We start from the raw sequence: 56,630 nt of genomic DNA on the forward strand, positions 1-56,630 counted from the left end.
GCTCGCCGTCTCACACGTGACGCCGATCAAATCGATGCTGCGACAGGCGCTGACGGTGGGACCGGAACTGCTCTTCCGGCTGCATCTGGACCTCGCGTCGATCTCCGTGGTCGAGTTCTTCCCCGATGGCGGATCGGTGGTCCGGCTCGTGAACGACACCGCACACCTGCAGTAGCCCGCGGCATTCGGTGTCCGACCGCCCGCCGGGCTATCCTGAATCTCGCGAACGAGTCGGCCGGGCGGCCGCGGCGAGGGAACCGCACGAGCGATCGTGCAGGCCCGAGTCGAGGAAAGTCCGGACTCCACAGAAGCAGGGTGGTTGCTAACGGCAACCCGGGGTGACCCGCGGGACAGTGCCACAGAGAACAGACCGCCCGCACGCATGGCGTGCGGGTAAGGGTGAAACGGTGCGGTAAGAGCGCACCAGCGATGCGGGTGACCGTGTCGGCTCGGTAAACCCCACCCGGAGCAAGGCCGAAGCTCGCACCGCCGGCCGGCGTGTGCGAGTGCGCGAGTGACCGAGGACTGCTCGTCCGAGCTCGCGGGTTGGCCGCTCGAGGCACCCGGCGACGGTGTGTCCAGATGGATGGTCGCCACCGGCTCTCGGGCCGGTACAGGATCCGGCTTACACGCCGGCTCGTTCGCTCTCTCCTTCGCCCGCCTGCGCGGTGCGGGCACCGCACTTTTCTCACGGTTCGGTCGAGCGCACATCACGATTCCGGCTCGCGTATCACTCATACGCGGTGATCCGGCCATCGAACACCGCGCAAGCGGACGGCGCGACATAGCATCTCGCCCACGCACCGCCGCGGAGGACGGCGGGCGGCAACACGCACCGAACGAGGCAGGGGACTGTTCATGAATGTCGATTCCAGGAAAGTGGCCGCCGTCGTCGTGGCCGTCGGGGCCATCGGGCTGCTGGGTACCGCGTGCTCGTCCGACGACGACTCGGCGTCGAACACGTCGGCGGCGATGTCGAGCCCGATGTCGAACGCGAGCGGTGCGACCGCGTCGTCCGATGCGATGGAGCCGAACGGGATGGATTCGGGGGCGTCCAAACCCACGACGATCACCACCGACACCGAGCTGACCACCGTCGGCGGTCAGCAGATCACCATCGGCGACGAGGCGATCGCGAAGTCGTACGGCGAACGCGGCGGACCCGACGGCTACCTGGGCAAGCCGCTCGGTCCCGTCGTGAAGCTCAAGTCCGGCGGTTCGTTCATCACCTTCGAACACGGCTCGCTGTACCAGAATCCGGCCACCGGCGCGGTCTACGCCGTGCACGGCGAGATCGGCGACGAGTGGGGCCGGCTGAACCACGAGAACGGCCGCTTGGGCTACCCGACCAGCGATGAGACGAAGATCGAGGGCGGTCTCGAACAGACTTACGACAACGGCACGATCAAGTTCGTCGGCGGCAAGGTGACCGTGACACCGGCCGGCTGACCCGAGGCGGGCCCGGCGTCCGCCCGCCACGGCTCCTATGCTGTTCAGATATGCAGCGGAGAATGCGGGCGCCGGCAATCGATTTCGCTCAGTTGCGCCGTGACATGGGGATCGCAGGCGAGTTCTCCGCGGAGGCTCAGCAGCAGGCGGCCGCGGCCGTGGACCGCTTCGCGGACGCGCGCGTCGATCGCACCGACCTCGAGCTGGTGACGATCGACCCACCGGGATCGATGGACCTCGATCAGGCGCTGCGGGTGATCCGGGCCGACGACGGAGGCTTCCTGGTCCACTATGCGATCGCCGACGTCGCGGCACTGGTGGAGCCCGGCAGCGCCCTCGATCTGGAGACCCGGCGGCGGGGACAGACCGTCTACTTCCCCGACGGGAGCGTTCCGCTGCATCCGCGGGCGCTCTCGGAGGGGGCCGGCTCGCTCTTGCCGGATCAACGACGACCGGCCGTTCTGTGGACGGCCGATGTGGCGGTCGACGGCCAGTGCCGGGGCGTCGAGGTCTCGCGGGCACTCGTCCGGTCCCGGGCTCGCCTCGATTACGCCGGGGTGATGGCCGACCTGTCCGCAGACCGGCTCCATCCGGCGATCGCGGCGCTGCCGGACTTCGGCCGCACGCGCCTGGCATGGTCGCTCGCCCGCGGTGCGGTGCAACTCGACCTCCCCGACCAGGAGATCGTGCCCCACACCGAACCCGGACGAGCATGGACGCTGCGGATGGCGCCGCGCACGCCGGCCGACCAATGGAATGCGCAGGTGTCGCTGTTGATCGGGATGTGTGCGGGCCGGATCCAGAATGACGCGGGGATCGGTCTGCTCAGAACCCTGCCGCCGGCCTCGACGGAGGCGGTGGAGGATCTGCGCCGGGCTGCCGCACACCTCGGGATCGAGTGGCGCGACGGACTCTCTCCGGGAGAGTTCCTCGCGACGCTCGAACCCGATGCGCCGACCACCCTCGCGCTGATGACGGTCGGGGCGCGACTGATGCGCGGCGCCGGCTACCTGTCCCTCGCCGGTGAGTCCTCGGCACTGCCCGCGGAGCGCCGCGAGCACGCCGGGGTCGGCGGACTCTACGCACACGTGACCGCACCCCTGCGTCGTCTGGGCGACCGATACGCCACCGAGGTCGCGCTGGCCGTCACGGCGGGGGCGGAGGTGCCGACGTGGGTGCGCGAAGTGCTGCCGGAACTGCCGAAGACCATGAGCGGCTCGGACTCGGTGGCCGCGACCGCCGAGCGCAAGAGTATCGACCTCACCGAGGCAGTCGTGCTGTCCGACCAGGTCGGCCGTCGGTTCGACGCCGTCGTGATGCGCGGAGCCGACGGCCGGCGGCCGCCGGAGATCTTCATCGAATCCCCGGCGATCGTCGCCCGCTGCGAGAACGCACCCGCGGCGGGGACTCCCTGCACGGTGGAGGTGGTCACGGCCGATCCGGCGGTGCCGGAGGTGTCCTTCCGCGCGGTGTGAGTCCGCGCGATCACCTCGTGCGGCGGTACTTCTTCACCGCGCGACGTCCCCGGGCTTCCTCGTGCGCGTCGAGCCGGCCCAGGACGAACAGGGCTTCGCGGCTCAGATCCGGATTCGCCGCGACCCCGGCCAGGTGCCGCCGATTGACCACCGTGTCGTGAAAGACGCCGAGGTGGTTCTGCACGCGCTTGGCCTCCTTGCCGGCCCGGTGGAAGGCGCGCTTGCCGAGCGGATCGGCCGACTCGGCGGTGTACCGGACCGCCTTGGCGCGCTTGCGGATCGTGTGCAACTGCTCCACCCACTCCGCGGACCAGGGGCTGTACTTCTTGAGCCGCTTCTCGGCCGAGACCATCCGTGAGTAGGCGCGGCCGATGGCGTCGGCGGCCACGTCGCGGGCGTCCCGGGCGGCCGCGGGGCCCGGGATGGGCGCCTCGATCAACGCGTCGAGATCGTCGAGCAGTCGGAGATAGCGGAGCGTCGTGAGTGCGAAACGCATCGACTTGAGTGCGCGCTCGTGGTGGAGCCGCTCGTCGTCGATCAGTGCCCGGACCAGATCGTCGGGCGCCTGCTCGCGGTGCAGCAACTGGGCGTTGGCGGCGAGACGGACCTCGCGATCGCGTGCGTCGCCGAGAACTTCGCCGAGCAGGCGCAATTCCTCGGCCACCGGTGCCGCGGCCTCGGGTGCGATGACGCCCGGGTACGACGCGAGAATCGACCGGATCTTTCGTGCCGCCACTCGCATCTGATGGACCGCGTCTTCGCCGTTCTCCCGCGCGATCGGGTCCCAGGCGACGAGGGCGTCGCGGTGTGCCGCGAGGTCGTACTGCACCAGGCCGAGCGCAGTCGCTTTCTTCGGGAGTGCCCGGACGAGGTCGTCGTGCGGCCGGCTGCCGATGGCCCGCGCCAGTTTGGAGACGCTCGACGCCTCACGCGCGCCCGCTGAGCGGAGGACGCCCTTGGCCCGCTTGAGCAGTTTCGCATCGCCGCCGGTGAGCTCGAACTCCCACTCGGCCCAGCGGTGTACGGAGCCGCCGGGCAGCAGGGACTCGGCCGAGACCAGATCCTCGCAGAACTCGGCGAGCGAGCGGCCGTCGGCGTCGAGGACGCGTGTGACGGTCCGGTCGGTGGTGATCGTCGCGACCGGCACCAGCGGCGCCGACCGGACGATGGTCAGCACCTGCTCGCGCAGGTGCGCTGGCACCTGGGCGTCGCCGGCCTCGTCGAAGCCGACCGCGGTCTCCTTGCGTCCGCCGGGCACGGACGACGGTCGCTTCAGATGCCAGCCCGCATCGGTGCCGCCGGTCCGGCGACGCAGGGTGATCCGGTTCCTGGCGAGCGCGGTGTCGGCGGTGTCGAAGTAGGTCGCCTCGAGCAGGTAGGTGGTGGGCTCGCCGACGGTGCCGCCGTCGACGAGACCGGTGAGGTCGGGGGCGGGGAGTCCGGCGTCGACGTCGAACTTCAGCTCGATCTCGATCGAATCGGAGGGGCTCATGTCATACGCTCCTGCTGCGGGAGAAACTGTCGGTTGCCTCGACGAGATGGTGGACGATGCCCGGCTCGAACGATGCGTGACCGGCGTCGTCGACGATCTCCAACTGCGCGGCGGGCCAGGCGCGGTGCAGATCCCAGGCGCTGCGCATCGGGCAGACCACATCGTAACGGCCCTGGACGATGACCGCCGGGATGTGCGCGATGCGGTCGATGTTCGCCAGCAGTTGTCCATCCGCGAGGAATCCGCGGTTCATGAAGTAGTGGTTCTCGATGGTGGCGAAGGCCAGGTCGAATCGATCAGTCTGATCCGAGTTATCTTGTGGCAGAAGATAACTCGTCTTGTTCTCCCACGTGCTCCATGCAGTCGCGGCCCGCTGTGCCCGTTCGCGGTCGGCGCCGGTGAGAATCCGGTGGTACGCCTCCACCAGATCGCCGCCGCGCTGATCCTCCGGGATCGGATCGAGGTAGGTCTCCCAGAGATCGGGGAAGATGTTCGCCGCGCCGCCGTTGTAGTACCAGTCGATCTCGCTGCGGCGCAGCAGGAAGATCCCGCGCAGCACCAGTTCGGTGACGCGCTCGGGATGGGCCTGGGCGTAGGCCAGGCCGAGGGTCGATCCCCACGAGCCTCCGAAGACCTGCCAGGCGTCGATACCCAGATGGACGCGCAGCGCCTCCATGTCGGCGATCAGATGGTCGGTGGTGTTGACCGAGAGGTCGCCGCCGTCGGCGATGTGCGGCCGCGACTGTCCGCAGCCGCGCTGATCGAACAGGACGATCCGGTAGCGGGCCGGATCGAAGAACCGGCGCTGTCTGGGCGCCGTTCCTCCGCCCGGCCCGCCGTGGACGAAGACGACGGGCTTGCCTTCGGGGTCACCCGAAGTCTCCCAATAGATCTCTTGTCCGTCACCGACGTTCAGATGTCCGGATTCGTAGGCCTCGATCGGTGGGTACAGGGTGCGCATACCCTCAGCCTAAGTCACGCGCCGACGGCGCTCATGCCCGTGCGAGACCGGTGATCGGCGCTGGCTGATGTGACCGCGGCTCGGATCAGTACGAGTGCTCCGGGCCGGGGAAGGCGGCGGTGGCGACCTCGGCGGCGTAGGTGCGGGCGGCCTCGCGGAGCTGGTCGCCGACCGCGGCGTAGCGCTTCACGAACTTGGCGGTCTTGCCGTGCGTGTATCCGGCCATGTCCTGCCAGACCAGCACCTGGGCGTCGGTCTCATTGCCCGCGCCGATACCGACGGTCGGGATGGTCAGCTTGCGGGTGATCTGCCCGGCGACGTCGGCCGGGACCATCTCCATGACGACCGAGAACGCGCCCGCCTCCTGCACCGCGATGGCGTCGGCGACCAACTGATCGGCGGCGTCGCCGCGCCCCTGAACGCGGAATCCGCCGAGTCCGTTGACGCTCTGCGGGGTGAACCCGACATGGCCCATGACCGGGATGCCCGCAGCCGTGAGCGCCGCGATCTGCGGTGCGACGCGCTCGCCTCCCTCGAGCTTGACCGCGTGCGCGCCGCCCTCCTTGAAGAAGCGCACGGCGGTCTCGAGCGCCTGCTGGGGACCGGCCTCGTAGGTGCCGAACGGCAGGTCTGCGACGACGAGGGCGTGCGGTGCTCCGCGGACGACCGCGCGGACCAGCGGAATCAACTCGTCGATCGAGATCGGGATGGTGGTGTCGTAGCCGTAGACGACGTTGGCGGCCGAGTCGCCGACGAGCAGGACCGGGATCTCGGCCTCGTCGAAGATGCGGGCGGTGGAGTAGTCGTACACGGTCAGCATGGGCCACTTGTGACCCTCGGCCTTCCACTGCGCGAGATGGTGGACGCGGGTCGCGCGGCGAGGTGCCTGCGTGCCGGTGTCCGGAGTGGAGCCGTAGACGGGTGCATCCGACATGATCTGCCTCATTTCTGCCTCGAGTCCCGCTCGTGCGGGTACCCGGGTTGGTGTGGACGCCCTCGATTGTTCCACCGGGCCGAGGAGGGGAGAACCCGCGGTTCGGTGGGATTGGTCACACGGCGGGCCCGTCGTGACAAGCCCTGGCGCGCGGGCGCGGTTACGCGCGTGTGTAACACGCGCGTAACCGCGGCCCTCTAAGGTTCGGGTATGGACCGCCAACAGGAATTCGTGCTGCGCACCCTCGAAGAGCGGGACATCCGCTTCGTCCGACTGTGGTTCACCGACATCCTCGGCTATCTGAAATCGGTGGCGATCGCGCCGGCCGAACTGGAAGGCGCGTTCGCCGAGGGCATCGGTTTCGACGGGTCGGCGATCGAAGGCTTCTCTCGCGTGTCCGAAGCCGACATGGTGGCCAAGCCCGACCCGTCGACCTTCCAGATCCTGCCGTGGCGCGACGAGGGCGACCTGTACTCGGCGCGCATCTTCTGCGACATCACGATGCCCGACGGTTCGCCGTCCTGGGCCGACCCTCGCAACGTGCTGCGCAGGCAGCTCAACCGTGCGGCCGATCAGGGGTTCACCTGCTACGTCCATCCGGAGATCGAGTTCTTCCTGTTGAAGGACAAGCCGATCGACGGCACGCCGCCGATTCCGGCCGACCGCGGCGGCTACTTCGATCAGGCGTTCCATGCCCTGGCACCGAACTTCCGCCGCCACGCGATCGACGCGCTGGAGGCGATGGGCATCTCGGTGGAGTTCTCGCATCACGAGGGCGCGCCGGGGCAGCAGGAGATCGACCTGCGTTACGCCGATGCACTGTCAATGGCCGACAACGTCATGACCTTCCGCTACCTGGTGAAGCAGGTGGCCTTCAGCGACGGGGTCCGCGCCACTTTCATGCCCAAGCCCTTCAGCGAGTACCCGGGCTCGGCGATGCACACGCATATGAGTCTGTTCGAGGGCGACACCAACGCCTTCCACAATCCCGACGACCCGATGCAGCTGTCGACGGTCGGCAAGCAGTTCATCGCGGGGATTCTGAAGCATTCCGGTGAGATCAGCGCCGTCACCAACCAGTGGGTGAACAGCTACAAGCGCCTCATCTACGGCGACGAGGCCCCCACCGCCGCCACATGGGGCGGCGCCAACCGCTCGGCGATGATCCGGCTGCCGCTCTACACACCGAACAAGGCGTCGTCGCGCCGCGTGGAGATCCGGACACCCGACTCCGCGTGCAATCCCTACCTGACGTTCGCGGTGCTCCTGGCCGCGGGCATGAAGGGGATCGAGAACGAGTACGAGCTGCCGGACGAGGCCGAGGACAACGTCTGGGCGCTCACCGAGGCCGAACGTCGCGCGATGGGCTACCGCGAGCTCCCGGGCTCACTCGCCGATGCGCTCGTCGAGATGGAGAAGTCGGAACTGGTGGCCGAGACGCTGGGTGAGCATGTCTTCGACTACTTCCTGCGCAACAAGCGCGCGGAGTGGAACGCGTACCGCGGCCGGGTGACGCCGTACGAGCTCGAGAACTACCTGCCGCTGTAAGGGAGGCACGTGTGACTGTTTCCCGTGGCCGTTCCACCGTCCCCAGCCCCGGCCGCCTCGGTCTGCTGCAGCCCGAGGCGCGCGCGCGTCTGGCCTCACTCGGCTGGACCGAACCGGAGCACATCGACCTGTTGTGGTCGCTCTCGCGGGCGGCCGACGCCGATCTGGCCCTCGCCGCGCTGATCCGGCTCCGCGACGCCGACCCCGACGCCTGGCCGGAGATCAGCCGGCTGATGGCCCGTAACAAGCATTTCCGGGGGCGTCTGCTCTCCGTGCTCGGCGGGTCGGACGCGCTGGGCGACCACGTGGTCGCCGAGCCCGGCACGTGGCGGCTGCTTCTCGACGACGAGCTGCCGGACGAGATCGCGGTCCGCGAGTCGCTGCTGAGCGCGGTGGCCGCGACCCCCGAGCCGGGCGCGGACGAACGCGGAGATCTCCTGTACCGCGCCGGGGTCACCGGTCCGGACGCGGTAGCCGCGCTGCGCTGCGCCTACCGGGACCAGTTACTCGTCCTGGCGGCACACGATCTGGCGGCGACGGTCGAAGACGAGCCCGTCCTGTATCTGCCCGAGGTGGGGGCACGCCTGTCCGATCTCGCCGACGCCGCAATGACCGCGGCCCTGGCGGTGGCGATCGCGACGGTGCTCGACGAGGATCCCCTCGAGATCGATCTCGCGGTGATCGCGATGGGCAAATGCGGGGCGCGCGAACTGAACTACGTCAGCGATGTAGACGTGGTCTTCGTCGCCGAGCCGGCGGACTCGGTGTCGGCGCGCATCGCGGGGGAGATGATGCGCATCGGCTCGTCGGCGTTCTTCGACGTCGATGCGGGACTGCGGCCGGAGGGAAAGCGCGGCGCCCTCACGCGGACGCTGGAATCGCATGTGGCGTACTACCGTCGGTGGGCCAAGACCTGGGAGTTCCAGGCGTTGCTGAAGGCCCGCCCGATGACGGGATCGATGAAGCTCGGCGCCGCCTACATCGAGGCCACTTCGCCGATGGTCTGGGACGCGTCCGAACGAGACGACTTCGTACCGGAGGTGCAGGCGATGCGCCGCCGGGTCGAGGCACTGGTGCCGCCGGAGGAGAAGGCTCGCAATCTCAAGCTCGGGCGCGGCGGACTGCGCGATGTGGAGTTCGCGGTGCAGCTGCTCCAGATGGTTCACGGCCGCGTGGATCCGGAATTGCACGTCCAGTCGACCGTCGACGCTCTCGCCGCGCTCACCGACGGCGGGTACATCGGGCGTGACGACGGCGCGAACTTCTCGGCGTCGTACCAGTTCCTGCGGATGCTGGAGCATCGCCTGCAACTGCAGCGCCTGCAGCGCACTCATCTGCTGCCCGATCCCGACGACACCGCGGCCATGCGGTGGTTGGCGCGGGCGGCGCACGTGCGGCCCGAGGGCGACAAGGACGCGACCCAGGTCCTCGGCCGCGAGCTGCGCAAACAGCGGACCCGGGTCCGGCAGCTGCATGAGAAGCTCTTCTACCGTCCGCTGCTGGAGTCGGTCGCCCGACTCGACAAGGGGGCGCTGCGGCTGTCGGACGAGTCGGCCAAGCGTCAGCTCGCCGTGCTGGGCTGGGCGTTCCCCGATCGCGCGCTCGCGCATATCCGGGTGCTCGGATCGGAGCCGGGGCGCAGCGGCCAGATCCAGATGCTGATCCTGCCGAGTCTGCTCGAGCACATCAGCGACACCCCCGATCCCGACGCCGGCCTGCTGAACTACCGCAGGCTGTGCGACGAGGTGGTGGGCGTCGACTGGTTCCTGCGCCTGCTGCGCGACGACGCGGTGGTCGCCGAACGGCTGATGCACGTTCTCGGCACCAGCGAGTACATCGCCGACCTGCTGATGCGCTCGCCCGACGTGATCCAGCTGTATTCGACGGGGGCGACCGGACCCAAGCTCACCGAGGTCGATTCGGCCGACGTGGTGAAAGGTCTGGTCGCCTCCACCATGCGGGCCACCGACCTCGACCGGGCGATCGCCGTGGCGCGGTCGCATCGACGCGCCGAACTCGCGCGGATCGCCTCGGCCGATCTGCTCGGGCTGATGTCGGTGCAGGAGGTGTGCCGGGCGCTGTCGACCGTCTGGGCGGCGGTGCTCGGCGCGGCGCTCGACAAGGTGATCGCGTCGACGCTGGACCGCGGGGCGCGGGCGCCGGCCCGGATCGCCGTCATCGGGATGGGCAGGCTCGGCGGTGGCGAACTCGGCTACGGGTCGGACGCCGACGTGCTGTTCGTGTGCGAGCCGGCCGACGGCGTCGACGAATCGGAGGCGCTGCGCTGGGCGCAGACGGTGGCCGACCAGGTCCGCAGTCTGCTGGGGACGCCGAGCGCCGATCCGCCGCTCGAGGTGGACGTCGGTCTGCGGCCCGAGGGGAAGAACGGGCCAATCGTCCGGACCCTCGGATCGTACGAGGCCTACTACCGCCAATGGGCCCAGCCGTGGGAGGTGCAGGCGCTGTTGCGCGCCCACTCGGTGGCCGGCGATTCCGACCTGGGGCTGCGCTTCCTCCACATGATCGACGTGACGCGGTACCCCGAGGGCGGGGTGTCCGCGGAGGCTGTTCGGGAGATCCGGCGCATCAAGGCCCGCGTCGACTCCGAACGACTGCCGCGCGGCGCCGATCCGGCCACTCACACCAAACTCGGCCGCGGCGGGCTCGCCGACGTCGAGTGGACGGTGCAGTTGATGCAGTTGCGCTACGCGCACAAGTACCCGCAACTGCACAACACGTCCACGCTCGAGACACTCGAGGCGATCCGGGAGCTGGAGCTGCTCACCGAGGACCAGGTGGACATGCTGGCGGACGCCTGGCTGACCGCGACCAAGGCGCGCAACGCGCTCGTGCTGGTGCGCGGCAAGCCGGTCGATCAACTGCCGGGGCCGGGGCGCGCTCTGCGATCGGTCGCGTACGCTGCGGGATGGCCGCAGGACGAGGCGCAGGAGTTCCTGGAGCACTACATGCGGGTGACGCGGCGAGCGAAGGCCGTCGTGGTGGAGGTATTCGAGAGCTGATCGACCCGGCCCACGGAGTCGCGGCCGGACGAGAGGCGTGCTGCGAGACGTGAGCATTCTGCACCGAGCGTGGGGCCGACCGGTCGCCGATGCGATCACCGCGGGTATCCGCGCCGGCCAGAAGGCGGCCGCGCCGGCGTTGCGTGCGGCGCAGACGCTCGCGCAGGCTCTGCCTCTCGACCTGCTCGTGGAGGTCGGCAGCGAACGGCAGCGCGCGTCCAACCGGGTGGTCTACGACTTCTTCTCCGGAATCGGTCCCGAACTGGCGCATCCCGGCGGATCGCTGCCGGGCGCGAATCGGTGGGACGTTCCGTGTGATCCGGAGCATCCGGTTCCGGTGATCCTCGTGCACGGCACGGCGGGCGGTGCGCAGACCAACTGGGGCACGTACGTTCCGCTCCTGGTGGGTGCGGGATTCTCGGTGTTCACGCTCACCTACGGAGCCACGGAGGGCGCCAGGTGGCCCATCTCCGCGCTCGGCGGCATGCGCCGGATCGAGGACAGCGCCGCCGAGTTCGGCCGATTCGCCGAGAAGGTGATGGCATCGACGGGAACCGACCGCATCGACGTGGTGGGGCATTCGCAGGGCACGCTCGTCCCGGCGTACTGGGCCAAGTTCCTGGGCGGGGAGGACCGGATCCGACGATACGTCTCCCTCGCCCCCTTGTGGCAGGGGACCTCGACTTTCGCCCGCGCACGCCCTGTGGCCGCGCAACTCGAGCGCCGGCTGGGGATCGATCCGAGCGCGGTGATCCCATGTCATGCCTTGCCGCAGATGATGCAGGGGTCGACGTTCCTGCGCCGCCTGAACTCCGGCGGCAGTCCGTACGTGCGCGGGACCGCGTACACCAACATCTCCACGGTTCACGACGAACTGGTGCGCCCGTACACCTCGGGGCAGGTGGAGGGCGGACCCGGTCACGACGTCACCAACATCGTCCTGCAGGACGGGTGCGGCAAGGACTTCTCCGACCACCTGGGCATCTGCGGCTCGCCGCGCGCCGCGGCGATGGTCGTCAACGCTCTCGAGGGCCGCGACGTGCGCGTGGTGCCCTGCCGGCTGGTGGCGCCGTTCTTCGGCTCGCCGCTGCTGCGCCGAACCGGTGGGGCCCCGGAGTTCATCACACCGTTCGCTCCGTCGCGACGGGATCGCTGACGTCGGCTTTCACGCGATTCCGCGGCGAAGCCTTGACATCTGGAAGAAGAGGGGTGAGTGTAGTCACACCCTGAACAAACCGAACGCTCGGTAGTGAGTGTTCAATTCTGGAAGGTGTGACTCCCATGACCGATGCTCCCGACCTTACCGATCTGCTGGCCGACGCACCGTCCAACTGGGGCAAGTGGGGCCCCGACGACGAGGTCGGATCGTTGAACTACCTGACCCCGGACCAGGTTCTCGCGGGGGCGTCGGAGATCCGGAAGGGCGAACTGTTCACGCTGCAGCGGCTCATCGGAGACCCCGCCGGCGATCCGGTGTGGCCGGGCCGCAGTCCGGCCACCCGCGAGATGATCTTGGACGAGTCGCACTGGGACGAGGGCGGCGACGGGCCGGCGTTCCCGGGCGGATTGCACTACGCCGACGACAAGCTGAACGCATTCCTGCAGGGGTCCACGCAATACGACGCGCTCGGCCACGTCTGGTACGACGGCAAGATCTGGAACGGCTTCGACGCCCGCACCACCATCGGTGGCCTCGACAAGGCGAGCGTGGAGCCGATCGCCCAGCGCGGTGTCGCGGGGCGGGCGAATCTGCTAGACATGGCCCGATTCCGCGGGAAGGACTATCTCGACCCGGGGGAGACGTTCACGCACGAGGATCTGATCGCCTGCGCCGAAGCGCAGGGCACGCCGATCGCCGAGCGCGACATCCTCATGATCCGGACCAACCACCTGCAGTTGTTCTTCGAGAAGGGAGACGCCTTCTACGAGGACTTCTGCGAGTCGGGACTGGTGTACTCGCCGGAGCTCGTCGAGTGGTTCCAGGAGATGGAGATCCCGAACCTGGTCACCGACACCATCGCCAACGAGGTGACCTTCGACCCCGACAGCGGAGTCGCGCTGGTGCTGCACAACGCGCTGATGCGCAATCTCGGTATCGCGTTCACCGAGATCTGCGACTTGGAGCGACTCGCCGAGGACTCCGCGGCGGACGGTCGTTACACGTCGTTCTACGTCGCGGCCCCGCTCAAGATCCACCGCGCCACCGGTGCCCCGGTGAACCCGGTGGCGATCAAGTGAGCGCGTACACCGACCGTCCCTGGCTCGCGCGGTATCGGGCCGGTACGCCGACGGACATCACCGCGGAGAACGCGTCCGCACTCCAGATCTTCATGAGCGCCGCCGCCCACGCTCCTGACGCTCCGGCGATCAAGTACTTCGACGGAGTGCTGACCTACGGCGAACTCGACGCGGCCGCGGACGCGCTCGCCGGTGCACTGCGCGCCGACGGCTTCACGGCCGGGGATCGCTTGGCGGTCTACGTGCAGAACAACCCGGCGTTCGTGATCGGACTCCTCGCGGCGTGGAAGGCCGGCGGATCCGCCGTGGCCGTCAACCCGATGAATCGACAGCGAGAACTCGCCTACCTCCTCGAGGATTCGGGGGCGACGGCGCTGCTGACGCTGAACACTCTGTACGACGAGGTGGCCGCGGAGGTCATCGCGGGCGGCACGACCGCCGTCCGCACGGTGATCTCGGTGTCGGCGCTCGACGGTCAGTCGCGCGACGACGACCGGGTGCTCGGCGACCAGAGCGCCGACGTGCCGGTCGGCACCCGTGCCCTGTCGGCGATCATCGCCGAGCACGACGGCACTCCCGTGACGCCGACGGCGCCGTCTGCGGACGATCTGGCGGTCTTGACCTACACGTCCGGTACCACTGGAAAACCCAAGGGTGCGTTGAATACTCACGGCAACCTGGCGTTCAATGCGCAGACCTACCGGGACTGGATCGGGCTCACCGGTGAGGACGTGGTGCTCGGCGTCGCGCCGCTGTTCCACATCACCGGTCTCGTGGGCCACGTGATGCTCGCTCCGCTGCTCCGGATTCCGCTGGTCCTCACGCACCGGTTCGCGCCCGCGGTGATGGTGGACGCCGTGCGCGAACACCGTCCGACGTTCACCGTCGGTGCGATCACCGCCTACATCGCCCTCGCCGACTCCGGCGGCGCGCGGCCGGGTGACTTCGACTCGCTGCGGGCCCTGTACTCGGGCGGCGCGCCGATCGCGCCCGCGGTGGCCGATCGTCTCGAATCGGTGTTCGGTGCGTACATCCACAACATCTACGGCCTCACGGAGACCAACTCACCGTCGCATGCGGTGCCCTTCGGAGTGCGGGCGCCGGTGGACGGCGAGTCCGGGGCCCTGTCGGTCGGGGTGCCGGTGTTCAACACCGTGGTCCGGGTCGTCGACGACGACGGTGAAGACCTGCCGGTGGGTGCGATCGGCGAGTTCGCGACCTCGGGGCCCCAGGTGGTGCCGGGATACTGGAACCGTCCGGACGCCACCGCCGAGTCGATTCCCGGCGGTGAACTGCGCACCGGCGACGTCGGCTTCATGGACTCCGACGGCTGGTTCTACCTGGTCGATCGCAAGAAGGACATGATCAACGCATCCGGTTACAAGGTGTGGCCCCGTGAAGTGGAAGACGTCTTGTACGGTCATCCGGCCGTCGCCGAGGCAGCGGTGGTCGGCGTGCCCGACGAGTACCGGGGGGAGACGGTGAAGGCCTTCGTCTCCCTTCAACCGGGCAAGGCCGCCACCGGCGAGGAGATCGTCGAGTTCTGCAAGTCGCAGATGGCGGCCTACAAGTACCCGAGATCGGTGGAGATCCTCGACGAACTGCCGAAGACCGCGACCGGCAAGGTGTTGCGCCGCACGCTGCGCGACCAGGCGGCCGCGCGCGCCTGAACGGCGTCGCCCCGCGCCTGTCGGCGGTCGGGTCCCGACCGGCTCAGCCCGGCCGGGACCCGACGCCGTCTAGTCCCGCGAGACGGAGACCGAAACGGCGGTAGCGGACCGCGATGTCGGCGGGATCGTCGATGCGCTCCAGCCGGCAGACGCCGGTGCAGAGGTCGAGGACGGCGCGCGCGGTCGCCGTGGAGTCCTCGTCGTCGCCGTCGGGCAACTGCGCGCGGACCACCTCGAGCAGCCGCCCCGACACCGCCTCTATTCGCGGCCGGTCCGCGGGGTCGAGGTTGGCACGGTCGGTCACGACGATCCGCATCACGTCGCGCCGAACCGCGGCGAACAGCGCGACCGCCTCGCAGACGTTGCCGAGTGCGAGCACCCGGTCGTCGACGTCCGCGGCGGCCTCGACGTGTGCCGCGAGCTCGGTGTACGCGAGGTCGAAGACGGCGGTGAGCAACGACTGCTTGCTCGGATAGTGGTGATACACGCCGGCTGCGCTGAGTCCGGCCGCGGCCGCGACGGTCCTCATGGTCGCGCCGTGATATCCGGTCTCCACGAAGCAACCGATGGCCGCGGCGAGGGCGGGGTCGATCTCGCGGTCGGGATAGTCGCGCCAGTCGAACTCCTTGGCCGCGTCGGCCGGCTGTGGTGACTGGAGCTCGGTGAGCGCGGTGATCGTCGTGTCGAGTTCGGCGGCGATGGCCGCGAGCCGTTCCGGTGAGGCCGCGGTCTTGCCGGTCTCGATCCCGCTCATCGTCCCGACGCTGACTCCCACGCGACGGGCGAGCTCTCGCATCGAGATCCCGGCGAGCTCGCGAGCCGGCCGGATCATCAGCTGCGCGCGGGCGCATGGATCGGGCATGGGGTCAACGGTAATAGGCCGCAACGGTTCCGGGGCGCGACCGGGCCGCGAAAGCGACCTTGTCCCGGTTGCCGCCGCTTACAATCGCGGGTGCGGGCAACCAGCGACGAATGAGGGCGCGAACTGATGATCGACGACGGATCCGACCTGCCGAGGCCGACATCCGGGCTCACGATGTTCCACGAGGCGGTCGCCGCCGGCTCCGGCCGTCCGCTGATCCGCTACTTCGACGGCGTGCTCACGATGCGCGACGTCGACAGGCATTCGGATGCGCTCGCGCACCACTTGATCGGACAGGGATTCTCCTCGGGCGACCGGCTGGCGATCCTCACGCAGAACAGCCCCGCATTCGTCATCGCCCTCGTCGCCGCGTGGAAGGCCGGCGGGATCGCGGTACCGCTCAACCCGATGAACACCCGGCGGGAGACGGCGTTCGCGTTGGTCGACACCGGTGCGCGGGCGCTCGTGTGTCTCGACGAGTTGTACGCCGCGGGTGCGCAAGCGGTGATCGCCGACGGCGACACCGATGTGCGGACGGTGGTGCTGACCTCGATCGGCGACTGGGCGGCGAAGACCGACCCGGCGCCGGGATCGCTGCCCGCGCTGCCGTGGTCCGGCCCGGTACGCGGCGCCGATCCGGGCCGCGACGACCCCGCTCTGCTGCTGTACACGTCGGGCACCACCGGAGTGCCGAAGGCCGCCGTGGTGACCCACGGCAACCTCACCGCGGGCGCAGAGCTGTTCCGCCGGTGGACGACGATCGGCTCCGATGACGAGATCCTCGGGATCACTCCGCTGTTCCACGTCACCGGAATCGTCGGCCACGTGGCGCTCGCGCTGCGTGTGGGGGCGCCGCTGATCCTCGCGCACCGGTTCGATCCGCCGGTGCTGGTGCGCGCGCTGCGCGAGCATCGGCCGGCATTCGTGATCGGCGTCATCAGTGCGATCGTCGCGCTCGCCGAGGAAGCCGACGGTCCCGACGACTTCCGGTCCGTGAAATGGCTCGCGACCGGCGGTGCGCCGGTGTCGGCGGACACCGCCGCACGGGTGGCCGAACGCACGGGCACCGAGCTCAGCATCGTCTACGGGCTCACCGAGACCACCTCGCCCGCGATAGCGACGCCCGTGGGGCGGCTCGGGCCGATCGACCGCGAGTCCGGCGCACTGTCGATCGGGATGCCGGTCGCGGCCACGCGCTGCCGAATCCTCGATGACTCCGGCGAGCCGGTCGCCCCAGGTGTCATCGGCGAGGTGGAGATCGCCGGACCGCAGGTGAGCCCCGGGTACTGGCAGGACGGTTCGATCGTCGGCGGCCCGGGCGACGGCGCGCTGCGGACCGGCGACATCGGCTTCCGCGATACGGACGGGTGGGTGTTCCTGATCGACCGGCGTAAGGACATGATCACCACCGCCGGCTACAAGGTCTGGCCGCGCGAGGTGGAGGAGGTGCTCTACCGCCATCCGGCGATCGCCGAGGCCGCCGTCGTCGGAGTGCCCGACGACACACGAGGCGAAGTGGTCAGCGCCTTCATCGCCTTCGAATCCGGGGCCACCGCCACCGTCACCGACATCGAGGAGTTCGCGGCGGCTCAGCTCGCGGCGTACAAACGTCCCCGCAGCATCACCGTGCTCCCTGCCCTGCCGAAGACGGCCACCGGCAAGGTGCTGCGCAGACGCCTGCGCGGATGAGCCGACCGAGGCCGGTTCAGCCCTGTGCCTCCAGGATCTTGAGCCCGAAGACGATGGTGTCGCCCTTGTTGATGGAAGCGCCCGGATTGCCGTCGGGATAGCCGTCGGCGGAGGGGATCACCACGACGACGGTGGAGCCGACCTTCTGGCCGACGAGGGCCTGACGGAAGCCGGGAACCACGCCGGAGGCCGGGAACTGGGCCGGCTCGCCTCGCTGGTAAGCGCTGTCGAAGACCTGACCCGTGGTGCCGTTGACCCCCTCGTAGCAGACGGAGACGGTGGTCGCGTCGGTCACCTCGGAGCCATTTCCCGCGATGAGCGTCTTCACCTGAGTCTTGTCGACCTTGAACGGTGTGGTCAGGGTGATCGCCGGCGCAGCGTTCTTCGCGTCGTCGGTGACGGTGAAAGCGGCCTTACCCTGCACGCCGTCGACGGTCCACGAGGGCGCTCCGGAGACGTTCTGCGGCGTCGGCGCGCAGCTCGTGGTGTCGGCGGCCGAGCTGTCGCCGTCGTCGGACGAGCACGCGGTCAGGGCGAGCGCGGAGGCGGCGAGGGGAAGGAGGACCAGTGCCTTGAGCTTCATGGTCGATCAGCCTATCCGTCGGTCGCCGAGGCCGGTTCCGCAGCCATGATCTTGAGGACGAACACGATGCTGTCTCCGGGCTTGATGGTTCCGTCGGGACTGCCGTCGGGGTATCCGTCGGCGGAGGTCATCACCACTGCCACCGAGGCGCCGACGCGCTGTCCGACGAGCGCTTTGCGGAAACCCGGAACCACGCCGTCGGCGTGCAGGCGGGTGGGCGTGCCCTTCTGGTAGGAGCTGTCGAAGGTCTGGCCGTCGCGGCCGTCGACGCCCTCGTAGCAGACGTTGACGATGGAGGCGTCCGTGATCTCGTCGCCGGTTCCCGGTGCCAGTGTCTTGACCTGGGTCTCATCGACGCTGAACGGCGGGGTGATCTTGATGAGCGGCCCGGCGGTATCGGTGGAGGCGGCGATCTCCGCGCTGCCCGTCGCACCCATCACCTGCCACTGCGGTCTGGTGTCGGCCGGCGGATCGGCCTCCGGGCACATCCCGCCGTCCATCGTCGGACTGGGCGTGGTCACGTCGAGGCTGGTCTGCGCGCTGCCCGCGGTGTCGTCGGAGGAGCATCCGGCCACGGCCAGCAGGGCCGCCGCCGCGGGGACCAGGAGGAGAGACTTGCGCTTCATGGGCGACGACACTAGCAGCCCGGACTGATAGGTTCCTGGGCCCGGACGTGGCACGAAAACGTCGGTGGCACACCTCACGCAGAGCGGCGGCTCGGAGTCCCCCGACAGGACTCCGAGCCGCCGCTCGCACGTGTGGTGCCCGGTTCCGGTCAGGCTCCGATGGCCTTGGCGATCATCGGCCAGGACGAGTGCAGTTCGCGCTCCCAGTAGCCCCACGAGTGGGTGCCCTGCGGATGCAGTTCCACGCGGGCGGGGATCTTCAGCTGCGCCAGGCGTTGCGCCATCTGTTGGGTGCAGACGTTGGTGGCGGCTTCGATGGCGCCGCCGAGAACCACCCGGTCGGCCAGCGAGACGCCCTGCGCCGCGGTGCTTCCGGGCTCGATCGACTCGTCCTGCCCGGGGAGCCCGGAGTTGGAGGAGAGATAGATCTGGGTGCCGCGGAGCTTCTCGGCGTTGAGGTACGGATCGTTCTTGCGCCAGCCGGGGCCGTCGTACGGTCCCCACATATTGCGGGTGTCGGCCTTGCCTCGGCTCTCCACCACCGTGCGGATGTACTGCTGGCCGACCTTGTCGCTGGTGCGAGCGCAGCCGCTGTACGAGGCAGTGATCTTGTACAGCGCCGGCGCGGCGATGGCGAGGTTCAGTACCGATGTGCCCGCCATCGAGATGCCCGCGATGCCGTTCTTTCCGCTGGTCTTGAACCTCTTGTCGAGCAGGGGAGGAAGCTCCTTCGTCAGGAAGGTCTGCCACTTCTGCTTGCCGAGGACCTCGTCGTCGCGCTCCCAGTCGGTGTAGTAGGAGAACATGCCCTTGAGCGGGGTCACCACGTTGACGTGCTTGGTGCGGAAGAACTCGACGTAGTTGGTGCGCAGGGCCCAGCTCGCGGAGTCCTCGCCGCCGCCGGCGCCGTTGAGCAGGTACAGCACCGGAGCCGGCTTGCGGGTGTCGGCGGGCCGCAGGACGTCGAGCGGGATGTCGCGCTGCATCGACTGCGAGTAGACGGTGACCACTTTGTGCTGCGGGGTGGCACCGTCGGCCACCGACACGATGTGGGAGGGAGCCGTGGCGGACGCGGACGCGGCCATGACCGTCGTACCGGTCGCAGCGGCCGTCAGGGTGAGCAGGCCGGCGAACAGACCTGCCAGGGAACGGATCTTCATACGAGTTCTTTTCACTTCCGTGAGCGACGCGAGCCGCTGCGGTGTCGGGGGGCCGGGAGGGCGCCGGAAGGAGACGCCGATCGGGACCGGCGGACTCGCAGTAAGTTGTAGCACCGCGGACGGCGGTGGTTGCGCGCAGAGCGCGCCGGAAGGCACAGAAACAGCGCTGGTGTCGCGGGACCGGTCACGACCCGTTCAGTCGGGCACACGCGCGAACAATCGGACGCGACAAGGCTGGGGAACCGACTTGCCGGTGGCCTCGGATCAGGTGGTGCGGTCGGACTGTTCGGCGGCGGCCTTGATCGCCTCGAGCGTCTGACGCATTCCGGCGCGCAAGACCTGAGTGAAGGCTTGCTGTCCGCCGAGGTACTTCTCGGTGAGTTCCCGTGAGTAGTCGGAGATGCCGGCCGGTGTCTCGCGCCGCTGGCTCAGGCGCGTCTGGCCCTTGGGCAGGGGAGTGGTCTGGAACGACCAGACGACCCAGTTCTCCTCGATCCGGAAGGCGATCTCCTGCTCAGGCTCGAACCGCACGATCGTGCTGTGGGTTGTCCACTTGAGGTCGCCTTCATGGTTGAGATGTGTGAACTCGGCACCGAGCTCGATCCGGTCGAAGCCTTCGCGCAGCCGCACGGAGTCGACCTGGGGACTCCACTGCGGCATGCGGCGCAGGTCGCTGATCAGTTCCCAGACCTGTTCCGGGGTGGCGTCGATGTCGATGGTGTCGTGCAGGAGCTCTGCGGAGGGGACGGGCACGGAGGGTCTCCAAACTATACGTTCGATCGGACGTGTTGTTGTGGAGCGTAGGTAGCGCCGATGGTTCGCGTCAAGTCGGTCGCATATTCTCGGACCATGACGTCGGACTCGAAGGTCGACGGGCGCCGTGCGCGTGGAGATCTCACGCGTCGCACCGTCGCGCGGAAGGCGGCGGAGATCGCCACCACCCATGGGCTCGACTCGATCAGCGTCGGGTCGCTCGCGGCGGCGACCGGGTTGAGTAAGAGCGGGATCCTGACGGTGTTCGGCACCAGGGAGGCGATCCAGGTGGCTGCTGTCGCCGAGGCGCGCGCGATCTATCTGGAGGCGGTTGTGGCTCCGGCATGGGGACATGAGCCGGGCAGGCCGCGGTTGCGGGCATTGTTGGACTGCTGGGTCGCCTACCTGCGGGCAGCGGTCTTCCCCGGCGGCTGCTTCATCGTCGCGAGTACGGCCGAGTACGGGCGCCGTGAGGGTGACGTAGCGGACGCGGTGCGTGCGTTGAAGCGTGAGTGGCTCGATCTGCTGGAGTCCGAGTTGCGAGAGGCGGGGGTCGCTGACCCGGCCGGGGACGCGTTCCGCATCGACGCCTACCTGTGTGCGGCGAACGTCCACCGCGAACTCTTCGGGAGCGAGGAGCAACTCGACCGAGCGCGAGACCTGGCGCTCGATCTCATCGGGTAGGCCGGCGCGGGCACCTACGCACGTCTGTCTCGGCACTGTTCATGCGCGGCGACATCGAGCCCGGTCGACGGTTCGTCGAGCAGAGGGAACGGGGCTCGTCACGGATGGACGTGAGCCCGAGCGGGTGGATCGGCTCTGTCATCGCCGGACTCAGACGAGTCGACCCGCTCGGCGATCGGGAAGGTGATCGCGGAGCGGGTCGAGGGGACTGCGGGCTCTACTGCGTACCGAAAAGGCGTAGCAGCAGGTCGGACGTCAGCAGTCGTAGTACAGGTTGAACTCGTACGGGTGCGGGCGGATCTGGATCGGCTCGATCTCGTTCTCGCGCTTGAGTGCGATCCAGGTCTCGATGAGGTCCTCGGTGAAGACGCCGCCGCTGGTCAGGTAGTCGTGGTCCTGCTCGAGGCGATCGATCACGGCAGACAGCGAGGTCGGTGCCTGCGGGATGCCCTTGGCCTCCTCCGGCGGGAGCTCGTAGAGGTCCTTGTCGACCGGCTCGTGCGGCTCGATGCGGTTCTTGATGCCGTCCAGGCCGGCCATCATCATCGCCGCGAATGCCAGGTACGGGTTGCCCGAGCTGTCGGGGCAGCGGAACTCGATGCGCTTGGCCTTCGGGTTGTTGCCCGTGATCGGGATGCGCACACAGGCGCTGCGGTTGCGCTGGCTGTAGACGAGGTTGATCGGAGCCTCGTAGCCCGGAACCAGGCGCTTGTAGGAGTTGATGGTCGGGTTGGTGAAGGCCAGCAGCGACGGAGCGTGGTGCAGGATGCCGCCGATGTAGTAGCGCGCGATGTCCGACAGTCCGGCGTAGCCCGACTCGTCGTGGAACAGCGGCTTGCCGTCCTTCCAGAGCGACTGGTGAGCGTGCATGCCCGAACCGTTGTCGCCGAAGAGCGGCTTCGGCATGAAGGTGACCGACTTGTTGTTCTGCCACGCGGTGTTCTTGATGATGTACTTGAACAGCTGAACGTCGTCCGCGGCGTGCAGCAGCGTGTTGAAGCGGTAGTTGATCTCCGCCTGGCCGCCGGTGCCGACCTCGTGGTGGCCGCGCTCGAGGGTGAAGCCCGAGTTGGTCAGGTTGGTCGACATCTCGTCGCGCAGGTCGACGTAGTGGTCGTACGGGGCGACGGGGAAGTAGCCGCCCTTCTGGCGGACCTTGTAGCCCTTGTTCGGGGTGCCGTCGGGGTTGGTCGGCGACGCGGCGTTCCACCAACCCGACTCCGACTCCACCTCGTAGTGGGTCGAGTTCATCTCGGAGCTGAACGAGACTGAGTCGAAGATGTAGAACTCGGCCTCCGCGCCGAAGAAGCAGGCGTCGGCGATGCCGGTGGAGGCGAGGTACTCCTCGGCCTTGCGCGCGACGTTGCGGGGATCGCGGCTGTAGGCCTCGCGGGTGAACGGGTCGTGAACGAAGAAGCTGATGTTCATCGTCTTCGCCTTGCGGAACGGGTCGATCCGCGCGGTGGCCGGGTCGGGGAGGAGCATCATGTCCGACTCGTCGATCGACTGGAAGCCGCGAACCGACGAACCGTCGAATGCCAGGCCCTCTTCGAAGACGTCCTCGGTGAATGCTGCTGCGGGGATGGAGAAGTGCTGCATCGTTCCCGGCAGGTCACAGAAGCGGATGTCGACGTACTCGACACCTTCGGCCTTGATCCCCTCGAGCAGTTCCTCGTTCGTGTTGTACACGGTTCGCCTGACTCCTTCTTGGTGAAGATCCGGTCAGAAACTCTCTGACACAGAACCCGTGCCACCCTCGCGAGGGCAGCACGAATCTCGGCAACCAGAGTACGGAGATGACGTTGCTCGTGCGCTAAACCAATGTTTCCCCCGTGTTACACCGATGGCCGGCGCGTTACGAAAGATCGCGTCGCGCGCACGGCGGTGTGGTCGGAGTCACGTTATTGGGGTGCACGGGGAAGCTGACTACCATGGCATTCATGACCGTTTCCCGAGGGGCCCAGTAGTGGCGCGCGCGACGAGTACGTGGCTGTCGGGGCCGCAGTTCCCAGGTGCCACGGAGAACGAGTACCGCGGGCAGGATCTCGGGTTGCCGCAGGACGGACCGGGCGCTCTCGCCGGCGGGTGGCTGCGCGTGGTGGGGTTGCTGTTCGACTGGCTGATCGCCGGCGGCCTCGCGATCGTGATCGTCGGCGTGCGGCCGGCTCAGGAGATGGCGTCGAGCCTGGAGATGACCATGCGTGCGGCGGCGACGCCGCAGTTGATCATCTGGTTCGTGATCGGTGTGCTGGCGGTGGCCTTCTTCGGCTTCACCCCGGGGCAGTTCATCGCGGGCACGCGGGTGGTCCGGGTGGATCTGGGCAGTGATCGCGGCGCCGCGGAGGCTCGCGGGGAGACGCCGAGGGCCGCGGTCGGGCCGATTCGGGCCCTCGGCCGCCAAGCGATTCTGATCTTCGTGGTGCCGGCACTCATCAACGACTACAACGGTCGCGCGATGCACGACCGCGCGACCGGAACGGCCATCGTCCGCACGCGCTGAGTCGACTCACCGGCCGAACGCCGACCGGATCAACGCGATGCCGGGTTCGACGGACACGGCCGGGTCGATGGCTCGTTGGATCCCGAGCCCGATCCCGGTGCTGAGAATCAGGTCGGCGATCTCGTCCCGCGTGGGCACCGGATTCGAGGTGTCCGCCGCCGCCTGGTCGATGAGCGGCGAGAAGTCTCCGAGAACGGTTTCGAGAAGCCCGGCCAGGGCGTCGCGCGCATCCTCACGCAGGGAGACGATCATCGCCTTCTGTTCCGGATGATGCCGTGAGAGCACCGCGAACTCCATTTCGAGCATCGTCCACTCCACGTCGCCGATGGTGCGGCGCACCCACGCTGCGAAAGCGTCGAGCATCCCGTGCAGGTCGGTGCTCTGTTCGACGATGCCGCGCAGCTCGTTCAGCTTCTCCCCGTGGATGTCCTCGAGCACGGCCCGGCAGAGCGTCGGCTTGTCCTTGAAGTTGGAGTACACCGCGCCCTTCGAGAAGCCCGCCGCCTCGGCGATCGCATCGAGGCTGGTCGCCGCGTAGCCGGCGTCGAGGAACTGGGTGCGTGCGGTGGCGAGAAGAGCCGCTCGGTTCCGCTCCTTCTGGTCGGCGCGGCTGATCCTGGCCATATCGGACCTCCTCATTTCAGATACCGAAGGTATTGACATACCGATGGTATCTGAACGATCATCGGTGCCATCATCCAATGGCAAGATCCGAGAGAAGGTGGGCCGTGAGGCTGTCCGAGATGCTGAGCGAGTTGGTTCCGGGGTCGTACGCGCGGTCGAATCCGCGGATCGAGCCGCCCGGCGCCGTCGTCGTAGTCACCGGTGGGGCGCGGGGGATCGGCGCCGAGATCGCCCGACAGTTCGCGGAGGCGGAGGCGACGGTCTGGATCGGGGACGTGGACGCCGACGTCGCCGCTGACACGGCTGGCGTCATCGACGGTGCGCGGTCGGCGGTGCTGGACGTGACCGACGCCGTCTCCTGGCGTGAGTTCGTCTCGAAGGTCCTCGACGAGTGCGGGCGCATCGACATCCTGGTCAACAACGCGGGTGTGATGCCGGTGGGCGCGTTCCTCGAGGAGTCGGAGGCCACCGCCGATCTGATCCTCGACGTCAACGTCCGGGGCATGCTGAACGGGATGCGCGCCGTCCTGCCTTCGATGCTCGGCGAGGGGAGAGGCCACATCGTCAACATTGCGTCGATGGCCGGAATGCTGCCACTGCCGGGAATGGTCTCGTACAACGCCAGCAAGTTCGCCGCCTACGGCGCCTCGCTGGCCGCCCGCCGCGAATACGACGGCACGGGCGTCACCGTGTCCGCGATTCTGCCCGCAGCGGTCCGCACCGAGCTGGCTTCCGGAGCGGACCTCGGAGGCGTGCTTCCCACCGTCGACCCGCAGGATGTCGCCCGTGCCGTGGTCCGCACGGTTCGCACGCGAGCGGCCCGCACGTCGGTCCCCGGATGGGTGCTGCCCGGATGGTCGATCGCCGACCTGTTCGTCCCGGAGTCGGTGGAACGCGTCGCGCGCACTCTGGCCGGACACGGTCAGGCGCTGGCCCTGGACGCCGCGGAGCGATCGGCGTACCTCGCACGGATCGCGAGGCAGGCGAGCGATCACGCGGCGGGCGGCCACTCCGGCGGCACGGTGGTCGACGGCGCGGTAGTGGACTCTGCGGGCACGAGCGAGGTGCGGGCGCGATGACGAAGACGGCCCTCGTGATCGGATGCGGCGGGACCATCGGCGGAGCGTGGGCGATCGCCGCCCTCGACGAGCTGACTCGGCAGACCGGTTGGGACCCGGCGGAGGCGACGGTGCTGCAGGGCACCTCCGCCGGTGCGGAGATGGTGACGATGCTCGCCGGCGGATTCACTGCCGCCGACCTCGCAGACATGCAGGCCGGTCGGGCCACCAGCCCGATTCTCCGGGCGCACTCGGCTGCCACGCCCCCGAGCCTGCCTCCGCTGCCGCGTCCGGCGCGACCTCGACCCTCTACGCTGTGGACCAGGCGCGGCGGTCACGCCGCGCTGACCGGCATCGCTCCCCGCGGGCGCGGTGATGCCTCCTGGCTTCAGCGACTCGCGGACGCGGTGACCGCGGACTACGGCCGACTGCCGCATCCCGGCGCGCGCATGGTCGCGTACCGCGTGGACGACGGCGCGCGCGTCGCGTTCGGTGCTCCGGGTGCACCGAAGGCCGGCGCAGGCGAGGCGCTGCGCGCCTCGTGGGCGATTCCCGGATGGATGCCCCCGGTGGCGATCGAGGGCCGCGAGTACGTCGACGGCGGGGCCGCGTCCACCGCCTCGGTGGATCTGGTCGCGCGAGACGAAGCGGATCTGATCTACCTGATCACCCCGATGGCGTCGGCGCCGTCCGTGCGGGCCCCCGGAATCGGCGGACTCGCCGAACGAGCTCTTCTCCGGCGGCCGATGTCGGCCGTGCTCGACGCCGAGATCGCAACCGTCCGTCGACGCGGGACCGAGGTGGTCCACATCGCCCCCGGTGCGGCAGACATGGCCGGTCTCGGATGGAACTTCATGAACCGGGATCACCGGGAGCGCGCATTCGACGCCGCGCGATCGACCGTGGCCGAGGCCGTCGCCCGGGCTCTTGAGACTCGGGCCGCGCTGTGACGGCCCGCCGATCGCCGCGGATCGTCGTCATCGGTGCGGGGATAGCCGGCATCACCACGGCACATGTCCTGCAGGAGGCCGGGTTCACCGACTTCACCGTCTACGAGAAGGGCGACGACGTCGGCGGGGTATGGCATTGGAACCACTACCCGGGTCTCACGTGCGACGTGCCCTCGCAGCTCTACCAGTTCGGATTCGCACCCAAACCCGATTGGCCCAAGATCTGGGCCAGTGGTCCGGAGATCCAGCGGTATCACCGGGACGTCGTCGAACGCCTGGGCTTGAGCGACCGGATCCGGCTGAACGCCGAGGTCGTCAGCAGCGTCTTCGACGACGCCACCGGTCGGTGGACGGTCACTCTCGCTGACGGGGAGACGGTGGACGCTGACTTCGTCGTCTGCGCCACCGGGGTGCTGCACAACCCGTCGATCCCCGACATCCCCGGGCTCCACAGCTTCGCGGGACCGGTGGTGCACACCGCGCGTTGGGACGACGACCTGCGCACCTCAGGACAGCGGATCGCGGTGATCGGCACCGGCTCCACCGGCGTGCAGGTGGTCTCCGCGCTACAGCCGGAAGCCCGGGAACTGCTCCACTTCACCCGGACCCCGCAGTGGATCCTCTGGGCGCCGATGTCGTTGCCGCAGTTGCCCTTCGCGGACACCGTCCTGGCCGCGTCGCCGCGCCTGCATCACGCGCTGTACCGAGGCCTGCTGTGGGGGTCGGGAATTCTGGCCGACATCGTCCGCAAAGACACGTGGCGCCGCCGAGCCGTTCAGGCCTACGCGCGGCTGTCGCTGCGCGCGCAAGTCCGCGACAGCGACTTGCGGGCCGACCTGACGCCCGACTACCAGCCGCTGTGCAAGCGGCAGGTGGTGTCGGGCACCTACTACCGTGCGATCACCGCCGGCAACGCCGACCTCGTGACCGAGTCCATCACCGAGGTCCGGCCGGAGGGGATCGTGACCGCCGACGGGCGGCTCCACGAGGTGGACGTGATCATTCTGGCGACCGGCTTCCGCGCGCACGACTACATGCGCCCGATGACGGTGGTCGGCCGCGGCGGACTCACGATCGACGAGGCGTGGCGGGACGGTCCGCGGGCGTACCGGATGACGGCGATCCCGGGCTTCCCCAACCTGTTCACCGTCCTTGGACCCAACTCACCGACCGGCTCGATCTCCCTGCAGTACACGGCCGAGAAGACCGCACGGTACCTGGCGCAGTGGTTCGACCTGTTCCGGAACGGAGAGGTGGACCGGATAGAGGTCACCGAGGAGGCGACGGCCGAGTTCAACGCCCAGGTGGCGGCGGCGTCGGAGACCACGGTGTGGAAGACAGGCGGATGCGATTCCTGGTACCTCACCGAGTCCGGTGCGGTGGACCTGTGGCCGTTCGACCGCGCGACGCTGTCGAGGATGCTCGCCCGGCCCGACCGGTCGCACTTCCGGCTCGGTGCGGATGAGCCGCTCGGCGACTCAGCTGCTCTCTGACGTCCGGTCGAGGCCGTGGGAGGCGAGCAGCGCGCGCACCTCGTCGGATCCGTCGACCTTGCGTGCGGTGCGCTGGGCCACCCGCCACCCGTCGGGGGTGCGGGTGAGCGCCCAGTGATTGACCGTCGCACGCAGCACGGTGAAGGTGTCCCTGGCGGGGTCGCGCAGGAGCAGCTGCGAGTAGCTGACGACGCTCGCACGGTCGCCGTCGATCCGGATCTGCGGCGCGCTCATCACGTGACTGCAGCCGCGGTGGATGAGCCCCTGGTGCGGATCGCCGGTCACCATGTCCGCGATCTCCTGCGCACCGGAGAGCCTGCCGGTGTCGACGTCGTACACGCCGTCCTCGGTGAAGAGAGCGAGCACGTCGTCGACCGACCCGGTGTCGATCGCGGGACCGTAGCGGTAGACGAGATCGGTGATCGCGAGCCTGTCCTCCACGAGGCGCAGCCGGGTCTCGAGAGCCTCGAGCCGCTCGTCGACATTCATCGGGGGCCCTCCGCCGCGGGGCTGAACACGGCGCCCTGCGCACGGGCGAGGGAGTGGAGTGCGTCGAGCTGGTCGGTGTAGTGATCCAGACCGGTGGCGGCGATGGATGCTGTCACGATCGTCGCGCCGGCCGCCTGCAGCGAGTCGAGACGGCTCCGGACTCCGTCCGGATCGCCGAGCGGGTCCACCGGACCGCTGGGCAGCACCACGTCGAATCCCTCCGGGGTCTCGACGCGCGACAGCATGGTGGCGACCTCGTCGGGCGACAGGGCGAACGGGCTGAACCCGTCGCCGAGTTCCACGGCGCGGCGCAGGGCGCGACCGCTCCGGCCGCCGACCCACACGGGCACCCGGTCCTGCACAGCGTGCGGCTCCACCGTCACGCCGCCGTAGGAGTAGTACGGGCCGGTGTGCGACGGTGTGCCGGTCGGGAACGCCGACCGGATCGCGGCCAGCGCGTCGTCGGCGCGGGCGCCGCGGCCGTCGAACTCGGCGCCCAGCAGCTCGAACTCCTCCTGCAGACTCCCGACGCCGACGCCGAGGACGAGCCGTCCGCCGGAGACCTGGTCGAGGGTGCCGTAGCGCTTGGCGACTTCGAGCGGATGGTGATAGCCGAGAACCAGCACGCTGGTCGCGAAGCGGATCTGGCGGGTGATGGCCGCGAGGTACCCGAAGGTCGCGAGCGGATCCCAGTACACGCCGCCCCGGACCGCGGCCACCTCGTCCGGCACCGCGACGTGTTCGCTGCAGGTGAGGTGGTGGAAGCCGAGGGCGTCGGCCACACGGGCGGCCGTCGCGATCTCAGCGATGCCCGCACCCTTCTCCCAGTCCTGAGTGGTCGGCGGGTAGGCGGTGACGACGGGCAGACCGAGTCCGATGCGCATCACCGCTGACCGACCACCTTCGCGATCACGTCGGCGGACGCCTGAACGATCGCGGCGCGATCGGGCCCCGACTGCCGCTGAACCGACCTCACATTGTTTTCGGTGATCCAGACCGGGCCGTCGGCCAGATGGGCCAGACCCTCGGCGGCGACATCGTCGGGCTCGGACACCGGGATGCCGGGGTTGTCGAAGTTCAGGCCGCGGCGCTCCATCGCGGGGGTCCGGGTGAGTCCGAGCACCAGGTGCACCACGTCCACGTTCTTCGGCTTGCACTCCACCCAGAGACCTTCGGTGAAGACCCGGAGGAAGGCCTTCGACGCGGCGTAGGCGCCTTCGCGCGGTGAGCCCGTGTAGCCGGCGACCGATCCGGTGGTGATGACTCCGCCCCGGCCGCGCTCCACCATCGCCCGCGTGTAGTGGTGCAGGAGCGGCAGCTGGCGCAGGACGTTGAGCGTGACCACCTCGTTGTGGCGCGCGAGGTCGCCGTCGACGAACGAGTGCCCGTACGTGTTGGCGCCGGCGTTCATCACCAGGAGCCCGATCTCGAGGTCGGCGGTCGCGTCGATCAGCCGTTCGGCGGCGTCCTCGTCGAGGATGTCCAGAGCGACCGTGCGCGAAGGTGCGCCGAGCGCCTGCACCTCGCCGGCCACCGCCTCCAGACGCTCGGCGTTGCGGGCGGCGAGCACGACTCCGAACCCGTCGGCGGCCAGGCGCCGGGCGAACGCGGAACCGACTCCCTCGGAGGCTCCGACGATCAATGCCCAGGGGCCGTAACGGTTCAGATCGGTCATGTCAAAGCTCCTCGTTCGAGTCGGAATCGCCCGACATTCGCACGAGCGCGATGCGGGCGGTGGGGCGGTGTTCCACCGGCCGGGAGGTTCAGGCCCCGCGGCGACGGGTGGTGCGGCTGACGCTGCGCATCTTGGCGCCCTGCGGCATCGGGCCCTTGGGCATGGCGGCGCCGGCGCCGCCCTTCGCCTTGAGCGCGGACAGTCGGCCCTCGAGCGCGTCCATCCGCTTGCGGTCGATGTTGCTCGGGAGTTTGCGGATGTGGCGTTCCAGCTTCGACAGCGGCACCTGGCCGTCGCCGTCGCCGACGAGGATCTCGTAGATCGGGGTGTCGCCGACCACGCGGGCGGCCTTCTTCTTCTCCTGCGCCAGCAGCGGCTTGACGCGAGTGGGGGAGCCCTCACCGACCAGGATGACGCCGGGCTTGCCGATGACGCGGTGCACCGCGTCGAGATGCGAGGTGCCGGTGACGGCCTGCTGTACCCGCCACTGCCCACGGATGTTGCTCAGAGCCCAGCCCGCGGCGCCCGGCTGGCCCTCGGCCTTCTTGTAGACGCTCCGCTGAACGCGCCGGCCGAACAGAACGAAGGCGAGCAGCGCGCCGAGGATGACGCCGAGCGGCAGGGTGATCCAGAGATTGTGGAAGACGAACTGGCCGAGCAGGCCGAAGACCAGCGTGGTGCCCAGGACGGTGGCGACCATCAGCGGGATGAGGGCCTTGTCCTCTTTCCGCTGCATCTGGAACGCCTGCCAGATCTGCTGCCGCCGTTCCCTGCTCGCCGCTTTGCGAGCTGCCTTAGCAGCCTGCTTCGCCTCTTTGCTCGACTTGTCTTGCGCCTTAGCCATGAGTGCCAGTCTACGGTGCACACCGAGCGCGCCGACGCAGTGTCGACGGCGCTCGGGTAGCGCGGCCCGCACAACGGAATCGACCGGCCGGAACACATGTTCCGGCCGGTCGATTCGGCAGTGGGCGGGCCTCAGCGCACGGTGCGGGCGAGGACCGAAGAGGCCTCCTGAGCGGCGCTGCCCTCCTTGGCCAGATGGGCCAGTTCCGGCGGCAGCTCACGGCCGTGACGGGCCATCGCCTGGGCGTACAGCCGGCCTGCGCGATACGACGACCGCACCAGCGGACCGGCCATCACCCCGGCGAATCCGATCTCCTCGGCGTACTGCGAGTGCTCCACGAACTCCTCGGGCTTGACCCACCGTTCGACGGGATGATGCCGCACCGACGGTCGCAGGTACTGGGTGATGGTGACGATGTCGCAGCCGGCGTCGTGGAGGTCGCGCAGAGCCTCTCGCACCTCGTCCGGTGTCTCTCCCATGCCGAGGATGAGGTTCGACTTGGTCACGAGGCCGTAGTCGCGGGCACGGGTCAGCACCTCCAGGGAGCGTTCGTACCGGAAGGCGGGCCTGATGCTCTTGAAGATGCGGGGAACGGTCTCGAGATTGTGAGCCAGCACCTCGGGACGGGAGGCGAAGACCTCGTCGAGCAGGTCGGGCTTCGCGTGGAAGTCGGGGATCAGATTCTCGACGCCGGTGCCGGGATTGAGTTCGTGGATCTTGCGAACGGTCTCGGCGTACAGCCACGCTCCCTCGTCGGGGAGATCGTCGCGGGCCACACCGGTGATGGTGGAGTAGCGCAGCCCCATCGACCGGACGGACTCGGCCACGCGGCGCGGTTCGTCGCGGTCGAGTGCGGCGGGCTTGCCGGTGTCGATCTGGCAGAAGTCGCAGCGACGGGTGCACTGCTCTCCGCCGATCAGGAAGGTGGCCTCGCGGTCCTCCCAGCACTCGTAGATGTTCGGGCAGCCGGCCTCCTCACACACCGTGTGGAGCCCCTCGCTGCGCACCAGTCCCTTGAGCTCGGTGTACTCCGGTCCCATCGTGGCACGCGTCTTGATCCACTTCGGCTTGCGCTCGATGGGAGTCTGCGCGTTGCGCACCTCCAGACGCAGGAGCTTGCGCCCGGCGGGAGCGTCGGCGGGACTCGGTGAGGCGGGTTGGGCGGGGGTGGTGGTCACTGTGCCGATCCTACGCTCGTGGGTGCGGTGGGCCGACCGGCCTCAGCCGGGGCGCCTGCCGTATCCGAGCCGGGTCCGGCCGGGTCGTCCAGGCACTTCTGGACCAGTTCGACGACGTCGTCGAGCACGTCGTCGACGGTCACGGCGGTGCCGGTCTCCTGGCTCAGCGAGGTCACCCCCGCGTCCGCGATGCCGCACGGGACGATCGCGTCGAACACTGACATGTCCGGGTTCACGTTGAGGGCGAACCCGTGAAGGGTGACGCCCTTGGCGACGCGGATGCCGATCTGGGCGAGCTTGCGCTCCCCGGCGACGTCGCGCAGCCACACGCCGGAGCGCCCGTCCACGCGGCCGGTGGCCAGACCCTGCCGTGCCGCCACGCCGATCAGCGCCTCTTCGAGACGGCGGACGTAGTCGACCACATCGAGGGGTTCGGCGAGCTTGACGATGGGATACCCGACGAGCTGGCCGGGACCGTGCCAGGTGATGCGGCCGCCGCGGTCGACGTCGATCACCCGGGCGCCGTTGACCGGACGGTCGGAGTCCTCGGTCCGTTTGCCCGCCGTGTAGACCGACGGATGTTCGAGCAACAGCAGCAGGTCGTGGTCGAGCTCGCCGGTGGCGCGTTGCTCGGCCAGGCGGTGTTGCAGCTCGTAGGCCTCGGTGTAGTCGACGACGCCGAGGCGGCGGACTTCGATCGGTGCTCCGTCGGCTCGCGACGATGCGTTACGCACAGCAGTACTCCAGTGCAGATGTCAGATGAGGGTGGGTGAAGGTGAAGCCGCGGTCGGTGAGCAGCACGGGAACCACGCGCGAGGACGTCAGGACCATCTCCTCGACCATCTCTCCGCCCGCCTTGCGCGCGAGCGCGGCGGGCACGCGCAGCACCGCGGGGCGGTGGACGGCTCGTGCGAGCTCGGCGGAGAAATCGGCGAAGCGTACCGGTCCGGGCGCGGTCAGATTGACCGGACCGACGATCGAATCGTCGCCGAGCACGTGCGTGATCGCGGCGATCTCGTCGGGCAGGCTGATCCACGAGAACCACTGCCTGCCGTCGCCGATACGGGCGCCGAGGCCGAAACGGTAGAGCGGTCGGAGCCGCGCGAGGATGCCGCCGCGCCGGGAGAGCACGGGCGCCGTGCGGAGCGTGACCACGCGCGCCGAGGCCTGTGCGGGCTCGGTGGCCTTCTCCCAGTCGACCACCAGGTCGGCCAGGAAGCCGGAGCCGTGCGGCGACGTCTCGTCCGCCGCGGTCTCACCGGTGTCTCCGTAGAAACCGGAGGCACTGGCGTTGAGGAACACTCCGACGCCGGACTCGGCGACGGCGTCGGCCAGGACGGTGGTCGGGATGATCCGCGAATTGCGGAGCCGCTGCTTCACCTGGCCGCTCCATCGGTGGGCTCCGATGTTCTCGCCGCCGAGGGCGATGACCGCGTCGAAGCCGCGCAGGGCGTCGGCCGGCAGTTCGGACCGCTCGGGTTCCCAACCGATCTCCCGCGGACCGGTCGGGGCACGACGCACCAGAGTGTGGACGTCGTGCCCCGCCTGCGTCAGCGCGGGAACGAGGGCCGAACCGATCAGCCCGTGACTTCCCGCGACCGCGATTCGCATATCCGGGTGCTTACAGCCCCAGGTCGGCGGCGAACTCCGCGGCCTCGAGACGGTGACGGACCGTGGTGAGGAACCGGCCGGCGTCCGCACCGTCGATGAGCCGGTGGTCGTAGGTCAGCGGTAGGTAGGCCATCGACCGTGCGGCGATCGACTCGGTGCCGTCGTCGCCGGTGAGAACCACGGGGCGCTTGACGATCGCGCCGGTGCCGAGCATGGCCGCCTGCGGCGGGACCAGGATCGGGGTGTCGAACAGAGCGCCCTGGCTGCCGATGTTCGTGATCGTGAACGTGCCGCCGGCCAGCTCGTCGGGCTTGAGCCCGCCGGAACGGGCCCGTGCGGCGATGTCGGCGATCGCGCGAGCGAGGCCGGCCAGCGAGAGGTCGTCGGCGTTGTGGATCACCGGCGACAGGAGGCCCTGCTCGGTGTCGACGGCGATGCCCAGATGCACGTCGGCGTGGTACGTGATCTCCTTGGCCTCTTCGTTGATCGAGGCGTTGACGTTCGGATGCACCTTCAGTGCCTCGACGACGGCCTTGGCGAAGAACGGCAGGAAGGTCAGGTTGACGCCCTCGGCTGCCTTGAACGAGGACTTCGCCGCGGTGCGCAGTGCCGCGATGCGGGTCATGTCGACCTCGTGGACCTGCGTGAGCTGCGCGCTGGTCTGCAGCGACTCGCGCGTCTTGGCCGCGGTGATCTGCCGGATGCGGTTGATCTTCTGCGTCGTTCCGCGCAGTGCAGCCAATTCGGGGCTCGCCGCGGCGGGTGCGGCGGCCGGTGTCGGCGCCGACGGTGTTGCGGCCGGAGCCGCGGCGGGGGCGGCAGGCGCCTTCTTGGCCTCGGCCGCGGCCAGCACGTCCTGCTTGCGGATGCGTCCGCCGACGCCGGTGCCCTTGACGGTCGCCAGGTCGATTCCGTTCTCCGCGGCCAGCTTCCGCACGAGCGGCGTCACGTACGGAGTGGACTGCAGATCTCCGTCGGCGGCAGCGGGAGTCGGAGCGGCCGGAGCCGGAGCGGGTGCGGCGGCCGCGGGTGCGGGTTCAGGTGCCGGAGCGGCGGGCTCGGGCGTCGGGGGAGCGGCCGGCGCGGGAGCCGGAGCCGCCGGAGCCGGAGCCGCGGGGGCCGCCGATGCGGCACTCGGGTCGCCGATGACGGCCAGCTTGCCGCCGACCTCGACGATCTCGTCGGTGTCGGCGACGATCTCGAGAAGCACACCAGCCGTCGGCGACGGGATCTCGGTGTCGACCTTGTCGGTGGACACCTCGACCAGCGGTTCGTCGACCGCGACCGTGTCGCCGACCTGCTTGAGCCAGTTGGTCACCGTGCCCTCGGTGACGCTCTCGCCCAGTTCGGGCATGAGGACGTCGACGCCGGATGCCGAGGCCGCGGGAGTCGACGCGGCCGGCGCCTCGGTCGCGGGGCTCTCGGCGGCCGGAGCGGAGGCAGCGGGTGCGGCGGGCTCGGGTTCGGGTTCCGGCTCGGGAGCGGCGGCGGGTTCGGGCGCGGCCGCGTCATCGGACGCCGACTCGCCGGCCTCTCCGATCAGCGCCAGCTGTCCGCCCACCTCGACGACGTCGTCCTCAGCGGCGACGATCTTGACCAGCACACCCGCGACGGGCGACGGGATCTCGGTGTCGACCTTGTCGGTGGAGACTTCGAGCAGGGGCTCGTCGACCGCTACGGTGTCGCCTTCCTGCTTCAGCCATTGGGTGACGGTTCCCTCGGTGACGCTCTCGCCCAGTGCGGGCATCTCGACAGAGAAGGCCATTTGCGTGTGACTCCCTAACAATTTCGTGAACTGTGCTGTTCGGTCGATCGGTCGATGCGGGTCGGCGCGCTCCAGCGGCGTGTGCAGGTTCGCGTGATGTCGGCCGGATGGGTCGACGCCCGTGACTCAGCCTACTCCCAAACGATCTCGGCTCCGCGTGAGTCCGCTGAACGCCGGAGTGCGGTGCGCGTCACTGTCCGCCGGCGATGTCCTCGATGACCGCGATGATGGTCCGGACGGGTACGCCGGTGCCGCCCTTACCGGTGTAGCCCCACGGGCCACCGGTGTTGAACGCCGGGCCGGCGACGTCGATATGCGCCCAGTCGAGCCCCTCGGCGACGAACTCCCGCAGGAACATCGCGGCCGACAGCATGCCTCCCCAGCGGTGGTTGGTGACGTTGGCGAGATCGGCGATCCGTGAATTCAGGTCGCTGCGGAGTTCCGCAGGCATCGGCATCGGCCAGCCGTGCTCGCCGACCGACTGGGAGATGGCGGCGACGCGGTCCCGGAAGTCGTCCGTGCCGAGCACACCGGGAGTCCGGGTGCCCAGCGCCACCATCTGTGCGCCGGTCAGGGTGGCCGTGTCGATGAGGAAGTCCGGCTCGTCCTCGCAGGCGCGGACGATGGCGTCCGCCAGGATCAGCCGGCCCTCCGCGTCGGTGTTGAGGACCTCGACCGTGGTGCCGCCGTACTGGGTGAGGACGTCGCCGGGACGCTGCGCGGTCGACGAGGGCATGTTCTCGGCCATCGGCACCGTCGCGATGACCGTGACCGGCACGTCCAGGCGTGCAGCGGCGATCGTGGAGGCGATGACCGCCGCCGCACCGCCCATGTCCGAGGTCATGTGGTCCATCCCGGCGGCGGGTTTGATGGAGATGCCGCCGGTGTCGAAGGTGATGCCCTTGCCGACGAGCGCGACGGTGCGCTCGGCGCCCTTGGCCTCGTGGGTCAGGCGCACCAGGCGGGGCTTGCGCGAGGATCCCTGTCCCACGCCGACGATGCCGCCGTAGCCGGCCTTGGCCAGTTCCACGTCGTCGAGGATCTCCACCCGGAGGCCGGCCTTGCTGCCGAGGATGCGCGCGCGCTCGGCGAACTCGGCGGGGTAGAGGACGTTCGGCGGGGTGTTGACGAAGTCGCGGGCGATCGCGACGGAATCGGCGACGATCAGCGCGTGGTCGAGTTCGACCTTGGCCTGCTTGCTCTTCGCGGGTACCGCGAGTGACACGGCGGAGGGCGGCTGCTCGGAGGGGCGTGACTTCTCGCTGCGCAGTTCGTCGAAGCGATACGCGCCCAGGTACGAACCCTCCGCCGCCGCACCGAGGTCGGCGGCCGAGAGGGTGCTCACGACGCGGTCGAATCCGTCCAGTGCGCGTACGGCGTTCCCTGCGGCCTGTCGGATGGTCTCCGGATCGTCCACCTCTGTTCCCAGCCCGACCGCGACCACCACGCCGACCGGCAGCGATTGCGGTGCCGGGATCCGCGTGATCTCGCCGACCGACCCCTTGGCGCCCAGAGCCGACAGCGCCGCGCTGATCTGGTCGGCGGGCTCGTCGTCGAGGAAGTCCTCGACGAGCAGCAGTGTCGGCTCCTCGGTGCCGCCGTCGCCGGAACCGGCGACGAGGCCGACGACGAGCACGTCGTCGTCGGAGGAAAGGGCAGTGGTCAGGTCGATGCGGGGACCGCGGACACGGTCGGAGAAGTGGTTGGCGCTCACGCCTTTCAACTCTGCCACACCGGCACCGCCGAGCGGCTGAACCTCGGGTGGGAACCGCCCGGGTCGGGGCGATACCGTTAGCGCCATGACTGAACTGCTCGCAGGCCCGATCGCCGATCGTCACACCGCCCTGGGCGCCTCCTTCGCCGAGTTCGGCGGATGGAACATGCCCGTCTCGTATGCAGGCACCGTCGCCGAGCACAACGCCGTCCGCAGCACCGTCGGCATCTTCGACGTCAGTCACCTCGGCAAGGCGCTCGTGGCGGGCCCGGGAGCCGCCGGATTCGTGAACACGACCCTGACCAACGATCTCGGCAAGATCGAGCCCGGGAAGGCCCAGTACACACTGTGCTGCAACGAGCGCGGCGGCGTGATCGACGATCTGATCGCCTACCTGGCCGGCGACGACGAGGTGTTCCTGGTGCCGAATGCAGCCAATACGGCAGCCGTCGTGGAGGCACTGCGAGCGGTCGCCCCCGAAGGGATCGAGATCACCGATCAGCATCGCGACTACGCGGTCTTCGCAGTCCAGGGCCCGCAGTCGGCCGACGTGCTCGCCGCGCTCGACCTGCCGACCGACATGGAGTACATGGCCTACCGAGACGCTCGGATCGTGCTGGGCGGAGCCGAACTGGAGATCCGGGTGTGCCGGTCGGGCTACACCGGCGAGCACGGGTACGAGGTGCTGCCCCGGTGGGACGACGCGGGTGCGGTCTTCGACGCTCTGCTCGCCGAGGTGACTGCGCGCGGCGGTCAGCCCGCGGGGCTCGGTGCGCGTGACACGCTCCGCACCGAGATGGGGTACGCGCTGCACGGACACGAACTGACCGTCGACATCACCCCGGTGCAGGCGCGGTCGTCGTGGGCCGTCGGCTGGGACAAGCCGTCGTTCTTCGGCCGCGAGGCGCTGGTGGCCGAACGCGCCGCGGGCCCGGCCCGACGCCTGTACGGGCTGAAGGCCACCGGCCGCGGGGTGCCGCGCGCGGACTGCACGGTGCATGTCGAGGCCGGCGGTGAGCAGATCGGTGTGTGCACGTCGGGCACGTTCTCTCCGACCCTCAAGCAGGGCATCGCCCTGGCGTTCATCGACACCGCCTCCGGCGTCAAGAAGGGCGATGAAGTGGTGGTCGATGTCCGCGGGCGGGCCCTGACCTGCGAGGTCGTTCTGCCGCCGTTCGTGGAGAGTCACGTCTGACCGGCGCATCCCGCCGGTGCCGGGAAACTCCCTTGCGGGTCGGCGGTACCATGACCGCATGACCTTGGAGTTCACCCGCACCGAGCATCCGCATCCGGTGTCGGAGAATCGACGCGCCGAGATCCTCGCCGCGCCGGGCTTCGGCAACTACTTCACCGACAACATGGTGACCGTAGACTTCGACCGCGATCGTGGATGGCACGGCGCACGGGTGACCCCGTACGGGCCGCTCGCTCTGGACCCGGCTGCGATGGTCCTGCACTACGCGCAGGAGATCTTCGAGGGGCTGAAGGCGTACCGCCAGCCCGACGGCTCCATCGCCGCCTTCCGGCCGGAGGCCAATGCCGAACGGTTCAACCGGTCGGCACGGCGCCTCGCGATGCCGGAGCTGCCGGTGGAGGACTTCGTCGGATCGCTGCGGGCGTTGCTGGCCGCCGACCACGCGTGGGTTCCCGGCGCGGGCGGCGAGGAGTCCCTCTATCTGCGCCCGTTCATGATCGCGACCGAGGCGAGCCTCGGCGTCCGGCCGGCCGACAAGTACAGCTACTCGCTGATCGCATCGCCCGCCGGCGCTTACTTCAAGGGCGGCGTGAAGCCGGTCAGCGTCTATCTGTGCACCGAGTACGTGCGGGCCTCCCCGGGAGGTACCGGTGATGCGAAGTTCGGCGGCAACTACGCCGCGTCGCTGCTGGCGCAGGCGCAGGCCGCCGACAAGGGGTGCGACCAGGTGGTGTGGCTCGACGCCATCGAGCACCGCTTCATCGAGGAGATGGGCGGCATGAACCTGTTCTTCGTCTTCGGCTCGGGGTCGGACGCACAGCTGGTGACGCCGGAGCTCAGCGGCTCGCTGCTTCCGGGCATCACCCGCGACTCACTGCTCACCCTCGCCGCCGACGCGGGTTACAAGGTGGACGAGCGCCGCATCTCGACCGAGGAACTGCGCGAGGGGGTCAAGAACGGCGACATCACCGAGGTCTTCGCCTGCGGTACCGCTGCCGTGATCACTCCCGTCGGTCGGGTTCAGAGCGACACCGACGACTACCTGATCGGCGACGGCACCACGGGAGAGGTGACGCAGGCTCTCCGTGACACCCTCACCGGTCTGCAGCGCGGCACCTTCGCCGACACACACGGCTGGATGACCACGCTCTACCCGGCTCCGTGAACCGGCCGCTCCGGCCCTGAATGAGCGCTCATGCCGCAGCCGCACCCGTCCGGGGTCCGGCTGCGGCATGATCCGTTTCGGCGACCTCTACAGGAGCAGGCCGACGGCTGTCAGCACGGTCGCCACTTCGATCGTCGCGCCGATGACATCGCCAGTCAGCCCGCCGGCGCGACGGGCGCAATGCCCGGTGAAGGCCCAGGCGAACGCCCAGACGACGGCCACGGTCGCCGCCGCACGGACCGCATCCGCCGCGTGGAAGGTACCCGCGTTCCAGCCTCCCGCGGCCACCGCGACCGCGAGCAGGAGCACCGCCCACACCGCGATGGACGCGCGTTGAGTTCCGGCGACCAGCGCCCCGAACCCGTCGGTGTTCGCGGCGCTCAGACCGGCCCGGCACGCGACGGTCGCGGTGGTCCTTCCGGCGACCACCGCCAGCGCCAACGACCACCATCGTGAGTCGGCGGTCAGGGCGCCGAACGCCAGGGACTGGCCCAACAGCACCAGAACGAGCGTGGCCGCACCGAACGGCCCCACGTCGCCGCTGCGCATCACCGCCCGCACGCGATCCGGATCTCCGTAGCAGCCGAGACCGTCGGCCGTGTCGGCGAGACCGTCCAAGTGCATGCCGCGGGTAGTCGCCGCCAGCACCGCCACCACGGTGACGCCGGCCAGCGCGCTGGGGAGATCGGTGTGCGATAGCCCGAAGGCGACGGCGGCGGCGAGCAGTCCGACCACCGCTCCGACGACGGGTACCGCGGCGATCACGGTCGCGCCCCGGGCGCGGTCGAATTCGCCGCGGGGCTGCGGGAGCGGGAGTACCGTCAGCCAGCTGAAGGCGTCGTGCACGCCGCGGAGGCCACGGGCGATCATCCCGGTGTGCCTATTCTCCGCCGCTGACGCCGGCCTCGTCGAAGGTCGCCATGTCGGTCAGAATGTCGATCGACGACGCGACCAGCGGCAGCGCCGACACGGCACCGGTGCCCTCGCCCAACCGCATCGACAGGTCGAGGATCGCGGTCAGGCCGAGTGAATCGAGTGCGAACGCGTGCGCCGGTTCGGTGGACCGGTGACCGGCCTGCCACCAGGAGGCGGCACCCGGCGCCAACTGCTGCGCGACCAGGGCGGCCGAGGTCGTGATCAGCCCGTCCAGGAGTGCCGGAGTCTTCCGGACGGCCGCCTGGGCGAGGAATCCCGCCATCGCCGCGATGTCGGCGCCCGCCACCGCGGCGAGCAGCGCGAGCGGCTCGTTGCGGTGCCGCCGTGCATGACGCATGCCGTCGCGGATGGCCGCTGTCTTGCGGATCCAGGTGGCGTCGTCGATCCCGGTGCCCCGTCCCACCACGACCACCGGCTCGCGATCGGTGAGAGTCCCGACCAGCACGGCCGCCGGGGTGGTGTTGCCGATGCCCATGTCGCCGGCGATGAGCAGGTCGGCGCCGGCGTCGACGAGCTGGTCGGCCACGGCCCGTCCGGCGGCGACCGCCCGTCGGGCTTCGGCGATGGTCAGCGAACTGCCGGTTCGCAGATCGCCGCTTCCCGCGCGCACCTTGTACCGGGAGACGTGCGGGTCGGTATCGGCTCGCACCGCCATATCGAGGACCTGCACCGTGGCTCCGGCGCGGCGCGCCAGCACGTTGATCGCGGCGCCGCCGGTCGCGATGTTCGCGACCATCTGCGCTGTCACCTCGGGCGGATAGGCGGAGACGCCGTCGGCGGCCACGGCGTGATCGCCCGCGAACACCACCACTGCGGGCGACTGCAGGGTCCGCGGCGGGCAGACGCCCTGGCACGACGACATCCAGACGCCGAGCTCTTCGAGTCTGCCGAGGGATCGCGCCGGTTTGGTCAGCCGCAACTGTCGTGCCCGGGCCTGCTCGGCGACGTCGTGATCGGGGAGTTCGACGATCGGGAAGATCTCGGCGTCGGTGCCGTCGATCTGGGCCGGTTCGGAGACGGTCGCCCGCCGGGGCGCCGGCGCGTCGGCGGGCCGGGCGGGCTCTTCCGCGGGGACGGGTGAGGACGGTGCCGTGGACGCGGAAACCGGTACCGGGGCCGCGGGCACGGCGCCGGTACCGGCGGGCAGGTCCAGTGCACGTCCGGCGACGACGAGAGTGACCGTCTCGCAGACAGCCGCCACCGCCGCATTCAGGCGGCCCAGTTCGTCCGCGAAGCGCCGTCCAGACGGTGTCGGCGAGACGAGCGAGAGCCCCACTTCGGGGCTCACCAGCACTAGATCGCCGGAGTAGCCGGCGATGGCGGCGCACAGGTCCTCGATCTGCGCGGATACGTCGGCGGCCTCGTCCTCCCAGGCTCCGGCCTCGTCGAGCAGTGCGGTGAGCCAGTTGCCGAGGTCGTCGACGAGTGTCGGCTCATCGGGAAAGTCGCGCAGGAGCGACGCGAGATCGCACGATTCGACGGTGCGATAGCGGTCGCCGCGGCGTTCGCGGTGGGCATCGATCCGCGCGCGCCAGGCCCGGTCGCCGTCGGCGGAACCGGTCGCGACGTAGCGGACCGCGGGTGCGTCGGCGAGGAGATGCTCGGCGTGCGCCGATTTGCCCGAGCGGATGCCGCCGAGGATCAGCGTGCGCACGCGATCAGACCTTGTCGCCCGGCTTGACCTGCGGGCGCGGCGCGCGCATCATCCGCAGCTGCATGGCACGGGTGAAGCAGTACCACCCGAGCCGGAATCCGGTGTCGGTGGTGTCCGGGTAGCGCTCACGCACCCGCTTGTTGACCATCCGGCCCAGGTACAGCGAATCGATGATCACCAGCAGGACGAAGGCCAGCAGCACCAGGTTCCCGATGACCGCGAGGTTCGGCAGCATCAGAACCACCAGCAGGAAGATCGCGAAGGGCAGGAACAGTCCGGCGAAGTTGCGTCGCGAGTCGACGATGTCACGCGCCATCTTCCGGACCGGCCCCTGATCGCGGGCCATCATGAACTTCTCGTCGCCGGACATCATCTTCTCGCGCTGCTCGAGGCGGACGCGGCGGCGTTCGGCGGCCACCTCCTTGCGCTCCACCTTGGTCATCGACGCCCGCAGTGCCTTCTTCCGGGCCCGCGCTTCAGCGCGGGTGGTCGGGGGCGGCGCGACGGGACCGCGGCGGCGTTCGGCTTCGCGGCGCTTCGGCGTGGGGCGGCCCTTGCCGGGCGTCGTCGAACCAGAGGTCGGCCTCGCGTCGTCGGCCGGCACGTCGGTGGTCTCCTCCGACTCGGCGGCTGAGCTCTTGGCGGCGTCGGATTTCCAGGGCAACTTCACGACTACGAGACTATTCGATGCGGCGGCGACGGCGGGCATCGGGCAAGCGCCTCCCGGCTACTCTGACCGGTGATGGACACGACGGCGATGCGGGTGGTGATCGCCCCCGACGAGTTCGGCGGGACGCTGACGGCGGCGCAGGCCGCGTCCGCGATCGCCGAGGGCTGGGCCCGCGCGCGGCCGGGTGATGTGCTCGAGCAGCTGCCGCAGTCCGACGGCGGTCCCGGATTCGTCGACGTGCTCGCGGCTGCCGGCGTCGGGCGGCGTCTCGGCGTCTCGGCGTCCGGACCGCTCGGAGGTGCGGTGGCCGCCGAGGTGCTGCTCGACGGCCGCACGGCGTTCGTGGAGTCGGCTCAGGCATGCGGACTGCATCTGATCGGCTCGCCCGGTCCGGAGACGGCCTGGTGTGCGGGGACGGCCGGGGTCGGTGACCTGCTGCGGGCTGCGGTGGAGGCCGGTGCGACCCGGATCGTGGTCGGACTCGGCGGAAGTGGAACCACCGACGGAGGCCGCAGCGCCTGTACGGCACTCGGCGGACTGACCGCCGCGCACCACCTCCTGCGGGGGACCGAACTCGTGGCGGCCACCGACGTGACCAACCCGCTGCTCGGTCCGTCCGGGGCGGCCGCTGTCTTCGCTCCGCAGAAGGGCGCCGACCCCGAGACGGTCGCGCGGTTGGAGTCGCGACTGCAGCGGTGGGCGGACGAGTTGGAGGACCACCGCGTCGGCACCGACGACGGTCAGCGGCTCCGTGACGCCGCCGGTGCGGGTGCTGCGGGCGGGCTCGGTGCCTTTCTCCTGGCACTCGGTGCGACCCGAGAGGCGGGCGCCGACGTGGTGGCGGGTGTCACCGGTCGTGCGCGGCGCATCGCCGTCGCCGATCTCGTGCTGACCGGGGAGGGCCGCTTCGACGAGCAGACTCCCTGCGGCAAGGTGGTGGCCTCCGTCGCGGCCGACGCACGGCGTGCCGGAGTGCCTGCGGTGGTTCTGGCCGGGCAGGTGCGCGGCAGGCCCCGGGTCGACGGCGTCACCGTCGCGTATTCGATGGCTGACTGGGCCGGCTCGTCCGCGCGCGCACTCGCCGACCCGGCGCCGATCCTGGCCGGACTCGCGCAGACGGTCGCGGCCGGATTCGCCGGGACGGTCGAGCGGACCGGAATCTGACTCGGCCGAAACCCGGGCGCGGGATGCGGGAATAGCGGGTCGGCGAGTACCGTTGATGCTGTTGGCCGTGTCTGCCGGGCCGCTGTACCGGTAACTGAGCCACCGACAACGTATCCGGCCGTCGAGATTCTTCGCGGTCGGCGACATGAGGAGCGCCCATGACCGTTCAGAACGAAACCGCAACCGGTGTCCTGCTGACCGACGCCGCCGCCTCCAAGGCGAAGGCACTGCTGGACCAGGAAGGACGCGACGACCTGGCCCTGCGCATCGCGGTGCAGCCCGGTGGCTGCGCCGGTCTGCGCTACCAGCTGTTCTTCGACGACCGCAGCCTGGACGGCGACGTGGTCTCGGACTTCGGCGGCGTGAAGCTGGCCGTCGACCGGATGAGCGCACCCTACGTGCAGGGTGCCACCATCGACTTCGTCGACAGCATCGAGAAGCAGGGCTTCACCATCGACAACCCGAATGCGACCGGCAGCTGCGCCTGCGGCGATTCGTTCAACTGAGTCCATTCGGCAGCTGACACGGAGCTGTCGACGGCCGTGACCTCAACTGACGCTCGCGTCGGGGGTGGGGTCACGGCCGTCGTCGTTTCCGGACGAAGTACCGTTGGACAGATGTTCATTGCCGTCTGCGGGTCGCTTGCGACCGACCATCTGATGAAGTTCCCCGGAAAGTTCTCCGATCAGCTCGTAGCCGATCAGCTCGAGCACATCTCGCTCAGCTTTCTCGTCGAAGACCTCGTCGTCCATCGGGGCGGCGTCGGCGGCAACATCGCGTACGCGATCGGTTCGCTAGGGGAGAAGCCCCTGCTCGTCGCGGCGGCCGGTCCCGACTTCGACGACTACGAGAACTGGCTGTCCGGACACGGCGTCGACTGCCGCGGCGTCACGAGGTCCCAGTCCAAGCACACCGCGCGATTCATGTGCACCACCGACGAGACCATGGCTCAGCTCGCCACGTTCTACGCCGGAGCCATGAGCGAGGCCCGCGACATCGACCTCACCGCGCTGTTCGCCACCACCGGCCGCCCCGACCTCGTGCTCGTCGGAGCCGATGACCCCGACGCGATGGTCAGCCACACGCGGACGTGCCGTGAGCAGGGGATCCCGTTCGCCGCGGACCCCTCGCAGCAGTTGGCGCGGCTCGACGGCACCGCCGCCCGCGACCTGATCGACGGCGCGGCGTACCTGTTCACCAACGAGTACGAGTGGGGCCTCCTGCAGCAGAAGACCGGACTCGACGCCGCGCAGGTGGCAGATCTCGTCGGGACCCGCATCACCACGCTCGGTGCCGGCGGTGTCGACATCGTGGAGCGAGACGGCACCACGACCCACGTCGGCGTGGTGCCGGTCCGCGAGCAGGTGGACCCGACCGGTGTCGGCGACGGCTTCCGCGCAGGGTTCCTGACCGGCATCGCCCGCGGCCTCGGCTACGAACGGGCCGCACAGCTCGGTGCGATGGTCGCCACTCTGGTGCTCGAATCGGAATCGACCCAGGGCTGGACCTGGAACGTCGACGTGGCCGTCGAGCGACTCACCGAGGCCTACGGCGCCGACGCCGCTGCGGAGATCAAGACCGTTCTGTAGCCGGTTGGCGCGCCACTCAGGCTGGTTGAGCGAGCGAAGCGAGTCGAAACCAACGCGACATCCGACGGCAGCAGATGGTTCTGCTACCGGCCGATTGTCACCGGGGTTTCGACTCGCTTCGCTCGCTCAACCAGCGGGAACAGGGACGGGCCGCTCGCTCGACCACCGGGCGATTACAGGCGGACCGGGTAATCGTGATCTTCGATCGCCGGGACGATGGTTCCGTCGACGAAGATGCCGTACCAGAGCATGAAGCAGAGGACGGTCCAGATCCGCCGGCTGTTGTCGACCTCGCCGCGCCGGTGCTCTTCGAGCATCTGCATCACGAAACGCTTGTCGAAGACGTGGTCGGTGTCGGACGTGGAGATGAGCTCGCGCGCCCAGTCGTACATCTCGGTGCCGGCGAGCCAGTGGCGCAGCGGGACCGGGAAACCGAGCTTACGACGATGCAGCACGTGCGGCGGAACGATCTGTTCGAGCGCCTTGCGCAGCGCGTACTTGGTGGTGCCGTGGCTGATCTTCTCCTCGAACGGGAGGCGTTCGGCGACGGCGAACACCTCCTTGTCGAGGAACGGAACGCGCAGTTCCAGCGAGTGCGCCATGTTGATCTTGTCGGCCTTGACGAGGATGTCGCCGCGCAGCCAGGTGAACAGGTCGAGGTGCTGCATGCGCGTCACCGGGTCCATTCCCTCGCTCATCCGGTAAATGGGTGCGGTGACGTCCTGATGTGTCCACTCGGGCCGGAAGTTCCGCAGCACCGCACGCAGCCGGGCGTCGTCGAAGCTGCGTGCATTGCCGTAGTACCGCTCCTCGAGGGTCAGCGAGCCGCGGTGCAGGAGGCTCTTGCCCCGGGTGCCCTCGGGGATTCTGTCCGACACCTTGCCCGCCAGCCGCCGCAGTCCGCCGGGCAGCTTGTCGAACGACTTGAGCGACAGCGGCTCCTTGTAGATGGTGTAGCCGCCGAACAACTCGTCGGCGCCCTCACCGGAGAGCACCACCTTCACGTGCTTTCGGGCCTCGGCCGCGACGAAGTACAGCGGTACCAGCGCGGGGTCGGCGACCGGGTCGTCGAGGTACCAGATGATCTGGGGGAGCGCCTCGATGAACTCCCGCGGCGAGACCACCTTCACGATGTGGCGGGCGCCGATCGCCTCCGCCGACTCCGCGGCGACGTCGACCTCGGAGTAGCCCTCCCGTTCGAATCCGGTGGTGAAGGTGATGAGGTCGGGATTGTGCTGGATCGCCAGCGCCGCGATCGCCGTCGAGTCGATGCCGCCGGACAGGAACGACCCGACGGTGACATCCGCGCGCATGTGCTTGGCCACCGAGTCGCGCAGCACGTCGGCGATCTCGTCGTAGCGCTTCTGCTCGCCACCCGGAGCGAAGGGGCGCACCGGGAATCGAGGTGCGAAATAGCGAGTCGTCTGCGGGGCGGCACCCGGCTTGAGTGTCGCGTAACAGCCGGACTCCAGCCGGGTGATGTTGCGGTGCAGAGTCTCCGGCTCGGGGACGTACTGGAGAACGGTGTAGTGCTCGATCGCGCGATCGTCGAGTTCGCGGTCGAGGTCGAGCCGGTCGAGCAGTTCCAGGAGGCTCTTCTTCTCCGATCCGAAGGCGGTACCCCGCGGGCTGGTCGCCAGGAACAGCGGCTTGATGCCGAACGAGTCACGGGCGATGAACAACTCGCGGTTCTGGGTGTCCCAGATCGCGAAGGCGAACATGCCGCGCAGTTTGCGGACCACCTCCGGTCCCCAGTAATGGAAGCCCGCGACGATCGACTCGCCGTCCCCTTCGGTGCGGAACGGCGCGTCGTGGTCGCGCGCCAGCTCGTCACGGATCTCCAGGTAGTTGTAGATCTCTCCGTTGAACACCAGTGCATAGCGTTCGGGGTTCTCCGCCGGCCCCCATCGCAGCGGCTGGTGCGAGTGTTCGATGTCGATGATCGAGAGCCTGTTGAAACCGAAGACGAGGTCGCCGTCGTTCCACGTGCCCATGTCGTCGGGCCCGCGATGCCGCATGCACCTCGCTGCCGAGGCGACGAGGTCGATGGTGGACGACGCCGAACCGTCGCTGGTGAGCATTCCGAGCAAGCCACACACGGTGTCAGGGCCTCTTTCGCAGATACTGTCAGGTCAGACGGGCGGCGATCCGCGCCCGTGAGCGCGTTCCACTATGCCGCAGATGCGCTGGCCGCCGCGACTCCGGCGCACCGTGGCGAGGGCGGAATCACCCCCGGTCGAAGCCGTATCCGCAGGTCGCGAAAAATGATCGGCGAAACAGCGAACCCCAATCACGACGACTTCGTCGGGTTGGTCTACGCTGCGTAGTACTAGGTGCAAGAATTGCGTCGAGGAGTGTCTGCTCGTCGCCGCAGGCCTTGGAAGAACAGCTCCCTGCCAGCAGGAAGGCGTGAAATTGACGAACGGTGTACGGCCGTCGACGCGACGGAAGGGATCTCCGTCGCGCACGATCAAGAGACTGAGTGGCCTCGCAGTACTCGGCGTCGGTGTGCTGATGACATCGGGCTGCAGTGCTGAAGAGGCCCTGCGTTTCGGTTGGCCGGAGGGAGTCACTCCCGAGGCACATGATATGCGCACCTTCTGGACCTGGTCGGTCATCGCCGCCCTGGCCATGGGTGTGCTGGTGTGGGGTCTGATCTTCTGGACCATCACCTTCCACCGCCGCAAGAAGAACGGCACCGCCGAGGACGAGATTCCGCGTCAGACCGGATACAACGTTCCGCTGGAACTCGCGTACACCGCGATCCCGTTCGTGCTGATCGCCGTGATGTTCTACTTCACCGTCGTCGTTCAGAACTCGGTGGAGAAGAAGGAAGAGAACCCGGCTGTCGCCGTGGACGTCACCGCCTTCCAGTGGAACTGGAAGTTCGGCTACAAGTCGGTCACCATCGACGGCAAGCAGCTGGTGAACCCAAAGACGGACTCCAAGCAGGGCGTTCCCTTCCAGGACCAGATCGCCAAGTACCGCGAAGAGGACGGCAAGCAGGAGGAGATCCTCGGTGCCGCCGGCGGCCGTTCGGCCGAGATCCGGGACTACCTGAGCTACGACAAGATCGAGACCCTCGGTAGCTCGTCGGAGATTCCGATCCTGGTGCTGCCGACCAATACGCGCATCCAGTTCGATCTCGCAGCAGCGGATGTCGTGCACTCCTTCTGGGTTCCCGAGTTCCTCTTCAAGCGCGACGTGATGCCCTTCCCGAAGCAGAACCACCAGGACTCGAGCTTCCAGATCTCCGAGATCGACCGCGAGGGCGCCTTCGTCGGACGCTGTGCGGAGATGTGCGGAACGTTCCACGCGATGATGAACTTCGAGGTCCGCGCCGTGAGCCCGACGACCTTCGCGAACTACATCAAGTACCGCCAGGCCCACCCGGAGGCGACCAACGCTCAGGCGCTCAAGGCCGTGTGCCAGGTTCCCGAGTCGGTCACCACGGTTCCGTTCGACACCCGCCGTGTCTCCAACGGAACCACTCCGAAGAACCTCGGCGATGCCAACAACACCACGATCGCCCAGTGCACCCCGGAGGTTTAAGGAACTATGAAGGTCGAAGCACGGGTCTTTGAGGCCCTCGCCCTCTTCTTCATCCTGATGGGCGTGATCTACGCCGTCGCGACGTTCTACTACCGGACCGGTGTGGAATGGGCGGGTGCGACCGCCATGTTCTTCTCCGGCGGTCTGGCGCTCATCGCGGGCACCTACTTCCGGTTCGTGGCCCGTCGCGTGGAGATCCGTCCGGAGGATTACGAAGAGGCGGAGATCGAGGACGGCGCCGGTGAGCTCGGCTTCTTCTCGCCGCACAGCTACTGGCCGATCATGATCGCCGGCGGCGCAGCGCTCTTCGCCATCGGTTTCGCGAGTTCCAACTGGTGGTTCGCCATCGGTCTGGTGCCGATCATCGTCGGCACGGTCGCCGGACTGGTCTTCGAGTACCACGTCGGACCCGAGAAGCACTGATCGTCTCCACTCAGACGCACGAAGCCGCACCCGAGAACCGGGTGCGGCTTCGTCATTCTCACGAGCTGTCCGCGGCGTTCCGCGGGCAGCTGTTCGCATTCCTGGCCGATGCCTTCGACGGGGACTTCGGCGCCGACGACTTCGACCATGCGCTCGGCGGCGTCCACGTGATCGCGTTCGGTACCGAGGACGCGGTGGTGGGACACGCGTCCGTCGTTCAACGGCAGCTGATCGTCCAAGGGGAGAATGTGCCCGGCGGCAGGGTTCTGCGGACGGGCTATGTGGAGGCGGTGGCGGTCGATGCCGCATACCGCCGCCGCGGCATCGGCGATGCGCTGATGCACCAGGTGGACGGAATCGTCGCCCGTGCGTACGACTTCGGCGCACTCGGTGCCTCCGACGACGGTCGCCGGCTGTATCTTCGACACTGCTGGGAACGGTGGTCCGGCCCGCTCGGCGTCCTCACACAGTCGGGGGTACAGTCCACCCCGGACGATGAGGGCGCAGTCCTGGTCCTCCGGACACCTGAGACCGCGGAGATCGACACGGACGGTCGGCTGATCTGCGAATTCCGCCGCGGGGACGTGTGGTGAACTCGACGTCCACGGCCTCGTAGGCCCGTTCCGGGGCGCCCGGGGCTGACGATCGAGGACGTTCTTCCGGAGCAGGCCCTCTGCCGGGGTTCTCCAGCCCAGGCTCTTGCGGGCCGGTTGTTGAGCGCGAGAGCTTGCCGTCGTCGGCCGCTTCGCCGCCTGCGGCGCTTTCCACTGCGCCACCAATGCCCGATACTCCTGCTTCCCTGCGCGCGTGGCCGCGTTGCGGCGTAACTCACGCGAGATCGTCCCCGGAGTCCCGGCCAATCCTGCGTACGATCTCACGAACCCCGACCTGTCTAGCGCGCAAGAGCGCGATCTCCTCACGTCCGGCGAAAGACAGGTAGCGGCCGGTAGGTGCGGCCAATGAGATCGGTGGCATACCGCCAGCGTGACGGAACCAATGAGCGCCAACCGGCACGGACACGCCAACCGTCAACGACGCCTCGGCCTAGTTGATGCCCTTCGCGATCAGAGGCAGAACTGCCGCTGCACCGCCCGAGAGGGCTCGGGCCGCCCGGGCGAGCGTATCGGCGGGCGCAACGCACGATCTGGACGCCACTGCCGCCGAGCCCTTTCAGGAACGTCGCTCGTCTTAGCAGACCAGTCCTTCGTCGCCACTGCGGAAACACCTCCACAGTCAAGGTGTTGCGGCGACCAGTTGAATCCGCCCTGCGATCCGCGGTCGTTGTGAACCACGCAGCCGGCCACCAGATCTCCGGGCGCGGCCGGGCGGGCGACGGTAGAGCCGAGGGCGTCGACACCGAGTCGTGCCTTCATTCTCGGCCGGCGTCGGCGACCTCGTCGAGTTCGGCGGCGGTCACCGGGACCGCGAGCGACGCTTGCGCAGTTCCCGTTCGGCTGCCGCCAGCTCGGCCGTGGTCCGTCGCTTGGCGACCGATCGAGGGCGCGCACCGTCGCCGGTGGGGGAGGGGAGCGCAGATACGACGAAGGCCGTCTCGCTGGTGCGAGACGGCCTTCGTCGTGGTGACTGCGCGGATCAGTCGAGGGCCTTGCCGCCCTTCTCCTGCAGGGCGATGAGCGCCTGCTTCTCCGCTTCGTGCTGCTCGTGAGCGATGCGCTCGTTGAGCGCCTGCTCCTCGGCGCTGTCCGGAACCAGCACGGTGCCGGAACCCGGCGACCCCGCTGCGCCGAGCTTGTTCATCCGCTTCGGCAGCGGTGCACCCTCGTAGGGGAGCGGGATCGGGTGACCGTGGTCGTCGACCGGTCCGAGCGGCTGGTGGATCTCGATGTACTCGCCCTTGGGCTCGCGGCGGATGATGCCCGTCTCGATGCCGTGTGCGAGGACGTCGCGGTCGCTGCGCTGCAACGACAATGCCCAGCGGTACGCGATGAAGTACACCAGCGGCGGGATCACCAGCAGACCGATGCGGCCCATCCAGGTGGTCGCGTTGAGCGAGATGTGGAACTTCAGCGCGATGATGTCGTTCATACAGCTCACCGTGAGGATGATGTAGAACGCCAGGGCCATCGCTCCGACCGCCGTGCGCACCGGGGTGTCACGCGGACGCTGCAGCAGGTTGTGGTGCGCGGTGTCGCCGGTCAGCTTCTTCTCGATCCAGGGGTACGTGAAGAGCAGGCCGAAGATCACGCCGATGACCACAACGACCCAGAAGATCGCGGGGATCGTGTAGTTGCCGAGGTAGAGCTCCCACGGCGGCATCAGTCGGGCGAAGCCGTCGGTCCACATCATGTAGATGTCGGGCTGCGAGCCCGCCGAGACCTGCGCCGGGTTGTACGGACCGATGTTCCACACCGCATTGATCTGGAAGACGCCGGCCATCAGGGCGAGAACGCCGGTGATGATGGCGAAGAAGGCACCGCCCTTGGCGGCGAACACCGGGAGGATGCGAACGCCGACGACGTTCTTCTCGGTGCGGCCGGGGCCGGGGAACTGCGTGTGCTTCTGGTACCAGACCAGAGCCAGGTGAGCACCGATCAGACCCAGGATGATGGCCGGGAAGATCAGGATGTGCAGGACGTACAGGCGCGGGATGATGATGTCGCCCGGGAAGTCGCCGCTGAACAGGGCCCACTGGACCCAGGTACCGATCAGCGGAATGCCCAGGACGATGCCCGACATCGCGGCGCGAACGCCGGTGCCCGAGAGCAGGTCGTCCGGCAGCGAGTACCCGAAGAATCCCTCGAACATCGCCAGCAGCAGCAGGAAGCAGCCGATGACCCAGTTCGCCTCACGCGGGCGGCGGAACGCGCCGGTGAAGAAGATTCGCATCATGTGGATGATGATCGACGCGGCGAACAGCAGGGCCGCCCAGTGGTGGATCTGGCGAACGAAGAGTCCGCCGCGGACCTCGAAGGAGAGGTTCAGCGTGGTCTCGTACGCGCGACTCATGGTGACGCCGTTGAGCGGCTGGTAGGCGCCGTCGTAGATGACGTGAGCCATCGACGGGTCGAAGAACAGAGTCAGGTACGTACCGGACAGCAACAGGATGATGAAGCTGTACAGCGCGATCTCGCCCAGCAGGAACGACCAGTGGGTGGGGAAGACCTTGTTGATCTGTCGACGCATACCGGCCGCGAGGTGGTACCGCGAGTCGACCTCTTCTGCCTGCGTGGCGAGGCGGTCAGCGATCGTCATGACTTACGCTCCCAGAATGCCGGTCCGACGGGCTCGATGAAGTCGCCGTTGGCGACCATGTAGCCCTGGTTGTTAACACTGATGGGCAGCTGCGCCAGCGCACGTGCGGCCGGTCCGAAGACCGCCTTGCCGTACTCGAGGGCGTTGAACTGCGACTGGTGGCACGGGCAGAGGATCCGGTTGGTCTGCTGCTCGTACAGCGAGGTCGGGCAACCCAGGTGACTGCAGACCTTCGTGTAGGCGTAGTAGTCGCCGTAGTTGAAGCTCTCCTGGCCCTTGCGCTTGATGACGCGCTCGGCGTCGGCCGGACGCAGGCGGATCAGCATGACGGGGTTGCGGACCGCGCGAAGACCCTCGAGCAGCTTGTGGCGGGACTCCTCGGTCTCGCCGTAGCCGTCGGAGACGCGCCACGGGAAGACGGTCTCCATGGCGCCGGCGTCGAGGTCCTCCGGTCGGACCAGGGCCACCTGGTACGGGTTGCCGGTGTCGCGGCGCAGGAAGACGGTCTCGTCCTTGGTCTCGTTGTAGATCGGCGACCAACCGGTGTGCCACAGGGGAGCGTCGTCGCCCTTGGCCCACGGGTTCTTGATGAAGCCGCCGATCGCGGCGACGCCGCCGGCCACCGACAATGCGCCGAGGCCGAAGACCGCCGAACCGATGATCATCTTGCGGCGGGGGAGGGTGGAGGTCTCCAGCGTGTCGTCGAGTTCAGCGACGATGGTCTGCTTGTCGACGTCCGCCGAACCTCCGTCGTGACGATCCTGCACCGAGATCTCGGCCGGGATGAACCGCTTGGTCAGCTGAACGACGCCGAATCCGAACGACAGGATCGAGAGACCGAAGGTAACGCCGAGCAGAGGCGTGTACAGGGTGTAAGCCCAGTAGCCCGACTCGTCCGGCATGCGGAACTGCCATTCATTCCAGATGAACAGCGCGAAGCCGGCGATGGCGAAGAGGCCTGCCAGCACGAACCAGATCGCGACAGCGAACTCGGCGCGCTTCTCGGCCTTCGTGCCCGGCTCGGGGAAACGCTCGGCGCGGTGGATGATCTCCACTCCGTCGAGGTTGGTACCGAGACGGACCTTCTCGTCGCGAGACATTGCGGCGAGTTCGTCGTCGGACGGGACGTCCTTACTCGTGTCGCTCAATTTCGTGATCCAATCCACATTGCGCCGGCGACGACCGCCGTCACGCCGACAACCCACATGACGATGCCCTCAGAGACCGGACCGAAACCGCCCAGTCCGTAACCGCCGCTGGGGTTGGCGGTGTCCACGTAACGGACGTAGCCGATGATGTTCTTCTTCTCGTCCACCGACAGCTGACGGTTCGAGAACTTGGGCATGTTCTGCGGTCCGGTGAGCATCGCGGTGTAGAGCTGCTGCGGGTTGACGTCCGTCAGCGGGGGAGCGAACTTACCGCCCGAGAGAGCGCCGCCACGACCGGTGAAGTTGTGGCAGGAGGCGCAGTTGAGACGGAACAGCTCCGAACCGCGGCCGATGTCGGTGCCGCGCAGCGAGTCCATCGCGAGGACGGGGAAGCCGTCCTTGTACTTGATGTTGCCGTCGGCGTCCTTCTCGTACATGACCGACGGACCGCCGCCCATCGCCTGGATGTAGGCGCCGAGCTGGTCGATCTGAGCCTCAGTGAACTTGGCGGGCTTGCGCTGCGCCTGAGCCTCGTTGCGCGAGGCCGGCATGCGGCCGCTGGAGACCTGGAAGTACACCGCGGCGTCACCGACGCCGATGAGCGACGGACCGCGGTCCCGGACGCCCTCGAGGTTGGCGCCGTGGCAGGTGATGCAGGAGGTGTCGTACAGCTGCTTGCCTGCGGCGACGGAGCTCGCGCTCTTGTCGTCGGCGGTCGCGACCTGCGGCTTGGGCGAGATCAATGCGGCGATGATGCCGGTGGCGATCAGGCCAAGCAGAAGGAAGATGGTGCCGCTGGCTCGGCGACGGAGCTTGCGACGCCGCTTAGCGCGCGCGGCGTCGTTGTTGTCATCGGACGGGTCGCGGTCTTCCGGCGAACTCGGTGGAGATGATCTCATCTGTGACTCTCTACTAAGCGGTTTGGACTGAATGTATGTGAACCGGTCCGGCGGGCCGGCCGGTTCTTCGGCCGCCGGGGGCTACCGGATGAAGTAAATGACGACGAACAGCGCGATCCACACCACGTCGACGAAGTGCCAGTAGTACGAGACGACGATCGCAGCTGTCGCCTGCGCCGGAGTGAACTTCGACAGGCGTGTGCGGATGAGGAGGAAGACGAAAGCGAGGAGACCGCCGATGACGTGCATGCCGTGGAAACCGGTCGCCATGTAGAAGACCGACCCGTATGCGCTCGACGAGAGCGTGGTGCCCTCGTTGATGAGCGAGTAGTACTCGTAGGCCTGGCCGCACACGAAGAAGGTGCCCATCAGCAGGGTCAGCGTGTACCAGCGACGAAGGCCGTACACGTCGCCGCGCTCGGCGGCGAAGACACCTGCCTGGCAGGTGAACGAACTGAGAATCAGAACCGTGGTCACCGGCACGGCGAGCCAGAGGTTCAGATGTGTCGGCGGCTGCGGCCAGCCGTCCGATGCATTGGCCCGAGCGACGAAATACATCGCGAAGAGGCCAGCGAAGAACATCAATTCGCTCGACAGCCACACGATGGTGCCGACGCTGACCATGTTCGGACGGTTCAGCGAGTGCACGCGTGAGGTGATGGCGGTTTCTGAGTTACCCACAGCGCTAGTCACAAGAGAAGTATGACGGTTCGTAGTAACCGTTGACCACCCGGGTCGGAAAATTGCTCGAAGTCGCCTGCTTTCCGCAGGTAGAGCCGATGACGACGAGTCTACCGGCGTGTCCTGAGACCAGGATGAGGGTTTACGGTGGACGCCATGACGATATGGCGTGAGGTGGCGTGATGGTCTCGTGGAAGCTGCCCTGGCGCAGTGACGCCGCGCGCGCACCCGAGCCCGTGGTGGGCGATCCGGATCTGCGGGTGGTCGTCTCCGGCACCGACGAGACGGTCGCGAGTTCGGTGGCATTGGCGCAGGCGGGGTTCGCCTCGACCGAGGCGGTGGTTCTGCGGCATGTGGTGCGACTGCCCGTCTCGGCGGTCGGCGGGGTCCTCGAGCGTGTCGGTGCGGACGGTTACGCGGTCGACGAGAGTCCGGTGAATGAGCGTGTGGTGGCTGCGGGGCCCGACGCAGCGGACGACGCGCTGACGACCCTCGCGCTTGCTCGGGTGATGCCGGTGGATGCGGTGGCGCTCTCTCGGGAGCGGGCCCGCATCGCGAGCATGGTCTCGCGCGCGGAGGGGGCCGTCGTCGGTTGGGCGGTGCTGCGGCCGGCGGGTGCCGGGGAAGCCGGTGCGCCCCGTCGCTGAACTGCGGCGGATACTCCGCTGACGCGTCCGGGAGGCTGCCGTTAGGGTGGTTCGCGTGACTGCTGACGACGTGACTGCCGCCGAGAACGCTTACACCTGGCCGTATGTACTCGGCAAAGTGACCGATCGGGTCGATCTGACGGTGGACGAGGCGGCGTGGGCGATGCGCGAGATCATGTCCGACGCGGCGACCGGCGCACAGATCGCCGCGTTCGGTGTCGGCGTCAAAATGAAGGGCGCCTCGTCGTCGGAGTTGCGAGGGCTGTCGGAGGCGATGCTCGCGCTCGCGAACCGCATCGAGGTGTCGGGGTCGGCGGTCGACATCGTCGGGACCGGGGGCGACCGCTCCCACACCGTCAACATCTCTACGATGACATCGGTGGTCGTGGCCGCTCTGGGTGTTCCGGTGGTGAAGCACGGGAACCGTGCGGCCTCGTCGAAGAGCGGCGGAGCCGACGTGCTCGAGGCGCTCGGCGTGGCGATCACGCTGCCGCCAGCCGCGGTCCAGCAGTGCGTCGAGGAACTCGGTATCGGCTTCTGCTTCGCGCCGGTCTTTCATCCGGCCTTCCGCTTCACAGGACCGCCGCGCAGCCAGATCGGCATTCCGACGGTCTTCAACGTGCTCGGGCCGCTGACGAATCCGGCGTCG

Annotated in this window: 51 protein-coding genes, 1 other RNA gene and 1 pseudogene (2 of these 53 only partly in view); 25 read left to right on the forward strand and 28 right to left on the reverse strand. The window is 68.7% G+C overall.

Annotation, left to right across the window (positions count from 1 at the left end):
- The 4 genes from ACE11G_RS06600 to ACE11G_RS06615 form a co-directional block, all read left to right on the forward strand.
- On the forward strand, positions 1-175 hold the 3' end of the coding sequence (locus ACE11G_RS06600) for a histidine phosphatase family protein (RefSeq protein WP_045538702.1). 449 nt of this gene lie to the left of the window's left edge; only the last 175 of its 624 coding nucleotides appear in the window; the start codon falls outside the window, past its left edge; its stop codon occupies positions 173-175.
- Between the two features lie 52 nt (positions 176-227).
- Positions 228-644, forward strand: an RNA gene (gene rnpB, locus ACE11G_RS06605) — RNase P RNA component class A.
- Positions 645-858: 214 nt separating this feature from the next.
- The gene (locus ACE11G_RS06610) at positions 859-1,449 is read left to right on the forward strand and encodes an LGFP repeat-containing protein (RefSeq protein ID WP_006895238.1); all 591 of its coding nucleotides are present in this window, start codon (positions 859-861) and stop codon (positions 1,447-1,449) included.
- 50 nt (positions 1,450-1,499) lie between these two features.
- On the forward strand, positions 1,500-2,924 hold the full coding sequence (locus tag ACE11G_RS06615; protein ID WP_039866933.1) for an RNB domain-containing ribonuclease: 1,425 nt from the start codon (positions 1,500-1,502) through the stop codon (positions 2,922-2,924).
- Between the two features lie 10 nt (positions 2,925-2,934).
- On the opposite strand, the gene ACE11G_RS06620 is transcribed toward ACE11G_RS06615, so the two are convergent.
- The 3 genes from ACE11G_RS06620 to panB all read right to left on the reverse strand — a co-directional run bounded on the left by ACE11G_RS06620 (position 2,935) and on the right by panB (position 6,311).
- Positions 2,935-4,416, reverse strand: a complete 1,482-nt coding sequence (locus ACE11G_RS06620; protein ID WP_006895240.1) for a CYTH and CHAD domain-containing protein — start codon at positions 4,414-4,416, stop codon at positions 2,935-2,937.
- A 1-nt stretch (position 4,417) separates the two neighbouring features.
- Entirely contained in the window at positions 4,418-5,377 is a 960-nt protein-coding gene (gene pip, locus ACE11G_RS06625; protein WP_006895241.1) for a prolyl aminopeptidase, read from the reverse strand.
- A gap of 85 nt (positions 5,378-5,462) precedes the next feature.
- Positions 5,463-6,311, reverse strand: coding sequence for a 3-methyl-2-oxobutanoate hydroxymethyltransferase (panB, locus tag ACE11G_RS06630; RefSeq protein WP_006895242.1), 849 nt, complete (start codon positions 6,309-6,311; stop codon positions 5,463-5,465).
- A gap of 210 nt (positions 6,312-6,521) precedes the next feature.
- Between panB and glnA (ACE11G_RS06635) the strand changes: the two genes are divergently transcribed.
- From glnA (ACE11G_RS06635) to ACE11G_RS06655, 5 genes are all read left to right on the forward strand, one after another.
- Positions 6,522-7,859 carry a type I glutamate--ammonia ligase gene (gene glnA / locus ACE11G_RS06635; RefSeq protein WP_006895243.1) on the forward strand — a complete coding sequence of 446 codons (1,338 nt, stop codon included), beginning with the start codon at positions 6,522-6,524 and terminating at the stop codon, positions 7,857-7,859.
- 11 nt (positions 7,860-7,870) lie between these two features.
- On the forward strand, positions 7,871-10,879 hold the full coding sequence (locus tag ACE11G_RS06640; RefSeq protein WP_062366641.1) for a bifunctional [glutamine synthetase] adenylyltransferase/[glutamine synthetase]-adenylyl-L-tyrosine phosphorylase: 3,009 nt from the start codon (positions 7,871-7,873) through the stop codon (positions 10,877-10,879).
- Between the two features lie 49 nt (positions 10,880-10,928).
- On the forward strand, positions 10,929-12,035 hold the full coding sequence (locus tag ACE11G_RS06645; protein ID WP_231875680.1) for a triacylglycerol lipase: 1,107 nt from the start codon (positions 10,929-10,931) through the stop codon (positions 12,033-12,035).
- A gap of 125 nt (positions 12,036-12,160) precedes the next feature.
- Positions 12,161-13,117, forward strand: a complete 957-nt coding sequence (locus tag ACE11G_RS06650; RefSeq protein WP_006895246.1) for a cyclase family protein — start codon at positions 12,161-12,163, stop codon at positions 13,115-13,117.
- Positions 13,114-14,787, forward strand: a complete 1,674-nt coding sequence (locus tag ACE11G_RS06655) for an AMP-binding protein (RefSeq protein WP_006895247.1) — start codon at positions 13,114-13,116, stop codon at positions 14,785-14,787. The genes ACE11G_RS06650 and ACE11G_RS06655 overlap by 4 nt, the downstream gene beginning before the upstream one ends.
- Before the next feature lie 43 nt (positions 14,788-14,830).
- Here ACE11G_RS06655 and ACE11G_RS06660 read toward each other — a convergent pair whose 3' ends face one another.
- Entirely contained in the window at positions 14,831-15,649 is an 819-nt protein-coding gene (locus tag ACE11G_RS06660) for a TetR family transcriptional regulator (protein WP_062366646.1), read from the reverse strand.
- 126 nt (positions 15,650-15,775) lie between these two features.
- Here ACE11G_RS06660 and ACE11G_RS06665 point away from each other — a divergent pair, with 126 nt between their 5' ends.
- Positions 15,776-17,338 carry an AMP-binding protein gene (locus ACE11G_RS06665; RefSeq protein WP_062366648.1) on the forward strand — a complete coding sequence of 521 codons (1,563 nt, stop codon included), beginning with the start codon at positions 15,776-15,778 and terminating at the stop codon, positions 17,336-17,338.
- Positions 17,339-17,354: 16 nt separating this feature from the next.
- On the opposite strand, the gene ACE11G_RS06670 is transcribed toward ACE11G_RS06665, so the two are convergent.
- From ACE11G_RS06670 to ACE11G_RS06685, 4 genes are all read right to left on the reverse strand, one after another.
- Positions 17,355-17,921 (reverse strand): FKBP-type peptidyl-prolyl cis-trans isomerase, encoded by a 567-nt coding sequence (locus ACE11G_RS06670; RefSeq protein ID WP_062366650.1) that lies wholly within the window; start codon positions 17,919-17,921, stop codon positions 17,355-17,357.
- A gap of 11 nt (positions 17,922-17,932) precedes the next feature.
- Positions 17,933-18,547: an FKBP-type peptidyl-prolyl cis-trans isomerase gene (locus tag ACE11G_RS06675; protein ID WP_039866935.1), complete on the reverse strand. Its 615-nt coding sequence runs from the start codon at positions 18,545-18,547 to the stop codon at positions 17,933-17,935.
- A 149-nt stretch (positions 18,548-18,696) separates the two neighbouring features.
- Positions 18,697-19,707: an alpha/beta hydrolase family protein gene (locus tag ACE11G_RS06680; RefSeq protein ID WP_006895252.1), complete on the reverse strand. Its 1,011-nt coding sequence runs from the start codon at positions 19,705-19,707 to the stop codon at positions 18,697-18,699.
- A gap of 264 nt (positions 19,708-19,971) precedes the next feature.
- Positions 19,972-20,460 carry an SRPBCC family protein gene (locus ACE11G_RS06685; RefSeq protein ID WP_006895253.1) on the reverse strand — a complete coding sequence of 163 codons (489 nt, stop codon included), beginning with the start codon at positions 20,458-20,460 and terminating at the stop codon, positions 19,972-19,974.
- Positions 20,461-20,556: 96 nt separating this feature from the next.
- Here ACE11G_RS06685 and ACE11G_RS06690 point away from each other — a divergent pair, with 96 nt between their 5' ends.
- Positions 20,557-21,144: a TetR/AcrR family transcriptional regulator gene (locus tag ACE11G_RS06690; RefSeq protein WP_039866984.1), complete on the forward strand. Its 588-nt coding sequence runs from the start codon at positions 20,557-20,559 to the stop codon at positions 21,142-21,144.
- Positions 21,145-21,399: 255 nt separating this feature from the next.
- Here the strand turns inward: ACE11G_RS06690 and glnA (ACE11G_RS06695) are convergent, their stop codons facing one another.
- Positions 21,400-22,833, reverse strand: a complete 1,434-nt coding sequence (gene glnA / locus ACE11G_RS06695) for a type I glutamate--ammonia ligase (RefSeq protein ID WP_278124078.1) — start codon at positions 22,831-22,833, stop codon at positions 21,400-21,402.
- 277 nt (positions 22,834-23,110) lie between these two features.
- Between glnA (ACE11G_RS06695) and ACE11G_RS06700 the strand changes: the two genes are divergently transcribed.
- Positions 23,111-23,644, forward strand: a complete 534-nt coding sequence (locus tag ACE11G_RS06700; protein ID WP_006895256.1) for an RDD family protein — start codon at positions 23,111-23,113, stop codon at positions 23,642-23,644.
- Positions 23,645-23,650: 6 nt separating this feature from the next.
- On the opposite strand, the gene ACE11G_RS06705 is transcribed toward ACE11G_RS06700, so the two are convergent.
- The gene (locus ACE11G_RS06705) at positions 23,651-24,268 is read right to left on the reverse strand and encodes a TetR/AcrR family transcriptional regulator (protein ID WP_006895258.1); all 618 of its coding nucleotides are present in this window, start codon (positions 24,266-24,268) and stop codon (positions 23,651-23,653) included.
- 119 nt (positions 24,269-24,387) lie between these two features.
- Here ACE11G_RS06705 and ACE11G_RS06710 point away from each other — a divergent pair, with 119 nt between their 5' ends.
- From ACE11G_RS06710 to ACE11G_RS06720, 3 genes are read left to right on the forward strand one after another with little or no spacing between them, the layout of a single operon-like run.
- Entirely contained in the window at positions 24,388-25,347 is a 960-nt protein-coding gene (locus ACE11G_RS06710; protein ID WP_081598073.1) for an SDR family oxidoreductase, read from the forward strand.
- Complete coding sequence (locus ACE11G_RS06715; RefSeq protein ID WP_006895260.1) at positions 25,344-26,276, forward strand: patatin-like phospholipase family protein; 933 nt, start codon at positions 25,344-25,346, stop codon at positions 26,274-26,276. Before ACE11G_RS06710 ends, ACE11G_RS06715 begins: the two co-directional genes overlap by 4 nt.
- Positions 26,273-27,769, forward strand: coding sequence for a flavin-containing monooxygenase (locus ACE11G_RS06720; RefSeq protein WP_375003964.1), 1,497 nt, complete (start codon positions 26,273-26,275; stop codon positions 27,767-27,769). The genes ACE11G_RS06715 and ACE11G_RS06720 overlap by 4 nt, the downstream gene beginning before the upstream one ends.
- On the opposite strand, the gene ACE11G_RS06725 is transcribed toward ACE11G_RS06720, so the two are convergent.
- From ACE11G_RS06725 to ACE11G_RS06765, 9 genes are all read right to left on the reverse strand, one after another.
- Entirely contained in the window at positions 27,755-28,258 is a 504-nt protein-coding gene (locus ACE11G_RS06725) for a nuclear transport factor 2 family protein (RefSeq protein WP_039866938.1), read from the reverse strand. The genes ACE11G_RS06720 and ACE11G_RS06725 overlap by 15 nt on opposite strands.
- Positions 28,255-29,142, reverse strand: coding sequence for an LLM class F420-dependent oxidoreductase (locus ACE11G_RS06730; RefSeq protein ID WP_006895263.1), 888 nt, complete (start codon positions 29,140-29,142; stop codon positions 28,255-28,257). The genes ACE11G_RS06725 and ACE11G_RS06730 overlap by 4 nt, the downstream gene beginning before the upstream one ends.
- Entirely contained in the window at positions 29,142-29,933 is a 792-nt protein-coding gene (locus ACE11G_RS06735; protein ID WP_006895265.1) for an SDR family oxidoreductase, read from the reverse strand. The genes ACE11G_RS06730 and ACE11G_RS06735 overlap by 1 nt, the downstream gene beginning before the upstream one ends.
- A gap of 88 nt (positions 29,934-30,021) precedes the next feature.
- A complete protein-coding gene (locus ACE11G_RS06740; RefSeq protein WP_006895267.1) occupies positions 30,022-30,777 on the reverse strand; it encodes a DUF4191 domain-containing protein in 756 nt (251 codons plus the stop codon).
- Between the two features lie 131 nt (positions 30,778-30,908).
- Positions 30,909-31,955: a lipoyl synthase gene (lipA, locus tag ACE11G_RS06745; protein ID WP_006895269.1), complete on the reverse strand. Its 1,047-nt coding sequence runs from the start codon at positions 31,953-31,955 to the stop codon at positions 30,909-30,911.
- The gene (gene lipB / locus ACE11G_RS06750; RefSeq protein WP_375003965.1) at positions 31,952-32,689 is read right to left on the reverse strand and encodes a lipoyl(octanoyl) transferase LipB; all 738 of its coding nucleotides are present in this window, start codon (positions 32,687-32,689) and stop codon (positions 31,952-31,954) included. The genes lipA and lipB overlap by 4 nt, the downstream gene beginning before the upstream one ends.
- A complete protein-coding gene (locus tag ACE11G_RS06755) occupies positions 32,682-33,566 on the reverse strand; it encodes a TIGR01777 family oxidoreductase (protein ID WP_045540057.1) in 885 nt (294 codons plus the stop codon). Before ACE11G_RS06755 ends, lipB begins: the two co-directional genes overlap by 8 nt.
- Positions 33,567-33,576: 10 nt before the next feature.
- Positions 33,577-35,331 (reverse strand): 2-oxoglutarate dehydrogenase, E2 component, dihydrolipoamide succinyltransferase, encoded by a 1,755-nt coding sequence (gene sucB, locus ACE11G_RS06760; RefSeq protein WP_278124067.1) that lies wholly within the window; start codon positions 35,329-35,331, stop codon positions 33,577-33,579.
- Between the two features lie 190 nt (positions 35,332-35,521).
- Positions 35,522-37,045, reverse strand: a complete 1,524-nt coding sequence (locus ACE11G_RS06765; protein WP_039866939.1) for a leucyl aminopeptidase — start codon at positions 37,043-37,045, stop codon at positions 35,522-35,524.
- Between the two features lie 85 nt (positions 37,046-37,130).
- Here ACE11G_RS06765 and gcvT point away from each other — a divergent pair, with 85 nt between their 5' ends.
- A complete protein-coding gene (gcvT, locus tag ACE11G_RS06770; RefSeq protein WP_006895274.1) occupies positions 37,131-38,240 on the forward strand; it encodes a glycine cleavage system aminomethyltransferase GcvT in 1,110 nt (369 codons plus the stop codon).
- 58 nt (positions 38,241-38,298) lie between these two features.
- On the forward strand, positions 38,299-39,405 hold the full coding sequence (locus ACE11G_RS06775) for a branched-chain amino acid aminotransferase (RefSeq protein ID WP_006895275.1): 1,107 nt from the start codon (positions 38,299-38,301) through the stop codon (positions 39,403-39,405).
- An 87-nt stretch (positions 39,406-39,492) separates the two neighbouring features.
- Here the strand turns inward: ACE11G_RS06775 and ACE11G_RS06780 are convergent, their stop codons facing one another.
- From ACE11G_RS06780 to ACE11G_RS06790, 3 genes are read right to left on the reverse strand one after another with little or no spacing between them, the layout of a single operon-like run.
- Positions 39,493-40,275, reverse strand: coding sequence for an adenosylcobinamide-GDP ribazoletransferase (locus ACE11G_RS06780; RefSeq protein WP_062366664.1), 783 nt, complete (start codon positions 40,273-40,275; stop codon positions 39,493-39,495).
- A 10-nt stretch (positions 40,276-40,285) separates the two neighbouring features.
- Complete coding sequence (gene cobT / locus ACE11G_RS06785) at positions 40,286-41,995, reverse strand: nicotinate-nucleotide--dimethylbenzimidazole phosphoribosyltransferase (protein WP_006895277.1); 1,710 nt, start codon at positions 41,993-41,995, stop codon at positions 40,286-40,288.
- Positions 41,996-41,999: 4 nt separating this feature from the next.
- On the reverse strand, positions 42,000-42,665 hold the full coding sequence (locus ACE11G_RS06790; RefSeq protein WP_006895278.1) for a DUF3043 domain-containing protein: 666 nt from the start codon (positions 42,663-42,665) through the stop codon (positions 42,000-42,002).
- A 72-nt stretch (positions 42,666-42,737) separates the two neighbouring features.
- Here ACE11G_RS06790 and ACE11G_RS06795 point away from each other — a divergent pair, with 72 nt between their 5' ends.
- The 3 genes from ACE11G_RS06795 to ACE11G_RS06805 all read left to right on the forward strand — a co-directional run bounded on the left by ACE11G_RS06795 (position 42,738) and on the right by ACE11G_RS06805 (position 45,418).
- Positions 42,738-43,829 (forward strand): glycerate kinase, encoded by a 1,092-nt coding sequence (locus ACE11G_RS06795; RefSeq protein ID WP_231875681.1) that lies wholly within the window; start codon positions 42,738-42,740, stop codon positions 43,827-43,829.
- Positions 43,830-43,987: 158 nt separating this feature from the next.
- Positions 43,988-44,335, forward strand: coding sequence for an iron-sulfur cluster assembly accessory protein (locus ACE11G_RS06800; protein ID WP_006895280.1), 348 nt, complete (start codon positions 43,988-43,990; stop codon positions 44,333-44,335).
- 111 nt (positions 44,336-44,446) lie between these two features.
- The gene (locus tag ACE11G_RS06805; protein ID WP_045539470.1) at positions 44,447-45,418 is read left to right on the forward strand and encodes a carbohydrate kinase family protein; all 972 of its coding nucleotides are present in this window, start codon (positions 44,447-44,449) and stop codon (positions 45,416-45,418) included.
- A gap of 173 nt (positions 45,419-45,591) precedes the next feature.
- Here the strand turns inward: ACE11G_RS06805 and asnB are convergent, their stop codons facing one another.
- Entirely contained in the window at positions 45,592-47,517 is a 1,926-nt protein-coding gene (asnB, locus tag ACE11G_RS06810) for an asparagine synthase (glutamine-hydrolyzing) (RefSeq protein ID WP_375003966.1), read from the reverse strand.
- A 310-nt stretch (positions 47,518-47,827) separates the two neighbouring features.
- On the opposite strand from asnB, the gene ACE11G_RS06815 reads away from it, so the two are divergent.
- The 3 genes from ACE11G_RS06815 to ACE11G_RS06825 are packed head-to-tail and all read left to right on the forward strand — an operon-like array spanning position 47,828 to position 49,986.
- A complete protein-coding gene (locus ACE11G_RS06815) occupies positions 47,828-48,970 on the forward strand; it encodes a cytochrome c oxidase subunit II (protein ID WP_006895283.1) in 1,143 nt (380 codons plus the stop codon).
- Positions 48,971-48,976: 6 nt separating this feature from the next.
- Positions 48,977-49,393, forward strand: a complete 417-nt coding sequence (locus tag ACE11G_RS06820) for a cytochrome c oxidase subunit 4 (protein WP_006895284.1) — start codon at positions 48,977-48,979, stop codon at positions 49,391-49,393.
- 41 nt (positions 49,394-49,434) lie between these two features.
- Complete coding sequence (locus ACE11G_RS06825) at positions 49,435-49,986, forward strand: GNAT family N-acetyltransferase (RefSeq protein WP_346076066.1); 552 nt, start codon at positions 49,435-49,437, stop codon at positions 49,984-49,986.
- A gap of 135 nt (positions 49,987-50,121) precedes the next feature.
- On the opposite strand, the pseudogene ACE11G_RS06830 reads toward ACE11G_RS06825, so the two are convergent.
- The 5 genes and pseudogenes from ACE11G_RS06830 to ACE11G_RS06850 form a co-directional block, all read right to left on the reverse strand.
- Positions 50,122-50,368: pseudogene (locus ACE11G_RS06830) on the reverse strand (helix-turn-helix domain-containing protein); the annotation flags it as partial.
- Between the two features lie 618 nt (positions 50,369-50,986).
- Entirely contained in the window at positions 50,987-52,606 is a 1,620-nt protein-coding gene (locus ACE11G_RS06835; RefSeq protein ID WP_006895286.1) for a cytochrome bc complex cytochrome b subunit, read from the reverse strand.
- On the reverse strand, positions 52,603-53,754 hold the full coding sequence (locus ACE11G_RS06840; protein ID WP_375003967.1) for a ubiquinol-cytochrome c reductase iron-sulfur subunit: 1,152 nt from the start codon (positions 53,752-53,754) through the stop codon (positions 52,603-52,605). Before ACE11G_RS06840 ends, ACE11G_RS06835 begins: the two co-directional genes overlap by 4 nt.
- A complete protein-coding gene (locus tag ACE11G_RS06845; protein WP_006895288.1) occupies positions 53,751-54,653 on the reverse strand; it encodes a cytochrome c in 903 nt (300 codons plus the stop codon). Before ACE11G_RS06845 ends, ACE11G_RS06840 begins: the two co-directional genes overlap by 4 nt.
- Before the next feature lie 81 nt (positions 54,654-54,734).
- Positions 54,735-55,346 carry a heme-copper oxidase subunit III gene (locus ACE11G_RS06850; RefSeq protein ID WP_039866941.1) on the reverse strand — a complete coding sequence of 204 codons (612 nt, stop codon included), beginning with the start codon at positions 55,344-55,346 and terminating at the stop codon, positions 54,735-54,737.
- A gap of 170 nt (positions 55,347-55,516) precedes the next feature.
- On the opposite strand from ACE11G_RS06850, the gene ACE11G_RS06855 reads away from it, so the two are divergent.
- Positions 55,517-55,981, forward strand: coding sequence for a hypothetical protein (locus ACE11G_RS06855; RefSeq protein ID WP_375003968.1), 465 nt, complete (start codon positions 55,517-55,519; stop codon positions 55,979-55,981).
- Between the two features lie 55 nt (positions 55,982-56,036).
- Positions 56,037-56,630: the 5' portion of an anthranilate phosphoribosyltransferase gene (gene trpD / locus ACE11G_RS06860; RefSeq protein WP_062366672.1), read on the forward strand. It continues 495 nt past the right edge of the window; the window shows 594 of its 1,089 coding nt (coding positions 1-594); the start codon lies at positions 56,037-56,039; its stop codon lies beyond the right edge, outside the window.

The sequence above is a fragment of the Gordonia sp. PS3 genome (assembly GCF_041950545.1).
Taxonomy (GTDB): domain Bacteria; phylum Actinomycetota; class Actinomycetes; order Mycobacteriales; family Mycobacteriaceae; genus Gordonia; species Gordonia sihwensis.

Excerpts from the sequence above, each read along its gene's own strand:
- ACE11G_RS06670 (WP_062366650.1), bottom strand. The coding sequence starts at position 17,921 with ATGAAGCTCAAGGCACTGGTCCTCCTTCCCCTCGCCGCCTCCGCGCTC.
- pip (WP_006895241.1), bottom strand. The coding sequence starts at position 5,377 with ATGCGCACCCTGTACCCACCGATCGAGGCCTACGAATCCGGACATCTG.
- ACE11G_RS06780 (WP_062366664.1), bottom strand. The coding sequence starts at position 40,275 with ATGATCGCCCGTGGCCTCCGCGGCGTGCACGACGCCTTCAGCTGGCTG.
- ACE11G_RS06735 (WP_006895265.1), bottom strand. The coding sequence starts at position 29,933 with ATGACCGATCTGAACCGTTACGGCCCCTGGGCATTGATCGTCGGAGCC.
- ACE11G_RS06680 (WP_006895252.1), bottom strand. The coding sequence starts at position 19,707 with ATGAAGATCCGTTCCCTGGCAGGTCTGTTCGCCGGCCTGCTCACCCTG.
- ACE11G_RS06620 (WP_006895240.1), bottom strand. The coding sequence starts at position 4,416 with ATGAGCCCCTCCGATTCGATCGAGATCGAGCTGAAGTTCGACGTCGAC.
- ACE11G_RS06845 (WP_006895288.1), bottom strand. The coding sequence starts at position 54,653 with ATGAGATCATCTCCACCGAGTTCGCCGGAAGACCGCGACCCGTCCGAT.
- ACE11G_RS06690 (WP_039866984.1), top strand. The coding sequence starts at position 20,557 with ATGACGTCGGACTCGAAGGTCGACGGGCGCCGTGCGCGTGGAGATCTC.
- ACE11G_RS06710 (WP_081598073.1), top strand. The coding sequence starts at position 24,388 with ATGCTGAGCGAGTTGGTTCCGGGGTCGTACGCGCGGTCGAATCCGCGG.
- gcvT (WP_006895274.1), top strand. The coding sequence starts at position 37,131 with ATGACTGAACTGCTCGCAGGCCCGATCGCCGATCGTCACACCGCCCTG.
- glnA (WP_006895243.1), top strand. The coding sequence starts at position 6,522 with ATGGACCGCCAACAGGAATTCGTGCTGCGCACCCTCGAAGAGCGGGAC.
- ACE11G_RS06835 (WP_006895286.1), bottom strand. The coding sequence starts at position 52,606 with ATGACGATCGCTGACCGCCTCGCCACGCAGGCAGAAGAGGTCGACTCG.
- ACE11G_RS06775 (WP_006895275.1), top strand. The coding sequence starts at position 38,299 with ATGACCTTGGAGTTCACCCGCACCGAGCATCCGCATCCGGTGTCGGAG.
- ACE11G_RS06855 (WP_375003968.1), top strand. The coding sequence starts at position 55,517 with ATGGTCTCGTGGAAGCTGCCCTGGCGCAGTGACGCCGCGCGCGCACCC.
- ACE11G_RS06805 (WP_045539470.1), top strand. The coding sequence starts at position 44,447 with ATGTTCATTGCCGTCTGCGGGTCGCTTGCGACCGACCATCTGATGAAG.
- ACE11G_RS06705 (WP_006895258.1), bottom strand. The coding sequence starts at position 24,268 with ATGGCCAGGATCAGCCGCGCCGACCAGAAGGAGCGGAACCGAGCGGCT.
- ACE11G_RS06660 (WP_062366646.1), bottom strand. The coding sequence starts at position 15,649 with ATGCCCGATCCATGCGCCCGCGCGCAGCTGATGATCCGGCCGGCTCGC.
- ACE11G_RS06795 (WP_231875681.1), top strand. The coding sequence starts at position 42,738 with ATGGACACGACGGCGATGCGGGTGGTGATCGCCCCCGACGAGTTCGGC.
- ACE11G_RS06610 (WP_006895238.1), top strand. The coding sequence starts at position 859 with ATGAATGTCGATTCCAGGAAAGTGGCCGCCGTCGTCGTGGCCGTCGGG.
- ACE11G_RS06755 (WP_045540057.1), bottom strand. The coding sequence starts at position 33,566 with ATGCGAATCGCGGTCGCGGGAAGTCACGGGCTGATCGGTTCGGCCCTC.
- ACE11G_RS06800 (WP_006895280.1), top strand. The coding sequence starts at position 43,988 with ATGACCGTTCAGAACGAAACCGCAACCGGTGTCCTGCTGACCGACGCC.
- ACE11G_RS06675 (WP_039866935.1), bottom strand. The coding sequence starts at position 18,547 with ATGAAGCGCAAGTCTCTCCTCCTGGTCCCCGCGGCGGCGGCCCTGCTG.
- ACE11G_RS06650 (WP_006895246.1), top strand. The coding sequence starts at position 12,161 with ATGACCGATGCTCCCGACCTTACCGATCTGCTGGCCGACGCACCGTCC.
- ACE11G_RS06615 (WP_039866933.1), top strand. The coding sequence starts at position 1,500 with ATGCAGCGGAGAATGCGGGCGCCGGCAATCGATTTCGCTCAGTTGCGC.
- ACE11G_RS06740 (WP_006895267.1), bottom strand. The coding sequence starts at position 30,777 with ATGGCTAAGGCGCAAGACAAGTCGAGCAAAGAGGCGAAGCAGGCTGCT.
- ACE11G_RS06725 (WP_039866938.1), bottom strand. The coding sequence starts at position 28,258 with ATGAATGTCGACGAGCGGCTCGAGGCTCTCGAGACCCGGCTGCGCCTC.
- ACE11G_RS06820 (WP_006895284.1), top strand. The coding sequence starts at position 48,977 with ATGAAGGTCGAAGCACGGGTCTTTGAGGCCCTCGCCCTCTTCTTCATC.
- ACE11G_RS06665 (WP_062366648.1), top strand. The coding sequence starts at position 15,776 with ATGATCGACGACGGATCCGACCTGCCGAGGCCGACATCCGGGCTCACG.
- panB (WP_006895242.1), bottom strand. The coding sequence starts at position 6,311 with ATGTCGGATGCACCCGTCTACGGCTCCACTCCGGACACCGGCACGCAG.
- ACE11G_RS06715 (WP_006895260.1), top strand. The coding sequence starts at position 25,344 with ATGACGAAGACGGCCCTCGTGATCGGATGCGGCGGGACCATCGGCGGA.
- sucB (WP_278124067.1), bottom strand. The coding sequence starts at position 35,331 with ATGGCCTTCTCTGTCGAGATGCCCGCACTGGGCGAGAGCGTCACCGAG.
- ACE11G_RS06730 (WP_006895263.1), bottom strand. The coding sequence starts at position 29,142 with ATGCGCATCGGACTCGGTCTGCCCGTCGTCACCGCCTACCCGCCGACC.